This is a genomic window from Pseudomonas moorei (assembly GCF_042846945.1).
Classification (GTDB): Bacteria; Pseudomonadota; Gammaproteobacteria; order Pseudomonadales; family Pseudomonadaceae; genus Aquipseudomonas; species Aquipseudomonas moorei.
Genome location: NZ_AP035776.1, coordinates 616,372 through 672,261, shown reverse-complemented (window position 1 = coordinate 672,261; position 55,890 = coordinate 616,372). Strand labels below are relative to the sequence as shown.

Genomic DNA, 55,890 nt, shown 5'->3' with positions numbered 1-55,890 from the left:
CCCAGCTGCACCGTTCCCCGGGCGTGTTCTTCGACCACGACCGTGGCAAGACGCACAGCTCCGGTAAACTGCTGTACTCCGCGCGCATCATTCCTTACCGCGGTTCGTGGCTGGACTTCGAGTTCGACCCGAAAGACTGCGTATTCGTGCGTATCGACCGTCGTCGCAAGCTGCCTGCATCGGTGCTGCTGCGCGCGCTCGGCTATACCACCGAAGAAGTGCTGGACGCGTTCTACACCACCAACGTATTCCACGTGAAAGGCGAGAGCCTGAGCCTGGAGCTGGTGCCTCAGCGCCTGCGTGGTGAAATTGCGGTCCTGGATATCCAGGATGACAAAGGCAAGGTTATTGTCGAGCAAGGTCGTCGTATCACCGCTCGCCACATCAACCAGCTGGAAAAAGCAGGGATCAAAGAGCTGGAAGTGCCTCTGGACTACGTCCTGGGTCGCACCACCGCCAAGGTCATCGTGCATCCGGCAACCGGTGAAATCCTGGCAGAGTGCAACACCGAGCTGAACACCGAGATCCTGGCGAAAATCGCCAAGGCCGGCGTTGTTCGCATCGAAACTCTGTACACCAACGATATCGACTGCGGTCCGTTCGTCTCCGATACGCTGAAGATCGACTCCACCAGCAACCAACTCGAAGCGCTGGTCGAGATCTATCGCATGATGCGTCCTGGCGAGCCGCCAACCAAAGACGCTGCCGAAACCCTGTTCAACAACCTGTTCTTCAGCCCTGAGCGCTACGACCTGTCTGCGGTCGGCCGGATGAAGTTCAACCGTCGTATCGGTCGTACCGAAATCGAAGGTTCGGGCGTGTTGTGCAAGGAAGACATCGTCGCGGTACTGAAGACCCTGGTCGACATCCGTAACGGTAAAGGCATCGTCGATGACATCGACCACCTGGGTAACCGTCGTGTTCGCTGCGTAGGCGAAATGGCCGAGAACCAGTTCCGCGTTGGCCTGGTACGTGTTGAGCGTGCGGTCAAAGAGCGTCTGTCGATGGCTGAAAGCGAAGGCCTGATGCCGCAAGACCTGATCAACGCCAAGCCTGTCGCGGCGGCGGTGAAAGAGTTCTTCGGTTCCAGCCAGCTGTCCCAGTTCATGGACCAGAACAACCCGCTGTCCGAGATCACCCACAAGCGCCGTGTTTCTGCACTCGGCCCTGGCGGTCTGACTCGTGAGCGCGCGGGCTTCGAAGTTCGTGACGTACACCCGACGCACTACGGTCGTGTTTGCCCGATCGAAACGCCGGAAGGTCCGAACATCGGCCTGATCAACTCCCTGGCTGCTTATGCGCGCACCAACCAGTACGGCTTCCTCGAGAGCCCGTACCGCGTGGTGAAGGACGCATTGGTCACCGACGAGATCGTGTTCCTGTCCGCCATCGAAGAAGCTGATCACGTGATCGCTCAGGCCTCGGCCACGATGAACGACAAAAAAGTCCTGATCGACGAGCTGGTAGCTGTTCGTCACCTGAACGAGTTCACCGTCAAGGCGCCTGAAGACGTCACCTTGATGGACGTATCGCCGAAGCAGGTAGTTTCGGTTGCAGCGTCGCTGATCCCGTTCCTCGAGCACGACGACGCCAACCGCGCGTTGATGGGTTCGAACATGCAGCGTCAAGCCGTACCAACCCTGCGTGCTGACAAGCCGCTGGTCGGTACCGGTATGGAGCGTAACGTAGCCCGTGACTCCGGCGTTTGCGTCGTGGCTCGTCGTGGCGGCGTGATCGACTCCGTCGATGCCAGCCGTATCGTGGTTCGTGTTGCCGATGACGAAGTTGAAACCGGTGAAGCCGGTGTCGACATCTACAACCTGACCAAATACACCCGCTCCAACCAGAACACCTGCATCAACCAGCGTCCGCTGGTGCGTAAAGGTGATCGGGTTCAGCGTAGCGACATCATGGCCGATGGTCCGTCCACCGATATGGGTGAACTGGCACTGGGTCAGAACATGCGCATCGCGTTCATGGCATGGAACGGCTTCAACTTCGAAGACTCCATCTGCCTGTCCGAGCGTGTTGTTCAGGAAGACCGTTTCACCACGATCCACATCCAGGAACTGACCTGTGTGGCCCGTGATACCAAGCTTGGCCCAGAGGAAATCACTGCGGACATCCCGAACGTGGGTGAAGCTGCACTGAACAAGCTGGACGAAGCCGGTATCGTTTACGTAGGTGCTGAAGTAGGCGCTGGCGACATCCTGGTTGGTAAGGTCACTCCGAAAGGCGAGACCCAGCTGACTCCGGAAGAGAAGCTGCTGCGTGCGATCTTCGGTGAAAAAGCCAGCGACGTTAAAGACACCTCCCTGCGCGTACCTACCGGTACCAAGGGTACTGTCATCGACGTACAGGTCTTCACCCGCGACGGCGTTGAGCGTGATGCTCGTGCCCTGTCGATCGAGAAGTCCCAGCTGGACGAGATCCGCAAGGACCTCAACGAAGAGTTCCGTATCGTCGAAGGCGCTACTTTCGAACGTCTGCGCTCCGCTCTGGTCGGCCACAAAGCCGAAGGCGGCGCCGGTCTGAAGAAAGGCCAGGACATCACCGACGAAGTACTCGACGGTCTTGAGCACGGCCAGTGGTTCAAGCTGCGCATGGCTGAAGATGCTCTGAACGAGCAGCTCGAGAAGGCCCAGGCCTACATCGTTGATCGTCGTCGTCTGCTGGATGACAAGTTCGAAGACAAGAAGCGCAAACTGCAGCAAGGCGATGACCTGGCTCCGGGCGTGCTGAAAATCGTCAAGGTTTACCTGGCAATCCGTCGTCGCATCCAGCCGGGCGACAAGATGGCCGGTCGTCACGGTAACAAGGGTGTGGTCTCCGTGATCATGCCGGTTGAAGACATGCCGCACGATGCCAATGGCACCCCGGTCGACGTTGTCCTCAACCCGTTGGGCGTACCTTCGCGTATGAACGTTGGTCAGATCCTTGAAACCCACCTGGGTCTCGCGGCCAAAGGTCTGGGCGAGAAGATCAACCGCATGATTGAAGAGCAGCGTAAAGTTGCCGAGCTGCGTAAATTCCTGCACGAGATCTACAACGAGATCGGCGGTCGTCAGGAAAGCCTCGATGACTTCTCGGACCAGGAAATTCTGGATCTGGCTCAAAACCTGCGCGGCGGCGTACCGATGGCCACTCCGGTGTTCGACGGTGCCAAGGAAAGTGAAATCAAGGCCATGCTGAAACTGGCAGACCTGCCAGAAAGCGGCCAGATGCAGCTGACCGATGGCCGTACCGGCAACAAGTTCGAGCGCCCGGTTACCGTTGGCTACATGTACATGCTGAAGCTGAACCACTTGGTAGACGACAAGATGCACGCTCGTTCTACCGGTTCGTACAGCCTGGTTACCCAGCAACCGCTGGGTGGTAAGGCGCAGTTCGGTGGTCAGCGTTTCGGGGAGATGGAGGTCTGGGCACTGGAAGCATACGGTGCTGCATACACTCTGCAAGAAATGCTCACAGTGAAGTCGGACGATGTGAACGGCCGGACCAAGATGTACAAAAACATCGTGGACGGCGATCACCGTATGGAGCCGGGCATGCCCGAGTCCTTCAACGTGTTGATCAAGGAAATTCGTTCCCTCGGCATCGATATCGATCTGGAAACCGAATAACACGTGACGCGAATCGAGAGCGGGGCTGGATTGCCCGTTCTCTGCTCCGCCAGGAGGAAAGGCCTTGAAAGACCTACTGAATTTGCTGAAAAACCAGGGTCAAGTCGAAGAGTTCGACGCCATCCGTATCGGATTGGCATCGCCTGAGATGATCCGTTCGTGGTCGTTCGGTGAAGTTAAAAAGCCGGAAACCATCAACTACCGTACGTTCAAACCTGAGCGTGACGGTCTGTTCTGCGCCAAAATCTTTGGCCCGGTAAAGGATTACGAGTGCCTGTGCGGTAAGTACAAGCGCTTGAAGCACCGCGGTGTGATCTGCGAGAAGTGCGGCGTTGAAGTAGCGCTGGCAAAAGTTCGTCGTGAGCGCATGGCGCACATCGAACTGGCTTCGCCGGTTGCCCACATCTGGTTCCTGAAGTCGCTGCCGTCTCGTATCGGCTTGCTGATGGACATGACCCTGCGTGATATCGAGCGCGTTCTCTACTTCGAGAGCTATGTCGTTATCGATCCAGGCATGACTACCCTTGAAAAAGGTCAACTGCTCAACGACGAGCAGTATTTCGAAGCGCTGGAAGAGTTCGGCGACGATTTCGATGCCCGTATGGGTGCCGAAGCTGTCCGCGAACTGCTGCACGCTATCGACCTGGAGCACGAGATTGGTCGCCTGCGTGAAGAAATTCCGCAAACCAACTCCGAAACCAAGATCAAGAAGCTGTCCAAGCGTCTGAAGTTGATGGAAGCCTTCCAGGGTTCTGGCAACCTGCCAGAGTGGATGGTGCTGACCGTTCTGCCGGTTCTGCCGCCAGATCTGCGTCCACTGGTCCCGCTGGATGGCGGTCGTTTCGCGACTTCCGACCTCAACGATCTGTATCGTCGTGTGATCAACCGTAACAACCGTTTGAAGCGCCTGCTGGATCTGTCCGCTCCGGACATCATCGTGCGCAACGAAAAGCGTATGTTGCAGGAAGCCGTCGATGCATTGCTCGACAACGGTCGTCGTGGTCGCGCTATCACTGGTTCCAACAAACGTCCTCTGAAATCCCTGGCTGACATGATCAAGGGTAAGCAAGGTCGTTTCCGTCAGAACTTGCTCGGTAAGCGTGTTGACTACTCGGGTCGTTCGGTAATTACCGTAGGCCCGACCCTGCGTCTGCACCAGTGCGGTCTGCCGAAGAAAATGGCTCTCGAGCTGTTCAAGCCGTTCATTTTCGGCAAGCTGGAAATGCGTGGTCTCGCGACCACCATCAAAGCCGCCAAGAAGATGGTCGAGCGCGAGCTGCCAGAAGTTTGGGACGTTCTCGCTGAAGTGATTCGCGAACACCCAGTGCTTCTCAACCGTGCACCGACCCTTCACCGTCTGGGTATCCAGGCGTTTGAACCGGTACTGATCGAAGGTAAGGCTATCCAGCTGCACCCTCTGGTCTGCGCCGCGTACAACGCCGACTTCGACGGCGACCAAATGGCCGTGCACGTACCGCTGACACTGGAAGCCCAGTTGGAAGCGCGTGCGTTGATGATGTCGACCAACAACATTCTGTCGCCAGCCAACGGTGAGCCAATCATCGTTCCGTCGCAGGACGTTGTATTGGGTCTGTACTACATGACTCGTGAAGCGATCAACGCCAAGGGCGAAGGTCGTGTGTTCGCGGACCTGCAGGAAGTTGACCGTGTGTTCCGTGCCGGCGAAGCCGCTCTGCACGCCAAGGTCAAAGTGCGGATCAACGAAACCGTCAACGACCGTGATGGCGGCAGCGTGACCAACACCCGTATCGTCGACACCACTGTCGGCCGTGCGCTGTTGTTCCAGGTTGTGCCAAAAGGTCTGTCGTACGACGTCGTCAACCTGCCGATGAAGAAGAAGGCGATCTCCAAGCTGATCAACCAGTGCTACCGCGTGGTTGGTCTGAAAGAGACCGTGATTTTCGCTGACCAGTTGATGTACACCGGTTTCGCCTATTCGACCATTTCCGGCGTTTCCATCGGTGTTAACGACTTCGTTATCCCGGATGAAAAAGCCCGCATCATTGGTGCGGCCACCGACGAAGTTAAAGAGATCGAAAGTCAGTACGCCTCCGGCCTGGTAACCCAGGGCGAGAAGTACAACAAAGTGATCGACCTCTGGTCCAAGGCGAACGACGAAGTTTCCAAGGCGATGATGGCCAACCTCTCGAAAGAGAAGGTCATCGACCGTCATGGCGTCGAAGTCGACCAGGAATCCTTCAACTCGATGTACATGATGGCCGACTCGGGCGCACGGGGTTCTGCCGCGCAGATCCGTCAGCTCGCCGGTATGCGTGGCCTGATGGCCAAGCCGGACGGCTCCATCATCGAAACGCCGATTACTGCGAACTTCCGTGAAGGTTTGAGCGTACTCCAGTACTTCATCTCCACTCACGGTGCTCGTAAGGGTCTTGCGGATACCGCGTTGAAAACAGCTAACTCCGGTTACCTGACTCGTCGTCTGGTAGACGTAGCGCAAGATCTGGTTGTAACCGAGATCGATTGCGGCACCGAACACGGCCTGGTAATGACTCCGCACATTGAGGGCGGTGACGTTGTAGAGCCATTGGGTGAGCGCGTATTGGGTCGTGTTATCGCCCGTGACGTATTCAAGCCAGGTACCGAGGACGTCATCGTTCCTGCCGGCACCCTGGTAGACGAGAAGTGGGTCGAGTTCATCGAACTCAACAGCATCGACGAAGTGATCGTTCGCTCGCCGATTAGCTGTGAAACCCGCTATGGCATTTGCGCCAAGTGCTACGGCCGCGATCTGGCTCGTGGTCACCAGGTGAACATCGGTGAAGCAGTCGGCGTTATCGCTGCCCAGTCCATCGGTGAGCCGGGTACCCAGCTGACGATGCGTACGTTCCACATCGGTGGTGCGGCAAGCCGGACCTCCGCAGCCGACAGCGTTCAGGTGAAGAATGGCGGTACCGTCCGTCTGCACAACCTGAAACACGTTGAACGAGTGGATGGCCACCTGGTTGCCGTGTCCCGTTCTGGCGAACTGGCTATCGCTGATGACTTCGGTCGTGAGCGCGAGCGTTACAAGCTGCCGTACGGTGCCGTGATTTCGGTTAAAGAAGGTGACAAGGTCGACGCTGGCGCAATCGTGGCCAAGTGGGACCCGCACACTCACCCGATCGTTACCGAAATGAAAGGTACCGTGACCTACGTGGGCATGGAAGAAGGCATCACGATCAAGCGTCAGACTGACGAATTGACCGGTATGACCAACATTGAAGTGCTCGACGCCAAAGATCGTCCAGCTGCCGGTAAAGACATCCGTCCTGCCGTGAAGATGGTCGACGACAACGGCAAGGATCTGTTGCTGCCAGGCACTGACGTTATCGCTCAGTACTTCCTGCCAGCCAACGCCCTGGTCGGTGTAGCGGACGGTGCGAAGATTGCGATCGGTGATGTTATCGCCCGTATCCCGCAAGAAACTTCGAAGACCCGTGACATCACCGGTGGTCTGCCGCGTGTTGCCGACTTGTTCGAAGCTCGTCGTCCGAAAGAAGCGTCGATTCTGGCTGAAGTCAGCGGCACCATCGCGTTCGGTAAAGAGACCAAAGGCAAGCGCCGTCTGGTTATCACTCCGAACGACGGTAGCGATCCGTATGAAGAGCTGATTCCGAAGTGGCGTCACCTGAACGTGTTTGAAGGCGAACAGGTAAACCGCGGCGAAGTTATCTCCGACGGCCCAAGCGATCCACACGACATCCTGCGTCTGCTGGGTGTGAGTGCGCTGGCCAAGTACATCGTCAACGAGATCCAGGACGTTTACCGTCTGCAAGGCGTGAAAATCAACGACAAGCACATCGAGACCATCCTGCGTCAGATGCTGCGTAAAGTTGAGATCGCTGAATCCGGCGATTCCAGTTTCATCAAGGGCGACCAGATGGAACTGACTCACGTACTGGTAGAGAACGAGCGTCTGAGCGCGGAGGACAAGTTTGTCTCCAAGTTCACTCGCGTTCTGCTGGGTATCACCAAGGCGTCGTTGTCCACCGAATCGTTCATCTCGGCGGCTTCCTTCCAGGAAACCACTCGCGTACTGACCGAAGCGGCGGTAACCGGCAAGCGCGATTACCTGCGCGGCCTGAAAGAAAACGTGGTCGTGGGTCGTCTGATCCCGGCTGGTACCGGTCTGGCTTATCACAGCGAGCGTAAGCGTCGCCGTGATGCAGACAAGCCGTTGCGCGTAAGCGCCAGTGAAGTGGAAGCTGCACTGACCGAAGCGCTGAACTCGAGCGGTAACTGAGTTCTGCGGTAAATGAGCGTAAGGCCCTGGTCGCTCCGTTCATCGAATCGAGACAAATTGTCGAGGTTGGATGAGTGGGGAGGTCGGGGCCTTGCCTTGACTGGGGACAAGATCCTCTTTAGACTCTTGTACCCCTAAATTTGGCGGGAACTCGTTCCTGCCATTTTGCTTTTCTTGCAAGACAATAGCGTCGCAAGACAACAGTGGAGCTAGTAGATGGCAACTATCAACCAGCTGGTACGTCAGCCGCGTAAGCGTATCGTCGAGAAATCCGACGTGCCTGCGCTGCAGAACTGCCCGCAACGTCGTGGCGTGTGCACCCGTGTGTACACCACTACGCCGAAAAAACCTAACTCGGCACTGCGTAAAGTATGCCGTGTGCGTCTGACCAACGGTTTCGAGGTTTCCTCGTACATCGGCGGTGAAGGCCACAACCTGCAAGAGCACAGCGTGGTACTGATCCGCGGCGGTCGTGTAAAAGACTTGCCAGGTGTTCGTTACCACACCGTACGCGGTTCTTTGGATACTTCCGGCGTTAAAGGTCGTAACCAGGGTCGTTCGAAGTACGGTACCAAGCGTCCGAAGTAATAGTCGCTTGCTGCAAAAAACTGATTTCTATTTTTCTGAGTCGATAAGAGTAAGGTCGGAGGCGTCCCGTCAAGGGCACCGATTCCGAGCGAACCTGAAGACCGTTTGAGGGCTTATCCATGCCAAGAAGACGCGTAGCAGCCAAGCGCGAAGTGCTTGACGATCCAAAATACGGAAGCCAAATCCTGGCCAAGTTCATGAACCACGTGATGGAAAGCGGTAAGAAAGCCGTTGCCGAGCGTATCGTTTATGGCGCGCTGGAAAAGGTTAAAGAACGCAAGAACAGCGACCCCCTGGAAATCTTCGAGAAAGCTCTCGACGCCATCGCTCCGCTGGTCGAAGTAAAGTCGCGCCGTGTAGGCGGTGCTACTTACCAGGTTCCGGTTGAAGTTCGTCCGTCCCGTCGTAACGCTCTGGCAATGCGCTGGTTGGTAGACTTCGCCCGTAAGCGCGGCGAGAAGTCTATGGCTCTGCGTTTGGCTGGCGAACTGCTGGACGCTGCCGAAGGTAAAGGTGCTGCAGTTAAGAAGCGTGAAGACGTGCACCGTATGGCTGAAGCTAACAAAGCTTTCTCGCACTACCGCTTCTAATTTTAGCGTCACTAATTTTGCGAGGGCTTTATGGCTCGTACTACACCGATTAATCGCTACCGTAACATTGGTATCGTTGCTCACGTGGATGCTGGTAAAACCACCACCACCGAGCGCGTCCTTTTTTACACTGGCAAAAGTCACAAGATGGGCGAGGTGCATGACGGCGCCGCGACCACAGACTGGATGGTGCAGGAGCAGGAGCGTGGTATTACCATTACTTCTGCTGCTATTACCGCCTTCTGGCAGGGTTCTGCTAAGCAGCACAAAGACCAATACCGCTTCAACGTCATTGACACCCCGGGTCACGTAGACTTCACCATTGAAGTTGAACGTTCCCTGCGTGTACTCGACGGCGCGGTCGTTGTGTTCTGTGGTACTTCCGGCGTTGAGCCTCAGTCCGAAACCGTATGGCGTCAAGCCAACAAGTACGGTGTTCCACGTATTGTTTACGTGAACAAGATGGACCGTGCCGGTGCGAACTTCCTGCGCGTGATCGCTCAGATCAAGCAGCGTCTGGGTCACACTCCGGTGCCGATCCAGTTGGCTATCGGTTCCGAGGACAACTTCCAGGGTCAGATTGATCTGATGACCATGGAAGCGGTTTACTGGAACGATGCTGACAAGGGCATGACTCCACGTCGCGAGCCTATCCCTTCTGAGCTGCAGGAGCTGGCTGAAGAGTGGCGCAGCAACATGGTTGAGGCTGCGGCCGAAGCTAGCGAAGAGCTGATGAACAAGTACCTCGAAGGCGAAGAACTCTCCATCGAGGAAATCAAGGCCGCTCTGCGTCAGCGTACCATCGCTGGTGAGATCGTTCTGGCTGTTTGCGGTTCTTCCTTCAAGAACAAGGGTGTTCCCCTGGTTCTCGACGCCGTTATTGACTACCTGCCTGCTCCAACTGACATTCCTGCCATCAAGGGTACTGACCCGGATGACGAGGAAAAGCAGATGGAGCGTCACGCAGACGACAATGAGCCGTTCTCGGCTCTGGCGTTCAAGATCGCTACCGACCCATTCGTGGGTACCTTGACCTTTGTCCGTGTTTACTCGGGCGTGTTGGCCTCCGGCGACGGCGTGATCAACTCGGTTAAAGGCAAGAAAGAGCGTGTGGGTCGTATGGTGCAAATGCATGCAAACGCCCGCGAAGAAATCAAGGAAGTGCGCGCTGGTGACATCGCGGCCTTGATCGGCATGAAGGACGTCACCACTGGTGAAACTTTGTGCAACGCTGACAAGCCAATCATCCTGGTTCGTATGGACTTCCCGGAACCGGTTATTTCGGTAGCCGTTGAGCCCAAGACCAAGGATGACCAGGAAAAAATGGGTATCGCTCTGGGCAAGCTTGCTCAGGAAGACCCGTCTTTCCGCGTCAAAACTGATGAAGAGACTGGTCAAACGATCATCTCCGGCATGGGCGAGTTGCACCTGGACATCCTGGTTGACCGGATGCGCCGTGAGTTCAACGTCGAAGCCAACATCGGTAAGCCTCAGGTTTCCTATCGTGAGCGCATCACGAAGAGTTGCGAAATCGAAGGCAAGTTCGTTCGTCAGTCCGGCGGTCGTGGCCAGTTCGGTCATTGCTGGATCCGTTTTGCACCTGCTGACGAAGGTCAGGAAGGTCTGCAATTCCTGAACGAAGTAGTGGGTGGTGTGGTTCCTAAGGAATACATCCCGGCTATCCAGAAGGGTATCGAAGAGCAGATGAAGAACGGTGTTGTTGCCGGCTATCCGCTGATCGGCCTGAAGGCTACCGTGTTTGATGGTTCTTACCACGACGTCGACTCGAACGAGATGGCGTTTAAGGTGGCTGCTTCCATGGCGACCAAGCAACTGGCCCAAAAGGGCGGTGGTGAGTTGCTTGAGCCGATCATGGCGGTAGAGGTTGTTACGCCTGAAGACTATATGGGTGACGTGATGGGCGACCTTAACCGTCGTCGCGGCATGATTCTGGGTATGGAAGATACGGTTTCCGGTAAGGTTATCCGTGCTGAAGTTCCGTTGGGCGAGATGTTCGGTTATGCGACCGACGTTCGTTCGATGTCCCAGGGTCGCGCAAGCTACTCTATGGAATTCAAAAAATACAATACGGCTCCGTCGCACATCGTCGAAACCGTTACCAAAAAACAAGGCTGATTCAGTCCTTTAGGCAAGGAGTTAATTGTCGTGGCTAAAGAAAAATTTGATCGTTCCCTACCGCACGTCAACGTTGGCACTATCGGTCACGTTGACCACGGTAAAACCACTCTGACCGCTGCTCTGACTCGCGTCTGCTCCGAAGTTTTCGGTTCGGCTCGTGTTGACTTCGACAAGATCGACAGCGCACCAGAAGAGAAAGCTCGCGGTATCACCATCAACACCGCACACGTTGAGTACAACTCGAACATTCGTCACTACGCTCACGTTGACTGCCCAGGTCACGCTGACTACGTGAAGAACATGATCACTGGTGCTGCCCAGATGGACGGCGCGATCCTGGTTTGCTCGGCCGCTGATGGTCCGATGCCACAAACTCGTGAGCACATCCTGCTGTCCCGTCAGGTAGGCGTTCCGTACATCGTGGTTTTCCTGAACAAGGCTGACCTGGTAGACGACGCTGAGCTGCTGGAGCTGGTTGAGATGGAAGTGCGCGATCTGCTGAGCACTTACGACTTCCCAGGCGATGACACTCCAATCATCATCGGCTCTGCCCGTATGGCGTTGGAAGGTCTGGACGACAACGAAATGGGCACCACTGCCGTTCGTAAGCTGGTTGAGACTCTGGACAGCTACATCCCAGAGCCAGAGCGTGCTATCGACAAGCCATTCCTGATGCCAATCGAAGACGTATTCTCGATCTCCGGTCGTGGTACTGTTGTGACTGGTCGTATCGAGCGCGGTATCGTTCGCGTTCAAGATGCTCTGGAAATCGTTGGTCTGCGTGACACCACCACCACCACCTGCACCGGTGTTGAGATGTTCCGCAAGCTGCTCGACGAAGGTCGTGCTGGCGAGAACTGCGGCGTTCTGCTGCGTGGTACCAAGCGTGACGACGTTGAGCGTGGCCAGGTTCTGGTTAAGCCGGGTTCGGTTAAGCCGCACACCAAGTTCACTGCAGAAGTTTACGTTCTGAGCAAGGAAGAAGGCGGTCGTCACACTCCGTTCTTCAAAGGCTACCGTCCACAGTTCTACTTCCGTACTACTGACGTGACTGGTAACTGCGAGCTGCCAGAAGGCGTTGAAATGGTAATGCCAGGCGATAACATTCAAATGACTGTTACCCTGATCAAAACCATCGCAATGGAAGACGGTCTGCGCTTCGCTATCCGTGAAGGCGGCCGTACCGTTGGTGCTGGCGTTGTAGCTAAAATCATCGAGTAAGCTCTTTTCGAGTCAGCTTTGATGCTTTGAAAAAGCCCCCGCTCAGCGGGGGCTTTTTTATTGGGTTGACACCTATCGGGGGCGTCTATAGAATTGCGCCTCCTTTTAACGGGCGTATTGCGCCCGGTGGGAATAGCAGCCGGAGTCTGAAATCCAATGCAAAATCAGCAAATCCGTATCAGGTTGAAGGCTTTCGACCATCGCCTGATCGACCAATCCACCCAGGAAATCGTGGAAACCGCGAAACGTACTGGTGCTCAAGTGCGTGGTCCAATTCCACTGCCTACCCGTAAAGAGCGGTTCACCGTTCTGGTCTCCCCGCACGTCAACAAAGACGCGCGTGACCAGTACGAGATCCGTACTCATAAGCGCGTTCTGGACATCGTCCAGCCAACGGATAAAACCGTTGATGCACTTATGAAGCTTGATCTTGCGGCCGGTGTGGAAGTGCAGATCAGCCTCGGCTAAGACTCGGTCTTAGTCGTGTAACGCTCTGAAATGGGCGGCCATAGCGGGTGAAAGCCCCGTACACTCATGAGGTTTACAACATGACTATTGGTGTAGTCGGTCGTAAATGCGGTATGACCCGTATTTTCACCGAAGAAGGTGTCTCCATTCCGGTCACGGTCATTGAGATCGAGCCGAATCGCGTCACCCAGTTCAAAACTGAAGAGACCGATGGCTATCGTGCAGTGCAAGTCACTGTCGGCGAGCGTCGCGCTTCGCGTGTAACAGCAGCTCAGGCTGGCCACTTCGCTAAGGCGAACGTAGCCGCTGGTCGTACCGTAATGGAATTCCGCCTTGAAGAAGGCGAGTACCAGGCCGGCGATCTGATCAACGCTGAAATCTTTGCCGCTGGTCAACTGGTTGATGTAACCGGTCAGTCCAAGGGTAAGGGCTTTCAGGGTACGATCAAGCGTTGGAACTTCCGCGGGCAAGATAACACCCACGGTAACTCCGTATCCCACCGCGTTCCAGGCTCTATCGGCCAGTGCCAGACTCCTGGTCGTGTATTCAAGGGCAAAAAAATGTCCGGTCATATGGGCGCTGAGCGCGTGACCGTGCAGTCCCTCGAAGTAGTGCGCGTGGACGCTGAACGCAATCTGTTGTTGGTCAAGGGCGCTGTTCCTGGCGCTACTGGCGGCAACTTGGTTGTACGTCCAGCAGCCAAGGCTCGCGGTTAAGGGGAAGCTGACATGCAATTAAATGTAAATGACGCTCAAGCGATCGAAGTTTCCGAACTGACATTTGGCGGCGAATTCAACGAGACGCTGGTTCACCAAGCAGTCGTGGCCTACATGGCTGGCGGCCGTCAAGGTAGCAAGCAGCAAAAGACCCGTTCCGACGTTTCTGGTGGCGGTAAGCGCCCATGGCGTCAGAAAGGTACTGGCCGTGCTCGTGCCGGTACTATCCGTAGCCCAATCTGGCGTGGCGGCGGTACCACTTTCGCAGCTCGTCCTCAGGATCACTCCCAGAAGCTGAACAAGAAGATGTATCGCGCGGCAATGCGTTCCATTCTTGCTGAGCTGGTGCGTACTGATCGTCTGGTCGTGGTTCAGGATTTCGCTGTTGAAACGCCGAAAACCAAAGACCTGCTGGGCAAGCTGAACAACATGAGCCTGACCGATGTATTGATCGTGTCGGACGCTGTTGATCAGAACCTGTACCTGGCTGCTCGTAACCTGCCACACGTAGATGTACGTGATGTGCAAGGTTCCGATCCAGTTAGTCTGATCGCATACGACAAGGTGTTGATCACCGTGTCGGCCGTGAAGAAATTCGAGGAGCTGCTGGGATGAACCAGGAACGCGTATTTAAAGTTCTGCTTGGCCCGCACGTTTCCGAGAAGGCTACGGTTCTGGCAGACAAGAAAGGCCAGTTCGTTTTCAAGGTTGCTACTGATGCAACCAAGCTGGAAATCAAGAAGGCCGTCGAAAGCCTGTTCAGCGTGAAAGTAGAGCGCGTCACTACCCTGAACGTTCTGGGTAAGAGCAAGCGCACTGCTCGCGGTCTGGGCAAGCGTAATGACTGGAAGAAGGCAGTTATCTCCCTTCAGCCAGGCCAAGATCTCGATTTCAGCAGCAGTGCTGAGTAAGGAAGGGGTGCATCATGGCAATCGTTAAATGCAAACCGACTTCCCCTGGCCGCCGTTTTGTGGTCAAGGTGGTCAACCAGGAGCTGCATAAAGGCGCTCCTCACGCACCGCTGCTCGAGAAGAAGTCGAAGTCTGGTGGTCGTAACAACAATGGCCGTATTACCACTCGTCACATCGGTGGTGGTCATAAGCAGCATTATCGTCTGGTCGATTTCCGTCGCAACGACAAAGATGGCATCGCTGCCACTGTCGAGCGTATCGAATACGATCCAAACCGTACTGCTCACATCGCTCTGCTGCTGTACGCAGATGGCGAGCGTCGCTACATCATCGCCCCTAAAGGCGTGAGCGCTGGCGACCAGCTGATCGCAGGTGCTCTGGCACCGATCAAGCCGGGCAACGCTCTGCAACTGCGTAACATTCCAGTTGGTAGCACCGTACACGGCATCGAATTGAAGCCAGGTAAAGGCGCACAGATCGCTCGTTCCGCTGGTGCTTCGGCTCAGCTGATCGCTCGTGAAGGTGTCTACGTGACCCTGCGTCTGCGTTCTGGTGAGATGCGTAAAGTGCTGGCTGAATGCCGCGCGACCCTGGGCGAAGTCTCGAACTCCGAGCACAGCCTGCGTTCGTTGGGTAAAGCTGGTGCCAAACGCTGGCGTGGCGTTCGCCCAACCGTTCGTGGTGTTGCCATGAACCCGGTTGACCACCCACATGGTGGTGGTGAAGGTCGTACCTCTGGTGGTCGTCATCCGGTATCGCCATGGGGCTTCCCGACTAAGGGCGCGAAGACTCGTGGTAATAAGCGTACCGACAAAATGATCGTCCGTCGTCGCAAGTAAATAGAGGGATACGACAGTGCCACGTTCTCTGAAAAAAGGTCCTTTTATCGATCTTCACCTACTGAAGAAGATCGAAGTGGCGGCGGAAAAGAACGATCGCAAACCAGTTAAAACCTGGTCGCGTCGCTCGATGATCCTGCCACAAATGGTCGGTCTGACCATCGCAGTACACAACGGTCGTCAACACGTCCCAGTTCTCGTTAACGAAGACATGGTCGGCCACAAACTGGGCGAGTTCGCCGGTACCCGCACTTATCGCGGGCACGTGGCAGACAAGAAAGCCAAGCGTTAAGGGGTTAGGAAATGGAAGTAGCCGCTAAGTTGTCGGGCGCTCGAATCTCCGCCCAGAAAGCCCGCTTGGTCGCCGACCAGATCCGCGGGAAGAAGGTGGGCGAAGCGCTCAACCTGTTGGCTTTCAGCAGTAAGAAAGCCGCCGAGATCATGAAGAAAGTGCTGGAGTCGGCCGTAGCCAACGCCGAGCATAACGAAGGCGCAGACGTTGATGACCTGAAAGTCAGCACCGTTTTCGTTAACGAAGGGCGTTCGCTGAAGCGCATCATGCCGCGTGCCAAAGGCCGTGCTGATCGCATCGTCAAGCGGTCTTGCCATATCACTGTCAAGGTTGCTGACAAGTAACGGAGTCGAAGAGATGGGTCAGAAAGTACATCCCATTGGCATTCGCCTGGGAATCGTCAAGGAGCACACCTCCGTCTGGTACGCAGACGGTCGGACTTATGCGGACTACTTGTTCGCTGATCTGAAGGTGCGTGAGTATCTCCAAGACAAACTAAAAAGCGCGTCCGTAAGCCGTATCGATATCCATCGTCCGGCCCAAACTGCACGTATCACCATCCACACCGCTCGTCCAGGTATCGTTATCGGGAAGAAAGGTGAAGATGTTGAGAAACTGCGCCAGGACCTGACCAAGCAAATGGGTGTGCCTGTGCACATCAATATCGAAGAGATCCGCAAGCCGGAACTCGACGGTATGCTGGTTGCGCAGAGCGTAGCTCAGCAGCTGGAGCGTCGCGTTATGTTCCGTCGCGCCATGAAGCGCGCTGTACAGAACGCAATGCGCATTGGTGCCAAAGGCATCAAAATCCAAGTGAGCGGTCGTCTCGGCGGTGCTGAAATCGCACGTACTGAATGGTATCGCGAAGGTCGTGTGCCACTGCACACCCTGCGTGCCGACATCGACTATGCCAACTACGAAGCTCACACCACCTACGGTGTGATCGGTGTAAAGGTTTGGATCTTCAAAGGCGAAGTAATTGGTGGTCGCCAAGAAGAACTGAAACCACAAGCACCAGCGCCTCGTAAAAAAGCTGCTAAGTAAGGGGTACGCCAAATGTTGCAACCAAAGCGTACGAAGTTCCGCAAGCAAATGACTGGTCACAACCGTGGCCTGGCATTGCGCGGTAGCAAAGTCAGCTTCGGCGAGTTCGCGCTGAAGTCTGTTGCTCGTGGTCGTCTCACCGCTCGTCAGATCGAGTCAGCGCGTCGTGCTCTGACCCGTCACGTAAAACGTGGTGGCAAGATCTGGATCCGTGTATTCCCGGACAAGCCTATTTCCAAGAAGCCACTCGAAGTTCGGATGGGTAAAGGTAAGGGTAACGTCGAATACTGGGTTGCCCAGATTCAGCCAGGCAAAGTCCTGTATGAAATCGAGGGTGTTTCTGAAGAGCTGGCGCGTGAGGCTTTCGCCCTGGCTGCTGCAAAGCTGCCGCTCGCCACCTCCTTTGTTAAACGGACGGTGATGTGATGAAAGCGAATGAACTTCGTGAAAAATCCGCACAGCAGCTGAACGAGCAACTGCTCGGCTTGCTGCGCGACCAGTTCAATCTGCGTATGCAGAAAGCAACTGGCCAGTTGGGGCAGTCTCATCTGCTCTCGCAAGTTAAGCGTGACATCGCTCGCGTGAAGACTGTGCTCAACCAGCAGGCAGGTAAGTAATCATGGCTGAAGCCGAAAAAACTGTCCGTACGCTGACTGGCCGTGTTGTCAGCGACAAGATGGACAAAACCATCACCGTTCTGATTGAGCGTCGCGTTAAGCACCCGATCTACGGTAAATACGTTAAGCGTTCGACTAAGCTGCACGCGCACGACGAAACCAATCAGTGCCACATCGGCGACAAAGTCACTATTCGTGAAACTCGTCCTTTGGCCAAGACCAAGTCTTGGGCGCTGGTTGATGTTCTCGAACGCGCTGTGGAAGTCTAAGGACTAGGGGTCGGAGAAATTATATGATTCAGACTCAATCCATGCTCGATGTGGCCGATAACAGCGGCGCTCGCCGCGTTATGTGCATCAAGGTGCTGGGTGGCTCCCATCGTCGTTACGCTGGTATCGGTGACATCATCAAAGTAACCGTCAAGGAAGCAATTCCTCGCGGTAAAGTGAAAAAAGGCCAAGTGATGACTGCTGTTGTAGTCCGCACTCGTCACGGCGTACGTCGTGCTGATGGCTCCATTATCCGCTTTGATGGCAACGCTGCTGTTCTTCTGAACAACAAGCAAGAGCCAATCGGCACCCGTATCTTTGGGCCAGTGACCCGTGAACTTCGTACTGAGAAGTTCATGAAGATCGTCTCGCTCGCCCCAGAAGTGCTGTAAGGAGATCCGACATGCAAAAGATTCGTCGTGACGACGAGATCATCGTGATCGCCGGCAAAGACAAAGGTAAGCGCGGTAAGGTGCTGAAGGTTCTTGCTGACAACCGTCTGGTTGTTGGTGGTCTGAACCTGGTCAAGCGCCATACCAAGCCTAACCCGATGTCGGGCGTACAAGGCGGTATCGTCGAGAAAGAAGCGCCACTGCACGCTTCCAACGTCGCCATCTTCAACGGCGAAACCAACAAGGCTGACCGCGTTGGTTTCAAAGTAGAAGACGGTAAGAAAATTCGTGTCTTCAAGTCGACCCAAAAAGCGGTTGATGCTTGAACACTGCTAGGTAGAAGACCATGGCACGACTAAAAGAGATTTACCGGAAGGAAATCGCTCCGAAACTTAAGGAAGAACTTAAGCTTTCGAACGTGATGGAAGTTCCGCGCGTTACCAAAATCACCCTGAACATGGGTCTGGGCGAAGCGATCGGCGACAAAAAAGTCATCGAGCACGCTGTTGCTGACCTGGAAAAGATCACCGGCCAGAAAGTCGTTGTGACCTACGCTCGCAAATCCATCGCTGGCTTTAAAGTCCGTGAAGGTTGGCCGATCGGTGTCAAAGTGACCCTGCGCCGTGAGCGTATGTACGAGTTCCTGGATCGTCTGCTGTCGATCTCCCTGCCACGGGTTCGCGACTTCCGCGGCCTGAATGCCAAGTCCTTCGATGGTCGTGGTAACTACAGCATGGGCGTGAAAGAGCAGATCATCTTCCCGGAAATCGACTACGACAAGATCGATGCTCTCCGCGGTCTGGACATCACCCTGACCACCACTGCCAAGAACGATGATGAAGGCCGCGCTCTGCTGCGTGCGTTCAAATTCCCGTTCCGCAACTGATTGGAGTAGGACCATGGCCAAGATGAGCATGAAAAACCGCGAGCTGAAGCGTCAGCTTACGGTTGCCAAGTACGCCAAAAAGCGTGCAGCACTGAAAGCTATCATCGTTGATCTGAACGCAAGTCCAGAAGCGCGTTGGGAAGCTACAGTAGCCCTGCAGAAGCAGCCACGTGACGCAAGCGCTTCGCGCATGCGTAACCGCTGCCGCCTGACCGGTCGTCCACACGGCGTTTACCGCAAGTTCGGCCTCGGCCGTAACAAACTGCGTGAAGCGGCAATGCGTGGTGACGTACCTGGTCTGGTTAAAGCCAGCTGGTAAGTACTGTCAAAGTCTCGGTGTTCAGGATTGCAAGATCCTGACCACTGGTGGCCTTGAATCTGGATCAAGCCCCTTTTGGGGCTTGATTCATTTCTGGGGTGTGTCTAGAATACCCGGCTCGCCTGAGCCCGTGTTTTCTATGCTCGGAGATTCTCGGCGACACGTAGTAGCCGCAAGGCTAATTTTTCTGTATTAGGAGCGTCTAGCCCATGAGTATGCAGGACCCGTTAGCGGACATGCTAACTCGAATCCGTAATGCCCAGATGGCTGAAAAGTCCGTCGTAAGCATGCCATCTTCCACGTTGAAGGTAGCTGTTGCCAAAGTCCTGAAGGACGAAGGTTACATCGCGGGTTATCAGATCAGCAGCGAAACCAAGCCACTGCTGTCTATCGAGCTGAAATACTTCGAAGGCCGTCCGGTTATCGAAGAAGTGAAGCGCGTTAGCCGTCCAGGCCTGCGTCAGTACAAGTCCGTCGAAGATCTGCCGAAAGTTCGTGGCGGTCTCGGTGTGTCTATCGTCTCCACCAACAAAGGTGTGATGACTGATCGTGCTGCGCGCGCTGCCGGTGTCGGCGGCGAAGTTCTTTGCACTGTGTTCTAAGGGGGGATAAGCATGTCTCGCGTCGCTAAGAACCCCGTTAAGCTGCCAGCCGGTGTCGAAGTAAAATTCGCAGGCCAACAGCTTTCGGTGAAGGGTGCCAAGGGCACTCTCGAACTGAACATCCATTCGTCCGTTGAGATCGTTGAAGAAGCTGGTGAGCTGCGTTTTGCTGCTCGCAATGGCGATCAACAGACTCGCGCAATGGCTGGTACCACTCGTGCGTTGGTAAACAACATGGTCCAAGGCGTAAGCCAAGGCTTCGAGCGCAAGCTCCAGCTGGTCGGTGTTGGTTACAAAGCGCAAGCAAAAGGCACAGTGCTGAACCTGGCTCTTGGCTTCTCGCATCCAGTGGATTACGAACTGCCGGAAGGCATCACCGCTGAGACTCCTAGCCAGACCGATATCCTGATCAAGGGCATCGACAAGCAGCTGGTAGGTCAAGTGGCCGCCGAGATCCGCGACTTCCGTCCACCAGAGCCGTACAAAGGCAAAGGTGTGCGCTACGCGGACGAAGTCGTCCGTCGTAAAGAAGCCAAGAAGAAGTAGGGCATAGCAAATGACCGACAAAAAAGTTACTCGACTGCGTCGCGCTCGCAAAGCACGCCTGAAAATGCACGAACTCGAAGTCGTGCGTCTCTGCGTGTTCCGCTCTTCGCAGCACATCTACGCCCAGGTCATTTCGGCCGACGGCAACAAAGTCCTGGCAAGCGCCTCGACTTTGGATAAAGAACTGCGTGATGGCGCCACTGGCAACATCGACGCGGCCACTAAGGTTGGCCAGCTGGTCGCTACGCGTGCTAAGGCCGCTGGCGTCTCGCAGGTGGCTTTCGACCGCTCTGGCTTCAAGTACCACGGCCGCGTTAAAGCGCTGGCTGATGCTGCTCGTGAAGCTGGGCTGGAGTTCTAAGTTATGTCAAATAACGACCAAAAGCGCGACGAAGGCTACATCGAGAAGCTGGTTCAAGTTAACCGCGTAGCCAAAACCGTTAAAGGCGGCCGTATCTTCACTTTCACCGCGTTGACCGTGGTTGGTGATGGTAAAGGGCGTGTTGGCTTCGGCCGTGGCAAGTCGCGTGAAGTGCCTGCTGCGATCCAGAAGGCAATGGAAGCTGCTCGCCGCAACATGATCCAGGTTGATCTGAACGGCACCACTCTGCAGTACGCAATGAAGTCCGCTCACGGCGCTTCGAAGGTGTACATGCAGCCTGCTTCTGAAGGTACCGGTATCATCGCTGGCGGCGCTATGCGTGCCGTTCTCGAAGTTGCTGGCGTTCAGAACGTTCTGGCCAAGTGCTACGGCTCGACTAACCCGGTAAACGTGGTTCACGCCACTTTCAAAGGTTTGAAAGCTATGCAGTCTCCTGAATCCATTGCCGCCAAGCGTGGCAAAAGCGTCAAGGAGATCTTCTGATCATGGCTACCGTTAAAGTTACGCTGATCAAAAGCATGACCGGCCGCATCCCTAACCACAAACTGTGCGTTAAGGGTCTGGGTCTGCGTCGCATCGGTCACACTGTAGAAGTCCAGGATACTCCCGAGAATCGCGGGATGATCAACAAGGCTTACTACATGCTGCGTGTCGAGGGTTAATCGATGAAACTCAATGATCTGAGTCCAGCGCCGGGTTCCCGTCGCGAAAAGCATCGTCCGGGCCGTGGTATCGGTAGTGGTTTGGGTAAGACTGGTGGCCGTGGTCACAAAGGTCAGACTTCCCGCTCCGGTGGCACCATTGCTCCAGGCTTTGAAGGCGGTCAACAGCCGCTGCATCGTCGCCTGCCGAAGTTCGGTTTCGTTTCCCTGAAGGCCATGGATCGCGCAGAAGTGCGTCTGTCCGAGCTGGCTAAAGTGGAAGGCGACATCGTCACCGTGCAGTCCCTGAAAGATGCCAACGTGATCAACGTCAACGTTCAGCGTGTGAAAATCATGCTGTCCGGTGAAGTGACTCGCGCTGTTACTATCGGCAAGGGAATCGGCGCCACCAAAGGTGCGCGTGCGGCTATCGAAGCAGCTGGCGGCAAGTTCGAGGAATAAATGGCTAAGCAAGGTGCTCTCTCTGCGCTCGGCAAAGGCGGTATGTCTGAACTCTGGGCTCGTCTGCGTTTTCTGTTCCTGGCGATTATCGTCTACCGAATAGGCGCACACATCCCGGTTCCAGGTATCAACCCGGACCGTCTCGCGGACCTGTTTCGACAGAATGAGGGGACCATTCTTAGCTTGTTCAACATGTTTTCCGGCGGCGCGCTGGAACGGATGAGCATCTTTGCATTGGGGATCATGCCGTACATTTCGGCATCGATCATCATGCAGCTGATGACCGCCGTCAGCCCGCAGCTGGAGCAGTTGAAGAAGGAAGGTGAAGCTGGCCGTCGCAAGATCAGCCAGTACACCCGCTACGGCACTGTCGTCCTCGCTCTCGTTCAGGCCATTGGCATGTCCATTGGTCTGGCGGGGCAGGGCGTAGCGTTCACTGGTGACTTTGGCTTCCATTTCGTCGCGGTATCCACTTTTGTGGCTGGTGCGATGTTCATGATGTGGCTGGGTGAGCAGATTACTGAGCGTGGTGTTGGCAACGGTATCTCGATGTTGATTTTTTCGGGTATCGTCGCCGGTCTTCCGAGGGCGATCGGGCAGTCTTTCGAGTCTGCACGTCAGGGTGATATCAACATCTTCGCCCTGGTTGCCATCGGTTTGCTGGCAGTAGCGATTATCGGTTTCGTGGTGTTCATTGAGCGTGGTCAGCGTCGTATTGCTGTTCACTACGCCAAGCGTCAGCAGGGCCGGAAGGTCTTCGCTGCGCAGACCAGCCACTTGCCGCTGAAGGTGAACATGGCCGGTGTTATTCCGGCTATTTTCGCGAGCAGCATTTTGCTGTTCCCGGCTTCGTTGGGTGCCTGGTTCGGTCAGTCTGAAGGTATGGGCTGGTTGCAGGACATCTCGCAGTCGATCGCTCCTGGTCAGCCGTTGAATATTCTGCTGTTTAGTGCAGGGATTATTTTCTTCTGCTTCTTCTATACGGCGTTGATGTTCAATCCGAAAGACGTAGCGGAAAACCTGAAGAAGTCCGGTGCCTTTATTCCGGGCATCCGTCCAGGTGAGCAGTCTGCGCGCTACATTGATGGCGTTCTGACTCGCTTGACCATGTTCGGTGCTCTTTACATGACGGCCGTCTGCCTGTTGCCCCAGTTCCTGGTGGTTGCAGCCAACGTTCCGTTCTACCTTGGCGGGACCTCGTTGCTGATCGTGGTCGTGGTTGTGATGGACTTCATGTCCCAAGTACAATCGCACCTCGTTTCGCACCAGTACGAATCCCTGATGAAGAAAGCCAACCTGAAGGGTTACGGCAGCGGCATGTTGCGCTGAGTACCCATAAGGTTCGAGGAGTTGGTGATGAAAGTTCGTGCATCGGTGAAAAAGCTGTGCCGTAACTGCAAGATTATTCGCCGCGAAGGTGTTGTTCGAGTAATTTGCAGCGCGGAACCGCGTCACAAACAGCGCCAAGGCTGAGTGTGATTGTGCTTCAAGCCCGGCAGCTAGTGCGCTGCCGGGTTGATTATTTGTTATTACAGCGATATTATCTCGCGCCCTATTTCTTGGCTTCCGGGGCGTAGGTAGCTGTCAATTGGAGTCCCACTGAATGGCCCGTATTGCAGGCGTTAACATTCCAGATAACAAGCATACTGTTATCTCGCTGACCTACATCTATGGTGTTGGTCGCACTACTGCACAGAAAATTTGTGCAGATACTGGGGTAAACCCAGCAGCAAAGATCAAGGATCTGAGCGACGAGCAAATTGAACAGCTGCGTGGCGAAGTGGCGAAGTTCACCACTGAAGGTGACCTGCGTCGCGAAATCAACATGAAAATCAAGCGCTTGATGGACCTCGGTTGCTATCGCGGTCTGCGTCATCGTCGTGGTCTGCCAGTACGCGGTCAGCGTACCAAGACCAACGCGCGTACCCGTAAAGGTCCGCGTAAGCCGATCCGCAAGTAATCGCCCCAGCGAATCGACAGGAAATTAATCATGGCAAAACCTGCTGCTCGTCCTCGTAAAAAAGTTAAAAAGACAGTGGTTGATGGCATCGCCCACATCCATGCATCTTTTAACAACACCATCGTGACCATTACCGACCGTCAAGGTAACGCTCTTTCCTGGGCTACCTCCGGTGGTTCGGGTTTCCGCGGTTCCCGCAAGTCCACCCCGTTTGCTGCTCAAGTAGCTGCTGAACGTGCTGGTCAAGCTGCGCTGGAATACGGCCTGAAAAACCTCGACGTAAACGTCAAAGGTCCAGGTCCAGGTCGTGAATCCGCAGTCCGCGCTTTGAACGGCTGTGGCTACAAGATCGCCAGCATCACCGACGTGACGCCAATCCCGCACAACGGGTGCCGTCCGCCGAAGAAGCGCCGCGTGTAATCCAGGAGATTGTAAAGAATGGCTCGTTACATTGGTCCAAAATGCAAACTCGCTCGTCGCGAAGGCACCGATCTCTTCCTGAAGAGCGGCGTGCGCGCGATCGAATCGAAGTGCAACATTGAAGCAGCACCTGGTATCCACGGCCAACGCCGCGGTCGCCAGTCCGATTACGGCACCCAACTGCGTGAAAAGCAGAAGGTCCGTCGTATCTACGGCGTTCTCGAGCGTCAATTCAGCGGCTACTACAAAGAAGCTGCTGGCAAGAAAGGCGCAACTGGCGAAAACCTGTTGCAACTGCTCGAATGCCGTCTGGACAACGTTGTATACCGTATGGGCTTTGGTTCGACTCGTGCCGAATCCCGTCAGCTGGTATCGCACAAGTCGATCAGCGTAAACGGTCAAACCGTTAACGTTCCGTCCTACCAGGTTCGTGCTGGTGACGTGGTTGCTGTCCGCGAGAAAGCAAAAAACCAACTTCGCATTGTCCAAGCTCTCGATCTGTGTGCCCAACGTGGCCGCGTAGAATGGGTAGAAGTAGACACTGAGAAGAAGTCGGGCGTTTTCAAGAACGTTCCAGCTCGCAGTGATCTGTCCGCCGACATCAACGAAAGCCTGATTGTCGAGCTCTACTCCAAGTAAGGGCTAGAAAATAGGTGCATCCATGCAGATTTCGGTAAATGAGTTCCTGACACCCCGCCACATTGATGTGCAGGTTGTCAGTCCAACCCGCGCCAAGATCACTCTCGAGCCTCTCGAGCGTGGTTTTGGCCACACCCTGGGCAACGCGCTGCGCCGCATCCTGTTGTCCTCAATGCCCGGCTGTGCAGTAGTCGAGGCCGAGATTGACGGTGTGCTCCACGAGTACAGCGCCATCGAAGGTGTACAGGAAGACGTAATTGAAATCCTGTTGAACCTTAAAGGTCTGGCTATCAAGCTGCACGGCCGTGACGAAGTTACGCTGACCTTGTCGAAGAAGGGTTCGGGGGTGGTTACCGCTGCCGATATTCAGCTGGATCATGATGTCGAGATCGTTAACCCCGATCACGTAATCGCTAACCTGGCGTCTAACGGCGCCCTGAACATGAAGCTCGTTGTAGCTCGTGGTCGTGGTTATGAACCGGCAGACTCGCGTCAGAGCGATGAAGACGAAAGCCGCAGCATCGGTCGCTTGCAGCTTGACTCTTCGTTCAGCCCGGTTCGCCGTATCGCATACGTGGTGGAAAACGCCCGTGTCGAGCAGCGTACTAACCTGGACAAGCTGGTTATTGATCTGGAAACCAACGGTACTCTGGATCCTGAAGAGGCTATCCGCCGCGCCGCAACCATCCTGCAACAGCAGTTGGCTGCGTTTGTCGACCTCAAGGGTGACAGCGAACCAGTGGTAATCGAGCAAGAAGACGAGATCGATCCGATCCTGCTTCGCCCGGTTGACGATCTGGAACTGACTGTACGTTCGGCTAACTGCCTTAAGGCGGAAAACATTTACTACATCGGCGACCTGATTCAGCGTACCGAAGTAGAACTGTTGAAGACTCCGAACCTTGGCAAGAAATCCTTGACTGAAATCAAGGACGTTCTGGCCTCCCGCGGTCTGTCCCTCGGCATGCGCCTCGACAACTGGCCGCCTGCAAGTCTTAAGAAGGACGACAAGGCGACTGCCTGATCGTCGTAATCACCGAACGTAGTGTTTGGTAAGGAATGAACCATGCGTCATCGTAAAAGTGGTCGTCACCTCAGCCGCACCAGCTCGCACCGCAAGGCCATGTTCCAGAACATGGCGGTGTCGCTGTTCGAGCACGAGCTGATCAAAACTACTCTGCCAAAAGCCAAAGAACTGCGCCGCGTTGCTGAGCCGCTGATCACTCTGGCCAAGACAGACAGCCTGGCTAACCGCCGTCTGGCTTTCGACCGTACTCGTTCGAAAGCTATCGTTGGTAAGCTCTTCAACGACCTGGGCAAGCGTTACGCTACCCGTGAGGGTGGCTACCTGCGCATCCTCAAGTGCGGTTTCCGCGCTGGCGACAACGCGCCTATGGCGTACGTCGAGTTGGTTGATCGTGCTGTCGGCGGTGAAGCTGTATCCGCTGAGTAAGACGTCAGTCTGAAACAAGAAACCGGGCCTAGCGCCCGGTTTTTTGTGCCTGTTAGAAATGCGCTCTACGTACAAGCTTCAAACCTTCCCGGTCGGCACTATATCCGTGGGTTGATCATTAGTAATTATCTATCGATGTCAGCAAGTTAATGAATTTGTGGCTGTCATGATGATGATCAATACTCCCTCCAAGCCGATTCGCCGGCAGTTCAAGACTGACAAAGGAAGAGACGCATGAGCCAGAACAAAACACTTACAACCGCCAGTGGCGCTCCTGTCGCCGACAACCAGAATTCTCGCTCCGCCGGCCCTCGTGGTCCTCTGCTGCTCGACGATTTCCACCTGATCGAGAAGCTTGCACACTTCAACCGTGAAAACATTCCAGAGCGTCGTGTTCACGCCAAAGGCTCGGGTGCTTACGGCACATTTACTGTGACGCGTGACATCACTCGCTACACCAGCGCCAAGCTGTTCGAGGCAGTGGGCAAACAAACGCCAACATTTCTACGTTTTTCCACCGTAGGTGGTGAGCGAGGTTCCGCTGATACCGAGCGCGACCCTCGTGGCTTTGCGTTGAAGTTCTACACCGAGGAAGGTAACTGGGACATCGTTGGCAACAACACCCCAGTGTTTTTCATCCGCGATCCGCTGAAATTCCCGGACTTCATCCATACGCAAAAGCGTTTGCCGCAAAGCAACCTCAAAAGTGCGCAGGCGATGTGGGACTTCTGGTCGTATTCGCCCGAGGCACTGCATCAGATCACCATTCTGTTTTCGGACCGGGGCATTCCTGATGGCTATCGTCATATGCACGGCTTTGGCAGCCATACCTATAGCCTGATCAGCGCCACAGGCGAGCGTCATTGGGTGAAATGGCACTACAAGACTCTGCAGGGGATCAAGAACCTGGCACCGGCGGAAGCAGCGCGCCTTGCCGGTACTGACCCGGATTACGCCCAACGGGACCTGTTCAACGCTATCGAGCGTGGTGACTTTCCAAAATGGCGTGTGTGCATCCAGATCATGACTGAGGCTCAAGCCGCCGCGCATTATGAGAACCCATTCGACGTGACCAAAACCTGGTCGCAGAAAGAATTCCCGTTGATTGAAGTCGGTGAACTGGAGCTCAATCGCAATCCGCTCAATTACTTCGCGGAGGTCGAGCAAGCGGCCTTTGGTCCGAGCAACATGGTGCCAGGCGTCGGTCTGTCGCCAGACCGAATGCTGCAAGGCCGTGTTTTCGCTTACGCGGATGCTCACCGCTATCGCGTCGGCACCAACAATCAGCAGTTGCCGGTGAATGCACCACGCAGCCCGGTTAACAGCTATCAGCGCGATGGTTCGATGGCGTTGGGTTCCAATGGCGGTGCGGCTCCGAACTACGAACCGAACAGTTATGTCGATTCGCCGAAGCAGGCTTCTCGTTACGCTGAGCCCGCTTTAGCGTTGAACGGTTCGGCTGATCGCTACGATCATCGTGAAGATACCGATTACTACAGCCATGCCGGTGCGCTGTTTCGCTTGATGAGTGACGAGCAGCGTGCGTTATTGGTGAGCAACATCGCCGGCGCGATGGCAGGTGTATCAAGTGATGTAGTTGATCGCCAGTTGCAGCATTTCTTCAAGGCCGATCCGGCGTATGGAGAAGCAATCGCAAAGCAGCTCAACGTACAGCTTAACGTAGTCTAAATGAGAAGCAGAACCGCCCTTGATTGGGCGGTTTTTGCGTTAATTAAGCTACTTTTCTCAGAATATCTTCGCTTTTATTGCGTAATCGAGTGACCTGCCAAGCGGGTTGGTTCAAACTACAGACTTTCAAGCAGGGAGATGTAGGGCGATGCAAGGCCACCCAGACGTTATCGATTACCTCAACACGTTGCTGACCGGCGAACTGGCCGCGCGTGATCAATATTTCGTCCATTCGCGGATGTACGAGGACTGGGGATTCACCAAGCTCTACGAACGTATCAATCATGAAATGGAAGAAGAAGCCGGGCATGCCGATGCGCTGATGCGTCGGATCCTGATGCTGGAAGGCACGCCACGCATGCGTCCGGATGATCTTGATGTGGGCACCACAGTGCCTGAGATGCTTGAGGCTGATCTGCGTCTTGAGTACAAGGTCCGTGCAGCACTGTGCAAAGGCATCGAGCTGTGCGAGCAGCACAGGGACTACGTCAGTCGCGAGATCTTGCGTGTTCAGCTCAATGACACCGAAGAAGATCACACCTACTGGCTGGAAAAGCAGTTGGGTCTCATCAAGTTGATCGGTCTCGAGAACTACCTGCAATCGCACACCTGATGGCGGCGTATATAAAAAAGCCCCTGTCACTGATGAAGTGACAGGGGCTTTTTCTTGACCCGGACTCAGGCTCGATCGCGTTCCAGCAGCGGTTTCAGGTAGAAGCCGGTATGAGACTGTTTCATCTCTGCAACTTCCTCCGGTGTGCCGACGGCAATGATTTGGCCGCCCTTGGAGCCGCCTTCCGGCCCCAGGTCCACCAACCAGTCAGCGGTCTTGATCACATCCAGGTTGTGCTCGATCACCACAACCGTGTTGCCGTGGTCGCGCAGTCTGTGCAACACGTCGAGCAATTGCTGGATATCTGCAAAGTGCAGGCCCGTGGTCGGCTCGTCGAGGATGTACAGGGTCTTGCCTGTGTCGCGCTTGGATAGCTCGCGGGACAGTTTCACCCGTTGTGCTTCGCCACCGGACAGCGTGGTCGCTGATTGCCCCAGCTTGATGTACGACAGGCCCACATCCATCAGCGTCTGCAGCTTGCGCGCCAGTGCCGGTACCGCGTCGAAGAACTCCCGCGCTTCCTCGATGGTCATCTCGAGGGTTTCGTGGATGCTCTTGCCCTTGTACTTAATCTCCAGGGTTTCGCGGTTGTAGCGCTTGCTCTTGCACACATCACAAGGAACGTAGATGTCTGGCAGGAAGTGCATCTCTACCTTGATCAGGCCATCGCCCTGGCAGGCCTCGCAACGTCCCCCCTTCACGTTGAAGGAGAAGCGCCCCGGCCCGTAACCACGGGAGCGCGACTCCGGCACGCCGGCGAACAACTCGCGAATGGGCGTGAACAACCCGGTGTAGGTCGCCGGGTTGGAGCGCGGAGTACGACCAATCGGGCTCTGGTCGATATCGACGACTTTATCCAGATGCTCCAGACCCTTGATGCTGTCATGAGCGGCCGCTTCAAGTGTGGTTGCGCCGTTGAGTGCCGTGGCGCTCAGAGGAAACAGCGTGTTGTTGATCAGGGTCGATTTGCCTGAGCCGGATACACCGGTCACACAGGTCAGCAGGCCGATCGGAATCTCGAGGTCGACGTTGCGCAAGTTGTTGCCGCGAGCGCCCTTGAGCGATATCGACAGCTTCTTGTTGCGCGGCGTGCGTTTGGCCGGCACTTCGATCTTCACCCGACCCGACAGATACTTGCCCGTCAGCGAGTCTGGGTGAGCCATGACCTCGGCCGGCGTGCCTTCGGCGACGATATGTCCGCCATGAACCCCGGCGCCCGGGCCGATATCCACCACGTAGTCTGCCAGGCGAATCGCGTCTTCGTCGTGCTCGACCACAATCACCGTGTTGCCGATGTCCCGCAGATGCTTGAGCGTGCCGAGCAACCGGTCGTTGTCGCGCTGGTGCAAGCCAATCGACGGCTCGTCGAGGATGTAGAGAACGCCGACCAGGCCGGCGCCGATCTGACTGGCCAGGCGAATACGCTGGGCCTCACCACCGGACAAGGTGTCGGCGCTGCGATCCAGCGACAGGTAATCAAGACCGACGTTGACCAGGAACTGCAGGCGCTCGCGGATTTCCTTGAGGATCTTGTCAGCGATTTCCCCACGACGTCCGGTCAGCTTGAGCTCGCCGAAGTAGTCGCAAGCATCGCCGATGGGCAGGTTGGTCACCGCGGGCAGGGTTTTCTCGCCGACCCATACATGCCGCGCCTCACGCCGCAGACGGGTGCCGCGGCAATCCGGGCAGGCCTGGGTGCTGAGGAACTTGGCCAGCTCTTCGCGCACCGAAGCCGATTCGGTTTCGCGGTAGCGGCGTTCCAGGTTCGGCACGATGCCTTCGAACGGGTGCGAACGTTTGACGATGTCGCCACGGTCGTTCAGGTACTTGAAGTCGACGTTTTGCGAGCCACTGCCGTGCAGGATGAATTTCTGCTGATCGCCGGGCAGTTCGTTGAACGGCACCTCGAGGCTGAATTTGTAGTGCGAGGCCAGCGAGCCGAGCATCTGGAAGTAATAGACGTTGCGCCGGTCCCAGCCGCGAATCGCGCCTTCGGCCAGGGTCAGCTCGCCATTGACCAGTCGCTTGATGTCGAAAAACTGCTTCACACCCAGGCCATCACACGTCGGGCAGGCGCCGGCCGGGTTGTTAAAAGAGAACAGCTTGGGTTCGAGTTCGCTGATGGCGTGGCCGCAAATCGGGCAGGCGAAGCGCGCGGAGAAGATCATCTCTTCACCCGGCTCGTCGTCCATCGGTGCCACCAGGGCGATGCCGTCCGCCAGCTTTAGCGCCGTCTCGAAGGATTCGGCCAGACGTTGCTGCAGGTCAGCGCGGACCTTGAAGCGGTCGACCACCACATCGATGGAATGCTTCTTTTGTTTGTCGAGCTTGGGCGCTTCATCCAGCTCATACAACTTACCGTTGATCCGGGCGCGCACGAAGCCCTGGGCACGCAGCTCTTCGAACACCGACAGGTGCTCGCCTTTACGCTCGCGAATGACCGGGGCCAACAGCATGAGCTTGCTGCCCTCCGGTTGCGCCAGAACCAGGTCGACCATCTGGCTGACGGTCTGAGCCTCCAGCGGAATATCGTGATCGGGGCAGCGAGGAATGCCTACCCGCGCATAAAGCAGACGCAAGTAGTCGTAGATTTCGGTGATGGTGCCGACCGTCGAGCGCGGGTTGTGCGAGGTCGACTTCTGTTCGATGGAAATGGCCGGCGACAGGCCTTCGATGGTGTCGACATCGGGCTTTTCCATCATCGACAGGAACTGGCGGGCATAGGCCGACAATGATTCGACGTAGCGGCGCTGGCCTTCGGCGTACAGGGTGTCGAAAGCCAGGGACGACTTGCCGGAGCCGGACAGGCCGGTGATGACGATCAGCTTGTCCCTTGGCAGGGTCAGGTCGATATTCTTCAGGTTGTGGGTTCGAGCCCCACGAATCAGGATCTTGTCCAAAGTGGCCTCGCTTGGCGGGCGTCGAAAACGTAGGAGTATACGGCCAAATACTGGATGGATGCACACTATCAAATGACGGGAGGATTGGCTTACATGAAGAGTCTGTCAGATGAGCGCGTCAAAGCGTCGCGATATACCCCGCCAATCGATGGGACTGGTAGAATCGCCGCCGGTTCACATGAGGTTTTTCCATGCACGATCCCCACAGCGAACGCATGAGTGGCAGCGAGACCCGCGCGGCGAGTGGTCTGGCCCTGGTGTTTGCCTTCCGTATGCTTGGCATGTTCATGGTGTTGCCGGTATTGGCGACCTATGGGATGGACCTGGCGGGAGCGACCCCGGCCCTTATCGGGCTGGCGATTGGCGCTTACGGCCTGACCCAGGCGATTTTCCAGATTCCTTTCGGTTTCATTTCAGACCGCATCGGCCGCCGCCCGGTGATTTACCTCGGTTTGATTATCTTTGCCCTCGGCAGCGTCCTGGCGGCCAGCGCCGATTCCATCTGGGGCGTGATTGCCGGACGTATCCTGCAAGGTGCCGGGGCGATTTCCGCTGCGGTCATGGCGTTGTTGTCAGACCTGACCCGGGAACAGCATCGGACCAAGGCCATGGCCATGATCGGCATGACGATTGGCCTGTCGTTTGCCGTCGCCATGGTGGTCGGGCCTTTGCTGACGCGTGCTTTCGGCCTGAGCGGATTGTTCCTCGCCACAGGTGGCATGGCGCTGTTCGGCATTGTGATCGTGATGTTCATGGTGCCGCGTTCCACCGGGCCGTTGCAGCACCGTGAGTCCGGCGTCGCGCGTCAGGCACTGATTCCGACGCTCAAGCACCCGGACCTGCTGCGCCTGGACCTGGGCATCTTTGTGTTGCACGCGATGTTGATGTCGAGTTTCGTTGCATTGCCCCTGGCCCTGGTCGAAAAAGCCGGGCTGCCTAAAGAGCAGCACTGGTGGGTGTACCTGACCGCGCTGCTGATTTCCTTCTTCGCCATGATCCCGTTCATTATCTACGGCGAGAAGAAACGCAAAATGAAACGAGTTTTGCTCGGCGCCGTCGTGACGCTGATGTTCACTGAGCTATTCTTCTGGCAGTTCGGCGACAGCTTGCGGGCTCTGGTGATCGGGACGGTGGTGTTCTTCACTGCGTTCAATCTGCTGGAAGCTTCCTTGCCATCGCTGATCAGCAAGGTTTCACCGGCCGGCGGCAAGGGCACGGCCATGGGGGTGTATTCCACCAGCCAGTTCCTGGGTTCCGCACTGGGCGGCATCCTCGGTGGCTGGTTGTTCCAGCATGGCGGTTTGTCGGTTGTGTTCCTTGGATGCGCGGGTCTGGCTGCCCTCTGGCTGGCCTTTGCTGTTACCATGCGCGAACCTCCCTACGTCACGAGCCTGCGCTTGCCGTTGTCGCCCGAGGCGATCCGCGAAGCGGGTTTGGTTGAGCGCCTGAAGGCGGTCGTAGGGGTAACAGATGCAGTGATCGTCGCTGATGAAGCGGCCATTTACATCAAATTGGACACCGAACTATTGGATCGCACCACCCTTGAGCGCCTGGTGAACAACCCGGCCGAGGCAGCGTGCGTAGCCTAGGAGAACGTAATGGCCCGTGGGGTTAACAAAGTCATATTGGTCGGCACTTGCGGCCAGGATCCTGAAGTTCGCTACCTGCCTAACGGTAACGCCGTGACCAACCTGAGTCTGGCGACCAGCGAGCAGTGGACTGACAAGCAAACCGGTCAGAAAGTCGAAAAGACCGAATGGCACCGTGTGTCGATGTTCGGCAAAGTTGCAGAGATCGCTGGCGAGTACCTGCGTAAAGGTTCGCAGGTGTACATCGAAGGCAAGCTGCAGACCCGCGAGTGGGAAAAAGACGGCATCAAGCGTTACACCACCGAAATCGTCGTCGACATGCAAGGCACCATGCAGCTGTTGGGTGGCCGTCCACAGGGCGACCAGCAAGGCCAGGGCGGCGGTAACAACTACCAGCAATCCGCTCCGCGCCAGCAGGCTCCACGTCCTGCACCGCAACAGCAGCCACAGCGTCCGGCACCGCAACAAGCCGCGCCGCAACCGGCTCCGGATTTCGACAGCTTTGATGACGATATTCCATTCTGATAACCCGCTTCACCCGTTCTAAACACAAAGGCCCGGCGCTAAAAGCGTCGGGCCTTTTTTGTGGGCGCTGGATTGATCAATCCGGTACCGGGTACGGCAAGCTCAGGCACTAACCCTGGCTGGCAGACAGAAACTCGTCGCTGGAGATCACCTTCGCATACGCAAAACCCAAGGCCGACATGAAGGCCGCGTGCACCTGGGCCGCCGGAACGGTCAGGCCGTTGAACTCCAGGTCACGGGAGGCACAGGCGTCGTGGATCACCGTGACGCTATAGCCGAGGTCGTTGGCGGCACGGGTGATGCCGTCGATGCACATGTGGCTCATGCTGCCGACGACCACCAGTTCCTTGATGCCTTGTTCGTCGAGGATCGACTGCAGTTCGGTTTCGCGGAATGAGTTGACGAAGTGCTTGAGCACCACTGGTTCCTCAGCACGGTTGAGGACCTTGGGGTGCAGCTTCGCGCCTTCGGAGCCCGGGGTGAAAAAGGGTGCGGCGTCGGAGGTGAACTCGTGGCGAATGTGCACCACCGAATCGCCAGCATCACGGAAGGCTTTGAGCAGGCGTACAGCGTTGTCCGCCGCGGCATCGGCGCCGACCAGTGGCCACTTGCCTTGGGGGAAGTAGTCGTTTTGGATATCGACTAGGATGAGGGCTTGCTTGGCCATGACTGTTTCCTTGAAGTACGGGTTGGATGTGGAATCAAGTATTGGCCCACGCACGCCCTCCAGGGATTGGCCGCACCGACAATAGAAGGGGGAAAACTGACAATGGATGCACAAAGGGCGATCGCCGAACTGGGCGTGTTGATCTATCCCGGCGCGCAAATGGCGGCGGTGCATGGGTTGACGGACCTGTTCGGGGTGGCCAACCGGATCGCCGCCGAACATCAGGCGGCGCAGTTGCCTCTGCTGCGGGTCAGTCATTGGCAAGTGGACGGCGAGCAGGCGCCAGCGCGGGTGTACGACAGCCATCCAGGGGTGGACGGCGCCTTGGTGGCGGTCTTGATTCCGCCGTCGATTGCCGGGTTCCGCGAAGGCCAGGCATCGCAGGCGTTGATTCGCTGGATGCGCCAGCAACATGCCAATGGCGCGACCCTCGGTGGTGTCTGCGTGGGCTCGATTCTGCTGGCCGAAAGCGGACTGCTCGACGGCCGTAGCGCCACCACTCATTGGACCTCGGCCAAGGCGTTCGCCGAACGTTACCCGGCAATCAAGCTCAAGGCCGATACCCCCATCGTCGATGACGGCGACCTGATCACGACCGCCGGGCTGATGGCCTGGTCGGAGCTGGGGCTGCGCCTGGTGAATCGCTTGTTGGGGCCGAGTATCGCCACTGGCACCGCCCGTTTTCTGGTGGTGGAGCACAGTGACAGCGCCAGCGAGTGCGGCAGCAACTTCGCGCCGATTCTCAACCATGGCGATGCGTCGATCCTCAAGGTTCAACACTGGCTGCAAAGCACCGGTGCCACCGATGTGTCGCTGACGTCCATGGCCGAGCGGGCAGGGTTGGAGGAACGCACGTTCCTGCGTCGGTTCCGTGCCGCCACCGGGCTCAAGCCCACCGAGTACTGCCAGCACCTGCGGGTTGGCAAAGCGCGTGAAATGCTCGAATTCACTAATGGCACCATCGATCACATAGCCTGGACCGTGGGGTATCAGGACCCGGGCGCCTTTCGCTCGACGTTCAAGAAAATCACCGGGCTGGCGCCGAGTGATTACCGGACGCGATTTGGCGTGACGCCGAATACAGCCAATCGTGGCCAATCCTTGTAGTGCGCTCCCAAAGGTGTCACGCATCGATCATGCAAAATGCCAGAACAAGACATGCAGTCGTGCAGAATAAAACAGGCCCGATGCCACCACCTTTCGCGTAACCGGCTGATTTGAATTGCGTTTCTTTTCAGCCGCGATTGGCCTGATCTCTGCACCCCCAAAGCTACATTCATCTGGCGCCGATTGAAGGGGGACGCATGACCCCAACAAGCCGCAAAAAGCTGGTAGTCGCCCACTCGGTGCGTTCCGACGCGCCGTTGCACGAAGTCGAAACCAATCGCTCGCTGGCCCGCTGGCTGGCGCACATTCTCGGGCTCAAGTACGGCGGCAGTTACGACCCGACGCAGCATCTCGGTCGTGAACTTTACCTGCTGCCGACGCAAACCCTGGTCGGTGCTGCCGCCGCCCGGCAACTGGGCGTCAAGGGGCCTGAAGATTTGTGGGGCGGTTACGTCGAGCATGACTTCATCTGCACCAAAGCCATCAGTCACGGTTTGCGTAACCATCTGGCCCATGCTCCCCATGGCTGGTCGCCGTTGTTTTCCCAACGGGTGCGCCATGTGGTGCTTGATGGTCTCAGCGTGTTTTCCTTCGACGATGCGCGGCCGGCGGCGGAGCACCTGCTTTACACCGGCCCGATCCGCCTCAAGCCGATTCACGCGTGCGCCGGGCGGGGTCAGGAAGTCATCAGGAGCCTCGACCAGTTCGATGAAATCCTTGCCCGACCCGAGGCCAAAACCCTGTTCACCGAAGGCGTGGTGCTGGAGCAGGACCTGGACCAGGTCACTACCCACAGCGTTGGTCAGAGTTTCATCGGCGACAAAGTGCTGAGTTATTGCGGTGATCAATATTTGACCAAGGACGCCCACGGCGAAGAGGTCTATGGTGGTTCCAACCTGTTGGTGGTGCAGGGTGGATACGACGATTTACTGAAGCTGGACCTGCCCGATGACGTGCGGCTGGCAATCCAGCAGGCACAAGTGTTCGACAGCGCCGCGGATGAAGCCTACCCCGGTTTCTATGCGTCGCGGCGCAATTACGACATTGCCCAGGGCATGGCCAGCGACGGCAAGCCACGCAGCGGCGTGCTCGAACAATCCTGGCGCATGGGCGGTGCCAGCAGTGCCGAGGTGGCGGCCTTGCAGAGCTTCGTCAACGATCCGGATATGCGCGCGATTCGTGTGTCTTCGGTGGAAACCTACATCGAACAGCCTTTGCCGGCGCACGCCATCGAGGTGTATCGCGGACCGGCGCAAGACAGTGATTTTCTCCTCAAGTACGTAACGGTCAAAACCTATGACGGCTAGAAGCGAAAGCATTCAAATCGACATCGATGACGAACAGATGAGCGGGACTTTTCTCAGCCCCAAATCAAAGGTCCCCGGCGTGTTGTTCGTGCACGGCTGGGGCGGCAGTCAGGAGCGCGACCTGGAACGGGCCAAAGGCATCGCCGGCCTGGGTTGTGTGTGCCTGACCTTCGACCTGCGCGGGCATACCGGCGGCACCGGTATTCCGTTGTCCCGGGTGACCCGTGAAGACAACTTGCGCGACCTGCTGGCGGCCTACGATCGCTTGCTCGCTCACCCGGCGCTGGATACCTCGGCGATTGCCGTGGTCGGCACCAGCTATGGTGGTTACCTGGCCGCGATCCTGACTTCGTTGCGCCCCGTACGTTGGCTGGCGCTGCGGGTGCCGGCGTTGTACCGCGACGAACAGTGGCACACACCCAAGCGCGATCTGGACAAGCTCGATCTGCGCGATTACCGCAGCACCCTGGTGCGCGCCGATGGCAACCGGGCGCTGCATGCCTGTTCGCAATTTACCGGGGATGTGCTGCTGGTGCAGTCCGAGACCGATGACTACGTGCCCCACGCAACCATCATGAGTTATCGCGCGGCCTGTCAGCAAACCCACTCGTTGACGCACTGCATCATCGACGGTGCCGACCATGCCCTGAGTGATCCCGTTTCACAGCAGGCCTATACCTCGATCCTCGTGGACTGGATCACGGAAATGGTGGTGGGTGAGCGGCTGAGCATCATTCAGTCCCGGTGATATTGGGTTCCTCTAAGAACGCCATCGCGTCCTTTCAGACAGCAGCAGTCACTGGGGCTTTTTCGAGATCCGCAACGCCTTGGCCTTGGCCTCCACCACCAGATACATCACCAGAGTGATCAACAACGGCAGCAGAAAGTAGATCGCCCGATAAGCCAGTAGCCCCGCCACCAAGCTGCCCCGCGACACCTCATGTTGCAGCAGCGCCACGAACACTGCCTCCAGCACACCGAGCCCGGCCGGGATGTGGGTGATCACCCCGGCGATGGCGCTGATCAGCAGCACGCCAAGCACCAGCGGGTAATCCAGTTTGCTCGGCAGCAGGGTGAAAATCACCGCCGCCATCAACGACCAATTCAAGGCCCCGAGGGCCAGTTGCACGATGGCCATGCGCAGCGACGGCAGGTTGATTTCCACGCCGCGAATGGCCCATTCCCGGCGGGTTGAGTACCGGCACGCGGCCAGATAGCCCGCACTCACCAGCAGCAGTAACACGCCCACCCCTTGCAGCGCGCCGCTGCTGAGTGTCCAGCCGGGCGGCATGCGCACCAGACCGCTGCTGAACACTGCGCCGGCAATCACCATGTAGCCAAACCAATTGGTGGCCAGGCTCAGACCGAGGATTTTCGCGATGTTGGCTTTGCTCACACCGAGTCGTGAGTACAGCCGATAACGCATGGCGATACCGCCGACCCAGGCGCTCAGGTTGAGGTTGAAGGCGTAACTGATGATCCCGACGGGCAGGATCTGTTTCCACGTGAGGTCCTGGCGGATGTAGGTGCGACCGACCAGGTCGAAGCAGGCGTACACCACAAAACTCGTGAGGGTCAGCCCGGACGCGATGATCAGCGTGCGCACCTTGAAGTCGGCCAGGGTATCGAACACCTCGTTCCATTCGATGCGCTGGGCGAACATCGTCAACAGCACGATCAGCGCCAGAAAAAACAGCAGCGTCAATGGTCGCTTCCAGCGGCTCCAGCGCGACTTGACCCGCTGTTCGGCGTTGCGCATCGCACGGGCTTCAGTGCGGCTCATGATGGCTCACTCCGGGTCGACGCGGTGAAGGCCTTGAGGCGGGGTTTATGTGCCGGCAACCAACCGGCCCAGGCCGGGAAGTGCCGCAGGAAGTGGAAGACCAGAAAACCCACGGTCATGTGCCAGACGCGGCCGCGCGGTGCGTTGTCGACCGACATGACCTTGCAATGGTTGTCACTGAGATCTTCAAGGCGTTCGAACAGATGCCGGTTGAACCCTCGGTCGCGGATCAACACATTGGCCTCCAGGTTCATCGACAGGCTCAGGGGGTCGAGGTTGCTGGAACCGACCGTGCTCCAGTCCTCATCCACCAGCGCGACCTTGCCGTGCAGCGGGCGGTCGCAATATTCGTAGATCGCCACACCGGACTTGAGCAGGTAGTCGTAGGTCATGCGCGCCGCGAGCTTGGCCACCAGCATGTCCGGCTGACCTTGCAGAATCAGCCGCACCTCGACACCACGACGGGCTGCGTTACGAATTTCGCGCAGCAGTCGATAGCCGGGAAAGAAGTAAGCATTGGCAATCACCACGCGCCGTTGCGCTGTACGCAGTACCTGTCGGTAAACCTCTTCGATGTCGGTCCGATGCTCGCCGTTGTCGCGATACACCAGGCGCACCTGTCCATCGTGATCGCTGAACGCCAACTCCGAGCGGCGTTGTCGACGCCGTTGCCACCAGTACCTGGCGTGCACCGGGCGACCGCATTGCAGCAGGGCAAAGTGATGGATGTCGGCCACCGCCGGGCCTTGTACTTCAACCGAGTAATCCTGCTTGGCCTCCGGGCCGAAGTCGGCCAGATGGTCGGCGGAAAAGTTGATCCCGCCGAGAAACGCGAAGGTTCCGTCGACGACCACGATCTTGCGGTGCAGGCGCCGAAACCAGTTGGTGCGGATGCCCAGGTGTTTGGGCGCCGGGTCGAACATTTGCAAATGCACACCGGCGTCACTGAGGGCGGCGAGGTAACCGCTGCTCAGTTCTCCGCAACCAAACCCGTCGAAGCTGGCGGTGACACGCACGCCGCGCCGGGCCGCATCGATGAGTACGGCCTGCAGTTCTGCGCCGACCTTGTCCTCGAAGACGATGAAGGTTTCCAGGAGAATTTCGCTTTTGGCCTGACGCATGGCCTCGAACACTCGGGGGAAATAGGCTTCGCCGTTTTCCAGCAACTCGACTCGATTGTTGCCGTGCCAACGGTATTCGACATCGACGGCTGCCGGCTCGCTGACCGGGGGCGCGGGAACCGGGGCGACGGTGGTTTTATCCATCGGCGAAGCACTCATAGCTCGATCTCCACCGAAAGCGGTGCGTGGTCGGAAAGGTGTGACCAAGGGCGGTTTGTCAGTACCTGCGGGCCACTGGCCTTCAGGTTGCGTACGTAGATGCGGTCCAGGCGTAGAGCCGGCCATCGCGCGGGAAAACTGCGCGCCGGTTTGCCCTGGTGTTCGGCGAAGACTTCGCGCAAGCCGCAAGGCTTGAGCAAGGCATCGGCGCGCTGGCGCCAGTCGTTGAAATCACCGGCGATGATTACTGGTGCGTCACCGGGCAGTTGTTCCAGGCGACGGGCCAACAGCTTGAGCTGTTCAGTGCGGTGGCTTTCACGCAGGCCCAGGTGCACGCAAATGGCATGCACCTCCGGGCCTTCGCCGGGCAAGCGCAATACACAATGCAGGAGGCCGCGATTCTCGTGGCCGCTGATCGACACGTCGAGGTTGTCATGGCGCACGATCTGGAATTTCGACAGCAGCGCATTACCGTGATCGCCCGCCGGGTAGACCGCGTTGCGCCCATAGGCGAACTGCGGCCAGAGGCTGTCGGCGAGGAATTCGTATTGCGGCATCGCCGGCCAATTGTCATAGCGCTTGGGGTGGTGTTCGTGGGTGCCATGGACTTCCTGCAAAAACACCACATCAGCAGACACACTGCGCACCGCTTCGCGCAATTCCGGCAGGATGAAACGCCGGTTCAACGCGGTGAAGCCTTTGTGGGTATTGACCGTCAGGACAGTGAAACGGTGCACCAGGGGCTCGATGAGCGCTTGCTCGTCGGTGACGCCAACCGGGTCGGGAATGCTCATGCCAGCACTCCTTCGGCAGCCGGCTCGCCGGGGGCGGTGGCCAGGTTCTTGTCGAGGTCGAAGCGTTCGAGCAAGCGCCGCGCATCGAAGGGCGCACGGACTTTGATGTCATTGTCGAAATAGCAGAACACCTCGCGGGACTTGCACGCCTTGGGTTTGAGCCTCGGCGCGATCAGATGCGGGTCATCCGGTTGCCGACCATGCTGCCAGGCCTCGATCCGGTCACCCCAGCGTTTCAGCGCCTGCGGGGTGTAGCCGCTGGCGTAGAGCTCTTCGTCACCGTGCAGGCGCAGGTAGACGAAGTCGCTGGTGATGTCTTCACGGTACGGCCATTTGCCGGCGGTGTCGGCGATGACCAACGCGGTGTTGTAGCGCTTGAGCAAACGCACAAACGCCGGGTCGATGAAGCTGTCATGGCGGATTTCCACGGCGTGGCGAACCGGCTTTTTCTTGTGGGCCTTCAGGCTGGCGTGGCCATTGATGTGCGCGTCGTGCTGGCGGGCGAGGGCGGCGGCTTGTTCGGTGTCGTGGGGTAATTGTTCGAGGAAGGTTTCGAACAGATCGGCATCGAATTTGAAGTTGGGCGGGAATTGCCAGAGGATCGGGCCGAGCTTTTCTTTCAGCTCCAGAACCCCCGAGGCGAAAAAATTCGCCAGGGGTTTATGAATGTCGCGCAGGCGCTTGATGTGAGTGATGAAACGTGGGGCCTTGACGCTAAAAACGAACTGCGCCGGTGTGTCGTTGTACCACTCGGCATAGCGCTCTGGCCGTTGCAGGGCGTAAAACGATCCATTGATTTCGATGCTGTTGACCGCCCGCGAAGCGAATTGCAATTCGCGCTTCCGGGCCAGGCCCTTCGGGTAGAAATCCCCCCGCCAAGGCGTGTAGCGCCAACCTGAAATCCCGATATGAATCGCCGCCATGTCGCCTCCGGTCCGAGTGCCCCTGTCTTTTGATGACTGCGGGGCAAGGGCGAAAGTTTCGACGGGACTACAGGTGGCAGGTATTTCACTGATCACCGCAAAACCTGTAGGAACCGGCTTGTCGGCGATGGGCGTCAACGATAACGCGTGTGATCTGGATAAACGCGGTGCACTGGAGTCCATCGCCAGCAGGCTGGCTCCTACGGGGGATCAGTGACCGACGACGATACGGGTCGAGGATTCGGCATACACCGGACCCAAGCGGTCAAGGCGACCGCTCCAGGCCGTCAGCGCCAGTGCCACCAGCACCACCAGGCCACCAATCCACGCCGTATGAATCAAACCCATCTGCGCGACGATCAAGCCACCTCCCCAGGCACCGCCAGCGATGCCGAGGTTGAACGCGGCGATGTTCAGGCCGGAAGCCACGTCGACCGCGTTTGGCGTGTGATGTTCGGCCTGGTGCACTACGTACACCTGCAACCCCGGCACATTGCCGAAGGCCACGGCACCCCAGACCAGCACGGTGGCCAGCGCCAGCCATGGGTTGCTGGCCGTGAAAGTCAGTACGAACAGCACGGCGGCGAGCAGGCTGAAGATGATTTTCAAGGCGCTGATCGGACCGCGTTTGTCCGCCAGTTTGCCGCCCCAGATGTTGCCCACGGCCACCGAGACACCGTAGACCAGCAGCACCAGGCTGACGGTGCTGGCGCTGAAGCCGGAAATGTCCTGGAGGATCGGTGCCAGGAAGGTGAACGCAATGAACGAACCGCCGTAACCAACCGCCGTCATGGCGTACACCAGCAGTAACCGTGGCTGCTTGAGCACCTGCAATTGCTGCAACAACGACGCGGGTTTGCTGTGGGCGATGTTTTTCGGCACGTACAGCAGGCTGCCGATGAACGCGATGACACCCAGTGCGGACACGGCGAGAAAGGTTTCACGCCAGCCGAAATGCTGGCCGATGAAGGTGCCCAACGGCACGCCAGTCACCAGCGCCACGGTCAGTCCGGTGAACATGATGGCAATCGCGCTGGCGGCTTTATCCTTGGGCACTAGACTGGTGGCGATGGTCGAGCCGATGGAGAAAAACACCCCGTGGGCCAGGCCGGTGACGATCCGCGCAATGATCAGCGATTCATAGCTCGGCGCTTTCCAGGCCAGCAGGTTACCCAGGGTGAACAGCACCATCAGCGACAACAGCAACATTTTGCGCGGTACTTTGCCGGTGAGGGCGGTCAGCACGGGGGCGCCGACCGCGACGCCCAGCGCATACAGGCTGACCAAAAGGCCGGCGGACGGCAGGCTGACACCCAGGTCGGCGCCAATGGTGGGTAACAGGCCAACGATGACGAATTCGGTCGTCCCGATGGCAAAAGCGCTGAGGGTCAGCGCGAGCAAGGCAATGGGCATGGCTGCAACTCCGGTGGGTTGATTCGATGGAGCGCAGTGTCGGGTTTTGAGGCAGGCGGAAAAATACAGGGATGAGCATTTGATATTTGCGCAGCGGTCAAATATGCCCAAGTCCCTCACCACGGAAGGGTAAACAACCCTTCCTCCGTGAACCATCACCGAACTTAACCGGCATTTCCCGATCAGTCCCTTACAGTCTTATCCAAAGGAGCCGAAGCGTTGATCAAGCTCAAGACAGCGATATTACTGGGGGCGTTGTTGCTACTCGGCAGCGAGGAGCTGGAAGCCGCAGCGGCGATACCGGGCCTGCCGGCGGCCGCCACCGCCGCGACATCAGCGGCCCAACCTGAACCTCTGGTGCAAGGCGGGCTGTTGGGCGCCATCAGTTCCAGCATCGATGAAGTCCAGAGCAAGCTCGATCTCAACGAAGACCTGCTGAACGCGTGGCGCCTGCGCGCTGACCGTGCGGCCAATGAGGTGGATCAACTGGTCAATCGCCCATCGGCCCGTTCGGGCTGGGCCGTGTCGGGGGATTTCCTGCTGCTGACGGCGGTGTGGGCCGGGGTTTTCGGTCTGTTCTGGATACTCGGCAGGTGGTTGACCGAACGTCTGTGCCAGCATCGTGTGTTGCTCAGTCGAGAACGTGGTCAGGCGTTACTGGGCTACGTTTTGCCCTACAGCGTCCCCGCAGTGATCAGTTTGCCGCTGACGATTTATGCCAGTCAGGTGTTGCCCGTGTCGGCCGGTCGGGCGCTGGCCTTGTGCTTTGCCTACGCCACCAGTGCCGGTGTCTTCGCCGCCTCCCTGGTGATGTCCCTGGCGGTGCTGTTCAATACCGGTCACAAGCGCCGTGCGGTACACATCATTCGCCAGGAAAGCCCACGGCCGCTGTTCGCGATCGGTTTTCTCGTGGCGCTGAGCGATGCCCTGACCAGTCCGCAGATCGCCCATCAATTGGGTAGCAACCTCACCAGCAGCATCGCCGTCTTTACCGGGCTGGCGGCCTCGATCGCCTTCGGCCTGTTGGTATTGCGCATGCGTCGCCCGGTCGCCCATGTGATCCGGATCCTGCCGCTGGCCCAGCGTCGGGCGCAGCCGGCCTTGCGTGAAACACTGCGGATATTTTCCGGTATCTGGTACTGGCCGATTCTGTTGATGGTACTGGTCTCGATCATCAACCTGATCGGCATTGGTGATGACAATCAGAAAGTGCTGCGCAGCGCGCTGCTCACCACCGTGTTGCTGATCGCCACGGTGTTTCTGAGCACCACACTGCATCATCTGTTCAAGTCCCACAGCGAATCCGAGGTGCGCCACATCGGGGCGTACAAAGAGCGGTTTCTGAGCTTGTCCCACGCGTTGTTGCGCATTGCCATGGCCATCGTGTTCATCGATGTTCTCGGACGCATCTGGGGCGTGTCGCTGTTCGATTTTGCCGTGAGCAACTCTTTCGGCCGTGCCATCAGCGACTCACTGAGCCACATCGGCCTGATTTTCCTGGTGACCTGGATGGTCTGGGTCGTACTGGACACGGCGATTCAGGAAGCCCTCAAACCACCGACCAACAAACGCTCGGCGCGTCAGCCGAGTACGCGGGTCAAAACCATCCTGCCGCTGCTGCGCAACGCGATCAAAATCATCCTGGTGGTGATCTGCGCCATCACCACCATGGCGAACCTGGGCATTAACGTCGCGCCGTTCCTGGCGGGCGCCGGGGTCATCGGTCTGGCGATCGGCTTTGGTTCCCAGCAACTGGTGCAAGATGTGATTACCGGTTTGTTCATCATCATCGAAGACACCCTGTCCATCGGCGACTGGGTGGTGCTCGATTCCGGGCATGCCGGCACGGTCGAAGGCCTGACCATTCGCACCTTGCGCCTGCGCGACGGCAAGGGCTTCGTGCACTCGGTGCCGTTCGGTCAGATCAAGGCCGTGACCAACCAATCGCGGCAGTTTGCCTATGCGTTCTTTTCGGTGCAGTTCACCTATGACACCGATGTCGACCAGGCCATCGGCCTGATTCGCGAGGCCGGGTATTCCATCAGTGACGACCCGTTCCTCAAGTACAACCTGCAAGGGCCGCTGGATGTTTTCGGCGTCGACAAGATGGACCTCAACGGCGTGGTGCTGACGGCGCAGTTTCGCACCGTGTCGGGTGGGCAGTACGCAGTGAGCCGGGCGTTCAACCAGCGCTTGAAAAAGCTTGTGGATAACAGCCCGTGGGTGCATTTCGCGCAGACTTATCCACAGCAGGTTTTGATGCCAAGGCAGCGCGGGGTCGAGCCGCTGCAGGATGGGGCGGCTGAACCAGAGCATTCGGCGGTGTTAATGCCCGATTCGCCGCGTCCTCAATAACACCTCAATCTGGAGCTGGCTCGCCAGCGATTGCGGTATGCCAGTCGAATCAATGTTGGATTTGCCGGCGCCATCGCTGGCAAGCCCGCTACAGGTGATTGTGCTGGATCAGCCGATTGCGCACTTCAGTCATGGCCCGTTGATCCAGCTCCAGCCAGAAATACGGTTTGCCAGCAATCTCGGCCGCGGCCGGCAAACCGTCGCGGTACACCAGTCGATTGCTCGCCAGTGCCGGTACTTTGGGGCCGGGCAGCAGGGTGCCGGCGAGGTTCAAGGGGTCGACGCCGCACACCGCGATCAAGCTGCCGTCATGGGGCCGGCGCCGGACTTCGCGCAACAGCGCAATCGCCTCGGGCAGGGCGAATTGCTCGCCCGCCAGGCCACTGACAAAGCGTCCACCGCGAATCTCTCCCCGCGCTTCCAGTCGATGGAAGGTGCGCAGCAATTCGCGCCAGCTCGGTAACCAATCGGCCTCGCGCTCCAGCAAGCGCCAGAACACGACGCCATAACGACGCAGCAGGGTCATGGCGATGTGTTCCAGGGTCTCGGCAGGCGTGACTGGCGGCCGCTTGTTATCCACAACTGGCGCGACAGCCCGGCGCCGTAACAGTGCCCAACGTCCGGCATCGTCCATACCACCGACAAACGCGCCGCGCCCGCGACGGCTGCTGCGGTTCTGGCGTTTGCTGGCCGGCGTGATCAGTGCCCGCAGGCCAGCGAAGCTGTCGGCGTTCACCAGGCCGGCGCCCACCAGCTCTTGCAAGGCGATTTCCAGCTCCGAGCGCAGCAGGTGGGCCTCGTGAGTCAACTCGTCGAAAAACAGTGCGCCGTGCTGACTGAGTGCGGCATGGACCTTTTGCGTTTTTGGCGACAGCTCGCTGATGGGCGTTTGCTCGGTCAAGTCGCTCCAGAGACCGACCCGATTGCGCGGCAACAACAGAATCGGCGTGCTGCGCAGAGCGGTGCCGGCGCTTTTGTGGCGCGCGGTGAGGCGGGTCCAGACCAGTTTGCCGCTGCGGCACAGGTCATCCAGCCAGCTCGGTGAATAGTCCTTGAGGCGTGCTGGCAGCAGGTCGCTGTCCCAGGCCGATGCGGCGCCAGGGTAGCCCTCAAGCTGCGCGATGATCGTCGGCAACACCGCACTGCCCTGGCCCTGAGTGGCGATGGACAAGTGCTGCCAGTCGAACAGAAACCGCATGAAATCCTGCAACGCCACCGGCTCGATTTCCCGACGCAGGCGCTTGACCGTGTAGCGATGAATCCTCGCCAGCAAATGACGCTCGCACCATTGTTCCTCGGTCGCGCCCGGCGTGAAGCGGCCGCGCAGCACATAACCTTCGCGTTCCAGCTGCGCCAGTGCCTGGGTGACCTGTGTTGCGGGCAAGCCAAGCGGATCGGCAATTGCCTTCAACGGCAACGGGCCAAAAGCACTGAGTCGGGCGCGGATGACTTCGAGCACCGCATCGTCCGCGTCCCAGTCTTCATCGAACCCCGGCAGCGCCTCCAGTGCCGGCAGCCAATCAGCCTGTGGATAAATCGCCCGCAGGCAGGTCAACCGTTCCCGTGCCAGCCACAGCGACGAGTCGAGGCGGCAGGCGCGGCCGCTGTCGGCCAGGGTGTTGAGCCAGTCGAGCCAGTTCGGGGTGGCTTTGGCTTCAGCCTCGGTGATGCACGCCTGGCTCATCAACGCCTCATGCATCTCATCGATACCATTAGGGGCCGGCCAGGCTTCTTCGCGCACGGCGGCGATCGCTTCGGCGTCCAGCGCGCCGAGGTCGTCGGTCGATTCCGGATCGCTCCAGCGGCGGTTGAGCACCGCTTGCGTGCGGCGTTCTTCCAGCGGCGCATCGTCGAGAAAGGTGTAGGGGCGGGCGCTGAGAATCTCCGCCGCCAATGGTGAGGGCGCCGGCAGATCGCGACTGATCAGCCGGATCTCGCCGCGCTCCATGTGTCGCAACAGTGCGAGCCAGCCTTCGCTGTCCATGGCTTCGTGCAGGCAATCGTCGAGGGTTTGTTCCACCAGCGGGTGGTCGGGAATGTCCCGCTCGCCGACGAGGTTCTCCACGCAGGCGATCTGATCGGGAAACACGCTGGCGATCAGGTCTTCGCTCTTCATCCGCTGGATCTGCGGCGGGACTTTTCGCCCGCCGGTATAGCGTGGCAACGCCAGCGCCACCCCGGCATTCCAGCGCCAGCGCACGCCGAACAGCGGCGCATCGAGGACGGCTTGAATCAGCGTGTGCTCGGCGCTGTTGCTGTGCAGGTAACGCCACACGTCATCCAGCTCAAAACTGTGGCTGGTGGACAGTGACAGCACGATGGCGTCTTCACTGGCGGCGGCCTGCAATTCGAAGTTGAAGGTGCGGCAGAAACGCTTGCGCAGGGCCAGGCCCCAGGCGCGGTTGATGCGGCTGCCGAATGGCGTGTGGATGATCAGTTGCGTGCCGCCGGACTCGTCGAAAAACCGTTCCATCAGCAGCGTGTCTTGCGAGGGCAGGGCGCCGAAGGCTTGGCGCGCGCGGGCCAGGTATTCCACCAGTTGTTCGGCGCTGGCCAGGTTCAGGCCGAGCGTCTGCGTCAGCCAGTCGAGACTCGGCTGCAAGTTGCCCGGCGTGGCACCGAGCAGTTCGTCGAGTTGAGCTTGCAGGCGCGCGACGGCAAACGACAGTTCCGCGCTGCGCCCCGGCGCTTCGCCAAGCCAGAACGGTATGGTCGGCGGCTGCCCCTGGGCATCCTCGACCCGGACCTTGCCGGTCTCGACCCGCAGGATCCGGTACGACGTATTGCCCAGCTGAAAGACGTCGCCAGCGATGCTTTCCACCGCGAAGTCTTCGTTGACGCTGCCGATGTTCAACCCTTGCGGCTCCAGCAGCACGCTGTAGTCGGCGTTGTCCGGAATGGTCCCGCCGCTGGTCACGGCCGTCAGCTTGGCGCCCCGGCGACCGCGCAGGCTGCGGGTCACTGCATCGCGGTGCAGGTAAGCGCTGCGGATGCCCTGGCGACCGTTGTAGCCCTCGGCGAGCATCCGCAGCAGCGCCTGATAATGTTTGTCGTCGAGCGCGGCGTAGGGCGAGGCTTGGCGGAACTGCGCCAGCAACGCGTCCTCCGGCCATTCCTGGCAACTGACTTCGGCGATGATCTGCTGGGCCAGCACGTCCAGCGGAGCCTCGGGGATTTGCAGGGTATCGAGTTCGCCCCGGCGTACGCAGTCGAGCAGGGCGGCGCATTCGATCAGGTCGTCGCGGGTGGTGGCGAACAAACGGCCCTTGGGGGTGCCGCCGACCTGGTGCCCGGAGCGACCGACCCGTTGCAGAAAAGCCGAAATCGAGCGCGGCGAGGCGATCTGGCAGACCAGGTCGACGTCGCCAATGTCGATCCCCAATTCCAGCGACGCCGTGGCGATCAGCACTTGCAGTTCGCCGCGCTTGAGCCGTTGCTCGGCATCCAGGCGAAACTCCTTGGCCAGGCTGCCGTGGTGGGCGGCCACGGCGTCCTTGCCCAGGCGTTCGCTCAAGTGGCGGCTCAGGCGTTCGGCCAGGCGCCGGGTGTTGACGAAAATCAGCGTGGTCCGGTGTTCGCGGGCGAGGGCGGCGAGGCGGTCGTACACCAGTTCCCAGACATCGTTGGCCATCACTGCTGACAACGGCACCGGCGGTACTTCGATATCCAGGTCCCGTGGGCGGGCGTGGCCGATGTCGATGATCTCGCACGGTCGGTCACGGCCCACCAGGAAGCGCGACACCGCTTCGATGGGTTTCTGCGTGGCGGACAGGCCGATGCGCACCAGTGGCTCGGCGCAGAGCGCTTGCAGGCGTTCCAGGCTCAGGGCCAGGTGGCTGCCGCGTTTACTGGCGGCGATGGCGTGGATCTCATCGACGATCACCGTGCGTGTGGTGCCGAGCATTTGCCGGCCCGAATCGGAACCGAGCAGCACGTAGAGCGATTCCGGGGTGGTGACCAGAATGTGCGGTGCCGTCTTGCGCATCGCCGAGCGCTCTTTTTGCGGCGTGTCGCCGGTGCGCACGGCCGTCGTGATCCGCAGTTCGGGCAAGCCCAGCACGCGCAACTGTTCGGTGATCCCGGCCAGCGGGTCTTGCAGGTTGATGCGTATGTCGTTGGACAGCGCCTTGAGCGGCGAGACGTAGACCACCAGGGTTTCGTCCGGCAGGCCTTCGGGCTGGGCCAGGCCACGGTGCACCAGGTCGTCGATCACGGCGAGGAACGCGGTGAGGGTCTTGCCGGAACCGGTGGGCGCGGCGATCAGGGTCGAGCGACGCTGGCGGATCAACGGCCACGCCCGGGCCTGGGCGGCGGTCACCGTCGCGAAGGTCTTGCTGAACCAGGCGCTGACGGCGGGGTGGAAGCCGTTCAGGGCACTGTCTGCGGGGATGGGCAGGTTCATGCAACAATTTATGCGGGTGGGGGGCGTAAGATGCAAGTACCGCTCAAGACCTTCGTTGAGTCTTAGGGCCCTATCGCGAGCAGGTTCGCTCCCACAATGGATTGGAGTACACCGCAAATCCCATGTGGGAGCGAACCTGCTCGCGATGGGGCCGGCGAAGGCACCACAATTCCCGCACATCTACACTTTACGGATGACGGTTGCGCACTAAACCCGCAAAATGCAACGATTCTGGCTACTTTCAACGACACCGCTCGCGAGCGCTGTCGACAAACCCTCGTTCCAATCAGACTGGGCCTGCTGACTCTATGCGAATGCGCCTTATGTTACTGGGCGGCGGAAATGCCCTTGGGCAGGCGCTGATTCGCCTCGGTGCGGAAGAAGACATCGGTTTCCTCGCCCCCCGCCCTCCGCAAGACGGCTGGGATGCCGCGAGCCTGACGCAACTGCTCGACGACACCCGACCGGACGCGTTGATCAACCTCGCCTACTACTTCGACTGGTTTCAGGCGGAGACGGTCAGCGAGCAGCGTCTGGCCGCGCAGGAGCGGGCGATCGAGCGCCTGGCCGAACTGTGCCAACACCACAACATCGTCCTGCTGCAACCTTCGAGCTATCGCGTGTTCGATGGCTCCCGGGCAACCGCCTATAGCGAAAAAGATGAACCGGTGCCGCTGGGCTTGCGTGGTCAGGCGTTGTGGCGCATCGAGCAAAGTGTGCGCGCCACGTGCCCGCAGCACGTGTTGCTGCGTTTCGGCTGGCTGCTCGATGACAGCCCCGAGGGCACGCTGGGGCGTTTTCTCGAACGGGCCGAACGTCCCGAAGAGCTGTTGATGGCCGACGATCGCCGGGGCAATCCGACCCCGGTGGATGACGCCGCCCGGGTGATCATTTCCGTACTCAAACAGCTCGACTGCGCGGCGCCATTGTGGGGCACCTACCACTACGCCGGGCATGAAGCGACCACGCCGCTGGCCCTGGGCCAGGCAATTCTCACCGAAGCACGCGCCCTGCATCCGCTGGCCATCGAAGCACCGACCGCCCAGGCTCACGCCGCGCGACCGGACGCCGCCGAAGAGCCGCAACACGCGGTGCTGGCCTGCAAGAAAATTCTGCACACGTTCGGGATCAAGCCACGCGCCTGGCGTGCGGCCCTTCCGGGCCTACTCGACAGGTTCTATCGCCATGGCTGAAGGCCCCGTTTTAATCACCGGCGGTGCCGGTTTCATTGGTTCGCACCTGGCCGATGCCTTGCTCGCCACCGGGCATAAGGTGCGGGTGCTCGATGACCTGTCGACCGGCAAGCGCAGCAACCTGCCACTGGATAATCCCGATATCGAGTTGATCGTCGGTGATGTCGCCGATGCCGCGCTGGTGGCCCGGGCTATGGTCGGTTGTAGCGCCGTGGCGCACCTGGCGGCAGTGGCGTCGGTGCAGGCCTCGGTGGACGACCCGGTGAAAACGCACCAGAGCAATTTCATCGGTTCGCTGAATGTCTGCGAAGCCATGCGTCAGGCGGGTGTCAAGCGAGTGCTGTTCGCCTCCAGCGCGGCGGTGTACGGCAACAATGGCGAAGGTGAGTCAATCGATGAAGACACGCCCAAGGCGCCATTGACCCCTTACGCCGCGGACAAACTGGCCAGCGAACATTACTTCGATTTCTATCGACGCCAGCACGGACTGGAGCCGGTGATTTTCCGCTTCTTCAACATCTTCGGCCCGCGTCAGGATCCGTCCTCGCCGTATTCCGGGGTCATCAGCATTTTCAGCGAGCGCGCGCAGAACGGCCTGCCGATCACGGTGTTTGGCGACGGTGAGCAGACACGTGATTTTGTCTACGTCGAGGATCTGGTCGGCCTGCTGGTGCAAAGTATCGAGAAGCCTCAGGTGGAAGTCGGGGCGGTCAATGTCGGCTGGAACGAGGCGACCAGTCTCAAGCAGATGCTGACGGCGCTCGAGACGGTGGTCGGCAAGCTGCCGCCGGTGAGCTATGGCCCGGCGCGTTCCGGTGACATCCGCCATTCACGGGCCAATAACCAGCGTCTGCTGGAGCGCTATACCCGTCCGCAACAGACACCGTTGAGTGTCGGGCTGGCGCGGTTGTTGGGGCGCTGAGATTCTTGAGAGCACAAAAGAGGCGCCTTGAAAGGCGCCTTTTTTGTGGCCCGGATATCGCTTCTGGGGCGATGTATTTCCTGTGGCGAGGAGCATGCCCCTTCACCACACAAGCCAGGTTCACCACCACGTGAACATCCTTTAGAACTTGTAACCCAGGCCCACCATGTAGATGAACGGGTCCACATCCACATTGACGCGGGCGCGGGTGCCCGGTGCCACGGCGTCGTTTTCCACGGTCGCGCGGGTGTCGATGTCGATGTAGCGCATCTGGGCGTTGAGCATGATGTTGTCGGTAAGCATGTAATCCGCACCGACCTGGAACGCCATGCCCCAGGAGTTATCCGCCTTGAAGTTGCTGAAGCCGTTGGCCTGGGCCTCGCTGCTGAGGTGCTCGTCGTAGATCCAGGTGTAGTTGATACCGGCGCCGACGTAAGGCTGGAAGGCGGACTTCGCGTCCAGCGGGTAGTACACGACGCTGAGGGTCGGTGGCAGGTGTTTCAGCGAGCCGAGTTTGCCATTCGCCGCACCCAGGGCTGTGCCCTTGAGTGTGACGTCATGCTCGAACGGCGTCGCCGCGAGCAACTCGATCCCCCAGTTACTGGTGAACATGTAGGCGAAGTTCAAGCCCAGTTGCGTGTCGCTGTTCATGGTCGCCTTGCCACCCAGGTTGGTACCCGCCAATGGGCCTTGATCGACCTTTACGCTGGAGCTGTCGTCTTTCGGGTTAACGGTGATTGCACCGGCGCGAAGGATGATGTCACCGGCTTCGTGGGCGTGGGCGAGCGGGGCGGCGAGCGCTAGGGAACACAGCGCGACGCTGAGCAAGGACTTGTTCATGGGGGCTCCAGAGGACGTTAAAAATGTTTGATGTCCAATGGTAAACAGCCGTTTGATTTCGTCTTTTGACTCAGCTCAATGAAAGTGGGGTGTGCGCAATTTTGTGGCCGATTTTGCGGGCCTCTTCGCGAGCAGGCTCTCTCCCACAGGGTTACGCGATTCCCTGTGGGAGCGGGCTTGCCCGCGATGGCGGATGATCTGACAACGCAAAAAACAGCGGGCTCACTCCGGCAATTCATACACGTAAATCTTTTCCGCCTCCATCTGATACCCGGCATCCGCCAATTCGCTGGTGGACGGTTTGACCTGCATCGCTCCTTCGATCCAGTACGGTTGGTACAACTCGTCCAGCTTTACCCCGACTTCACTTTTGACGTGCACGATCTGGTTCGATGGCGGTGGCGGCACGTGGATGCAGGCGCCGAAATACGGCACCAGCAGAAACTCCGTGGTGCGTCCTTCCTCGCTCACTTCCAGCGGCACGATGTAACCCGGCAAACGAATGTGCTGCCCATCGAGGGCTTTCACTACCGGCGCGTTGGGCATTTCCTGCTTGGCTGCGGGCGCTGATTCGGCGGACAGTGTGCTGCTCATCTGCGACAGGTCGTGCAGTGGCTTCATGTTTGGCACTTGCGCCGGGGCGTCCGGCGGGATCATGTCCGGCCAGGTCAGCTCTTTCGGCTCGGCCGCCCATAGGGGCAGGGCGACCAGCATCAACAGCGCAAGCAGGGCGCGGGGCATTTTCAACGTCCTCATAAACGGATCGACAGGCCATCGGCCAAGGATTGGCGATAAGCGCGCCAGGCCGGCACGCTGCCCATCAGCAGCGCAGCGAGCAGAATGCCACCGAGCAGCGTCCATTCATATTCGCTCGGCCAGGACAGCGGCAGAAACAGGCCGTAATTGGCTTGCACATACCCCTGGGCGGCGGCGATGCACAGGTACAGCAGCGCCACGCCGGCGACCACGCCGGACAACGCCAGGGCAAACGCCTCCAGCACCAGCAGCGTTGCAATGTGCCACGGCCGCGCGCCCACCGAACGCAGGATCGCCATCTCGCGACGACGCTCGTTGAGGCTGGTGAGAATGGCCGTGAGCATGCCGATCAAGCCGGTCAGCACGACGAACAGCGACACCACGAACAAGGCTTTTTCCGCCGTGCCCATCAAGCTCCACAACTCTTGCAACGCCACGCCCGGCAGGATCGCCAGCATCGGTTCGCCGCGGAATTCGTTGATTTCACGCTGCAAGGCGAAGGTCGAAATCTTGTTGTTGAGGCCCAGCATGAACGCGGTGATCGCTTGCGGCGTCAGGTCCATGTTGCGCGCCTGATCGGCGCTGACCCGACCTTCACCCCTGGCCGGTACGCCGTTGTGCCAATCGATGTGAATGGCTTCCATACCACCAAGACTGATGTGCAGCGTGCGGTCCACCGGGGTGCCGGTGCGCTTGAGAATACCGACCACGGTGAAGGGCTTGTCGTCGTGTTTGACCAGGCTGATCGCCGCGACGCCATGGGCCAGGACCAGTTTGTCGCCGAGTTTGTAGTGCAGTGCTTCGGCCACTTCGGCCCCCAGCACCACTTCGAACGGGTCGGTGGCGAAGGCACGACCGTCGGCCAGTTCCAAGTGTTGCTGGCGGCCGTACTGGTAATGCTCGAAGTACGCCTCGGTGGTGCCCATCACCCGATAACCGCGGTGCGAGTCGCCCAGGGATATCGGGATGGCCCACTTCACTTTCGGGTTGCTGGCGAAGTGTTCGAAGCTGTCCCAACGAATGTTGTTGGTGGCGTTGCCGATGCGGAACACCGAATACAGCAACAGGTTGACCGAGCCGGAGCGCGCGCCGACGATCAGGTCGGTGCCGCTGATGGTACTGGCGAAACTGGCCTTGGCTTCGGTGCGCACCCGCTCTACCGCCAACAACAGGCAGACCGACAGGGCGATGGCGAACGCAGTGAGGATCGCGGTGAAGCGGCGGTTAGCCAGGCTGGCCATGGCAAGACGAAACAAATACATCTCAGACCTCGGACGGGGTGGCGGCGCGATTGAGATCGGCCAGCGACAGGTGGCGATCGAACAGCGGCGCGAGGCTTTGATCATGGCTGACGAACAGCAGGCTCGAGCCGGCTTCGCGGCATTCGGCGAACAGCAGGCGAATGAAGTTTTCGCGGGCGTCGTAATCCAGGGCCGAGGTCGGTTCGTCGGCGATCACCAGTTCCGGCTGGCCGATCAATGCCCGTGCGGCAGCGACCCTTTGCTGTTGGCCGATGGACAGCGAATCGGCGCGGCGACTGAGGATGCTTTCGTCTTTCAAGCCCAAATGCGCAAGCAACGTGGCAGCCGCCTGATCGATGCTGCCATGGCGCTGGATTGCCCGTTGCGCGCGCAACTTGGAGAAGCGGCAAGGCAGCTCGACGTTTTCGCGCACCGAGAGAAATGGCAGCAGGTTGAACTGCTGGAAGATGTAGCCGGTGTGATCGACGCGAAAGTGATCGCGGGCACCGGCCGAGAGTTCGGTCAGTTCCTGGCCGAGCAGGCGGATACTGCCGCGATTCGGTTTCTGCACACCGCCGAGCAGGCCGAGCAGGGTAGTCTTGCCACTTCCGCTCGGGCCTTTGAGGAACAGGGTTTCCCCCGGCTCCAGGCGAAACGCCGGGATGTCCAGCAACGGTGGGTGACCGGGCCAACTGAAGCCCAGGTCGGACAGTTCGATGAGTGCTTGGGTCATGGCGCCGATTTCAGTGGTGTTCATTAACCTGTGGGAGCGAGCCTGCTCGCGATGGCGGTGTAACAGTCAACAAAGATGTTGAATGTTACGGCCTCATCGCGAGCAGGCTCGCTCCCACGTTTGATTTGCGGTGGATCAGAATTTCAGGGCCGCCGCCTTCGCCGTCACCTCAACCCCTTGCTGTCCGCTCGGGCCGATCAGTTGTACCTGAATTTTCTGGGTGGCCGGGAACGTATTGAAGATAGTCGCCAGATCCAGAGTCTTCAGCGCAGCGGGAGTGGCGCAAGTGAAGCTGTAATGGGCGTGGATTTCGCTGTGGTCGTGGTGATGTTCGTCTTTGGCGTCTTCGTCGTGATCGTCGTCAGCCTTCGGTTTGTCGCCGAACAGCGGGCTTTCCAGTTCCGTGCCAGCGACCTCGCAACCGGCGGCTTTCGGCAGGGCGAACAGCGCCAAGGGTTTTTCCAACCGGGCACGGAAAGCAGCAACCTTGGCCTTGTCGGCATCGGTGGTGGCGGCATGTTCGAAGCCCACCAGATTCATCGCCGGGCTTTCCAGCTCCAGCTCCAGGGTCTGAC

At 58.5% G+C, this 55,890-nt stretch carries 57 protein-coding genes (2 of these 57 cut by a window edge); 44 read left to right on the top strand and 13 right to left on the bottom strand.

Annotation, left to right across the window (positions count from 1 at the left end):
* From rpoB to bfr, 36 genes are all read left to right on the top strand, one after another.
* Window positions 1–3,623, top strand: partial view of a DNA-directed RNA polymerase subunit beta gene (rpoB, locus tag ACGJAX_RS03255; RefSeq protein ID WP_130211429.1) — the 3' portion only. 451 nt of this gene lie to the left of the window's left edge; only the last 3,623 of its 4,074 coding nucleotides appear in the window; its start codon lies off the left edge, out of view; the stop codon is at window positions 3,621–3,623.
* Between the two features lie 64 nt (window positions 3,624–3,687).
* On the top strand, window positions 3,688–7,887 hold the full coding sequence (gene rpoC, locus ACGJAX_RS03250) for a DNA-directed RNA polymerase subunit beta' (RefSeq protein WP_047534044.1): 4,200 nt from the start codon (window positions 3,688–3,690) through the stop codon (window positions 7,885–7,887).
* Between the two features lie 216 nt (window positions 7,888–8,103).
* Entirely contained in the window at window positions 8,104–8,475 is a 372-nt protein-coding gene (gene rpsL / locus ACGJAX_RS03245) for a 30S ribosomal protein S12 (protein ID WP_003186084.1), read from the top strand.
* Window positions 8,476–8,594: 119 nt separating this feature from the next.
* Window positions 8,595–9,065, top strand: a complete 471-nt coding sequence (gene rpsG / locus ACGJAX_RS03240; protein WP_002555493.1) for a 30S ribosomal protein S7 — start codon at window positions 8,595–8,597, stop codon at window positions 9,063–9,065.
* A gap of 30 nt (window positions 9,066–9,095) precedes the next feature.
* On the top strand, window positions 9,096–11,201 hold the full coding sequence (gene fusA / locus ACGJAX_RS03235; protein ID WP_247254547.1) for an elongation factor G: 2,106 nt from the start codon (window positions 9,096–9,098) through the stop codon (window positions 11,199–11,201).
* Window positions 11,202–11,231: 30 nt separating this feature from the next.
* Window positions 11,232–12,425 carry an elongation factor Tu gene (gene tuf / locus ACGJAX_RS03230; protein ID WP_090325641.1) on the top strand — a complete coding sequence of 398 codons (1,194 nt, stop codon included), beginning with the start codon at window positions 11,232–11,234 and terminating at the stop codon, window positions 12,423–12,425.
* Between the two features lie 156 nt (window positions 12,426–12,581).
* Window positions 12,582–12,893, top strand: a complete 312-nt coding sequence (gene rpsJ, locus ACGJAX_RS03225) for a 30S ribosomal protein S10 (protein WP_003186070.1) — start codon at window positions 12,582–12,584, stop codon at window positions 12,891–12,893.
* Between the two features lie 80 nt (window positions 12,894–12,973).
* Complete coding sequence (rplC, locus tag ACGJAX_RS03220) at window positions 12,974–13,609, top strand: 50S ribosomal protein L3 (RefSeq protein WP_003186059.1); 636 nt, start codon at window positions 12,974–12,976, stop codon at window positions 13,607–13,609.
* A gap of 12 nt (window positions 13,610–13,621) precedes the next feature.
* Window positions 13,622–14,224 (top strand): 50S ribosomal protein L4, encoded by a 603-nt coding sequence (gene rplD, locus ACGJAX_RS03215; protein WP_007924200.1) that lies wholly within the window; start codon window positions 13,622–13,624, stop codon window positions 14,222–14,224.
* Window positions 14,221–14,520 carry a 50S ribosomal protein L23 gene (gene rplW, locus ACGJAX_RS03210; protein ID WP_002555488.1) on the top strand — a complete coding sequence of 100 codons (300 nt, stop codon included), beginning with the start codon at window positions 14,221–14,223 and terminating at the stop codon, window positions 14,518–14,520. Before rplD ends, rplW begins: the two co-directional genes overlap by 4 nt.
* 14 nt (window positions 14,521–14,534) lie before the next feature.
* On the top strand, window positions 14,535–15,359 hold the full coding sequence (rplB, locus tag ACGJAX_RS03205) for a 50S ribosomal protein L2 (RefSeq protein ID WP_003186055.1): 825 nt from the start codon (window positions 14,535–14,537) through the stop codon (window positions 15,357–15,359).
* A gap of 16 nt (window positions 15,360–15,375) precedes the next feature.
* Window positions 15,376–15,651, top strand: coding sequence for a 30S ribosomal protein S19 (rpsS, locus tag ACGJAX_RS03200; RefSeq protein WP_002555486.1), 276 nt, complete (start codon window positions 15,376–15,378; stop codon window positions 15,649–15,651).
* Between the two features lie 11 nt (window positions 15,652–15,662).
* Window positions 15,663–15,995, top strand: a complete 333-nt coding sequence (gene rplV, locus ACGJAX_RS03195) for a 50S ribosomal protein L22 (protein WP_003103908.1) — start codon at window positions 15,663–15,665, stop codon at window positions 15,993–15,995.
* A gap of 13 nt (window positions 15,996–16,008) precedes the next feature.
* Window positions 16,009–16,695 (top strand): 30S ribosomal protein S3, encoded by a 687-nt coding sequence (rpsC, locus tag ACGJAX_RS03190; protein ID WP_003176422.1) that lies wholly within the window; start codon window positions 16,009–16,011, stop codon window positions 16,693–16,695.
* Window positions 16,696–16,707: 12 nt separating this feature from the next.
* Window positions 16,708–17,121, top strand: a complete 414-nt coding sequence (rplP, locus tag ACGJAX_RS03185; RefSeq protein WP_003228729.1) for a 50S ribosomal protein L16 — start codon at window positions 16,708–16,710, stop codon at window positions 17,119–17,121.
* The gene (gene rpmC / locus ACGJAX_RS03180) at window positions 17,121–17,312 is read left to right on the top strand and encodes a 50S ribosomal protein L29 (protein WP_002555481.1); all 192 of its coding nucleotides are present in this window, start codon (window positions 17,121–17,123) and stop codon (window positions 17,310–17,312) included. The genes rplP and rpmC overlap by 1 nt, the downstream gene beginning before the upstream one ends.
* Before the next feature lie 2 nt (window positions 17,313–17,314).
* Entirely contained in the window at window positions 17,315–17,581 is a 267-nt protein-coding gene (gene rpsQ, locus ACGJAX_RS03175; RefSeq protein ID WP_003176419.1) for a 30S ribosomal protein S17, read from the top strand.
* A gap of 23 nt (window positions 17,582–17,604) precedes the next feature.
* Window positions 17,605–17,973, top strand: a complete 369-nt coding sequence (gene rplN, locus ACGJAX_RS03170; RefSeq protein WP_002555479.1) for a 50S ribosomal protein L14 — start codon at window positions 17,605–17,607, stop codon at window positions 17,971–17,973.
* Between the two features lie 11 nt (window positions 17,974–17,984).
* Window positions 17,985–18,299, top strand: coding sequence for a 50S ribosomal protein L24 (gene rplX, locus ACGJAX_RS03165; protein ID WP_003186046.1), 315 nt, complete (start codon window positions 17,985–17,987; stop codon window positions 18,297–18,299).
* Window positions 18,300–18,319: 20 nt separating this feature from the next.
* The gene (gene rplE / locus ACGJAX_RS03160; protein ID WP_003210069.1) at window positions 18,320–18,859 is read left to right on the top strand and encodes a 50S ribosomal protein L5; all 540 of its coding nucleotides are present in this window, start codon (window positions 18,320–18,322) and stop codon (window positions 18,857–18,859) included.
* Window positions 18,860–18,872: 13 nt separating this feature from the next.
* Entirely contained in the window at window positions 18,873–19,178 is a 306-nt protein-coding gene (gene rpsN, locus ACGJAX_RS03155) for a 30S ribosomal protein S14 (RefSeq protein ID WP_003176414.1), read from the top strand.
* Between the two features lie 209 nt (window positions 19,179–19,387).
* The gene (rpsH, locus tag ACGJAX_RS03150) at window positions 19,388–19,780 is read left to right on the top strand and encodes a 30S ribosomal protein S8 (RefSeq protein WP_003228724.1); all 393 of its coding nucleotides are present in this window, start codon (window positions 19,388–19,390) and stop codon (window positions 19,778–19,780) included.
* Window positions 19,781–19,792: 12 nt separating this feature from the next.
* A complete protein-coding gene (gene rplF, locus ACGJAX_RS03145) occupies window positions 19,793–20,326 on the top strand; it encodes a 50S ribosomal protein L6 (RefSeq protein WP_003176412.1) in 534 nt (177 codons plus the stop codon).
* A gap of 10 nt (window positions 20,327–20,336) precedes the next feature.
* Window positions 20,337–20,687, top strand: coding sequence for a 50S ribosomal protein L18 (rplR, locus tag ACGJAX_RS03140; RefSeq protein WP_003186037.1), 351 nt, complete (start codon window positions 20,337–20,339; stop codon window positions 20,685–20,687).
* A 3-nt stretch (window positions 20,688–20,690) separates the two neighbouring features.
* Window positions 20,691–21,191 carry a 30S ribosomal protein S5 gene (gene rpsE / locus ACGJAX_RS03135; RefSeq protein ID WP_003186035.1) on the top strand — a complete coding sequence of 167 codons (501 nt, stop codon included), beginning with the start codon at window positions 20,691–20,693 and terminating at the stop codon, window positions 21,189–21,191.
* Window positions 21,192–21,193: 2 nt separating this feature from the next.
* Window positions 21,194–21,370 (top strand): 50S ribosomal protein L30, encoded by a 177-nt coding sequence (rpmD, locus tag ACGJAX_RS03130; protein WP_003176408.1) that lies wholly within the window; start codon window positions 21,194–21,196, stop codon window positions 21,368–21,370.
* Window positions 21,371–21,373: 3 nt separating this feature from the next.
* Window positions 21,374–21,811, top strand: coding sequence for a 50S ribosomal protein L15 (rplO, locus tag ACGJAX_RS03125; RefSeq protein ID WP_003228720.1), 438 nt, complete (start codon window positions 21,374–21,376; stop codon window positions 21,809–21,811).
* Entirely contained in the window at window positions 21,812–23,140 is a 1,329-nt protein-coding gene (gene secY / locus ACGJAX_RS03120; protein WP_003228718.1) for a preprotein translocase subunit SecY, read from the top strand. It abuts the gene before it with no gap.
* 27 nt (window positions 23,141–23,167) lie between these two features.
* On the top strand, window positions 23,168–23,284 hold the full coding sequence (rpmJ, locus tag ACGJAX_RS03115) for a 50S ribosomal protein L36 (protein ID WP_002555468.1): 117 nt from the start codon (window positions 23,168–23,170) through the stop codon (window positions 23,282–23,284).
* Between the two features lie 130 nt (window positions 23,285–23,414).
* Window positions 23,415–23,771 (top strand): 30S ribosomal protein S13, encoded by a 357-nt coding sequence (gene rpsM / locus ACGJAX_RS03110; protein WP_008374135.1) that lies wholly within the window; start codon window positions 23,415–23,417, stop codon window positions 23,769–23,771.
* 30 nt (window positions 23,772–23,801) lie between these two features.
* The gene (rpsK, locus tag ACGJAX_RS03105; protein ID WP_002555466.1) at window positions 23,802–24,191 is read left to right on the top strand and encodes a 30S ribosomal protein S11; all 390 of its coding nucleotides are present in this window, start codon (window positions 23,802–23,804) and stop codon (window positions 24,189–24,191) included.
* An 18-nt stretch (window positions 24,192–24,209) separates the two neighbouring features.
* On the top strand, window positions 24,210–24,830 hold the full coding sequence (gene rpsD / locus ACGJAX_RS03100; RefSeq protein ID WP_003176404.1) for a 30S ribosomal protein S4: 621 nt from the start codon (window positions 24,210–24,212) through the stop codon (window positions 24,828–24,830).
* Between the two features lie 22 nt (window positions 24,831–24,852).
* Window positions 24,853–25,854, top strand: a complete 1,002-nt coding sequence (locus ACGJAX_RS03095; protein WP_007924176.1) for a DNA-directed RNA polymerase subunit alpha — start codon at window positions 24,853–24,855, stop codon at window positions 25,852–25,854.
* 42 nt (window positions 25,855–25,896) lie between these two features.
* Complete coding sequence (gene rplQ / locus ACGJAX_RS03090) at window positions 25,897–26,283, top strand: 50S ribosomal protein L17 (RefSeq protein WP_007924175.1); 387 nt, start codon at window positions 25,897–25,899, stop codon at window positions 26,281–26,283.
* A gap of 234 nt (window positions 26,284–26,517) precedes the next feature.
* Complete coding sequence (locus ACGJAX_RS03085; protein WP_390957395.1) at window positions 26,518–27,972, top strand: catalase; 1,455 nt, start codon at window positions 26,518–26,520, stop codon at window positions 27,970–27,972.
* 148 nt (window positions 27,973–28,120) lie between these two features.
* The gene (bfr, locus tag ACGJAX_RS03080) at window positions 28,121–28,585 is read left to right on the top strand and encodes a bacterioferritin (RefSeq protein WP_247254549.1); all 465 of its coding nucleotides are present in this window, start codon (window positions 28,121–28,123) and stop codon (window positions 28,583–28,585) included.
* Between the two features lie 65 nt (window positions 28,586–28,650).
* On the opposite strand, the gene uvrA is transcribed toward bfr, so the two are convergent.
* Window positions 28,651–31,485: an excinuclease ABC subunit UvrA gene (gene uvrA, locus ACGJAX_RS03075; protein WP_248915659.1), complete on the bottom strand. Its 2,835-nt coding sequence runs from the start codon at window positions 31,483–31,485 to the stop codon at window positions 28,651–28,653.
* Between the two features lie 191 nt (window positions 31,486–31,676).
* Between uvrA and ACGJAX_RS03070 the strand changes: the two genes are divergently transcribed.
* The gene (locus ACGJAX_RS03070) at window positions 31,677–33,074 is read left to right on the top strand and encodes an MFS transporter (protein ID WP_248915658.1); all 1,398 of its coding nucleotides are present in this window, start codon (window positions 31,677–31,679) and stop codon (window positions 33,072–33,074) included.
* Between the two features lie 9 nt (window positions 33,075–33,083).
* A complete protein-coding gene (locus ACGJAX_RS03065) occupies window positions 33,084–33,599 on the top strand; it encodes a single-stranded DNA-binding protein (RefSeq protein WP_007970128.1) in 516 nt (171 codons plus the stop codon).
* Window positions 33,600–33,708: 109 nt separating this feature from the next.
* Here the strand turns inward: ACGJAX_RS03065 and ACGJAX_RS03060 are convergent, their stop codons facing one another.
* Window positions 33,709–34,266: a cysteine hydrolase family protein gene (locus ACGJAX_RS03060; protein WP_390957394.1), complete on the bottom strand. Its 558-nt coding sequence runs from the start codon at window positions 34,264–34,266 to the stop codon at window positions 33,709–33,711.
* 102 nt (window positions 34,267–34,368) lie between these two features.
* Here ACGJAX_RS03060 and ACGJAX_RS03055 point away from each other — a divergent pair, with 102 nt between their 5' ends.
* From ACGJAX_RS03055 to ACGJAX_RS03045, 3 genes are all read left to right on the top strand, one after another.
* Complete coding sequence (locus ACGJAX_RS03055; protein WP_090325598.1) at window positions 34,369–35,373, top strand: GlxA family transcriptional regulator; 1,005 nt, start codon at window positions 34,369–34,371, stop codon at window positions 35,371–35,373.
* 197 nt (window positions 35,374–35,570) lie between these two features.
* The gene (locus ACGJAX_RS03050; RefSeq protein WP_390957393.1) at window positions 35,571–36,680 is read left to right on the top strand and encodes a DUF3182 family protein; all 1,110 of its coding nucleotides are present in this window, start codon (window positions 35,571–35,573) and stop codon (window positions 36,678–36,680) included.
* Window positions 36,670–37,428 (top strand): alpha/beta fold hydrolase, encoded by a 759-nt coding sequence (locus ACGJAX_RS03045; RefSeq protein WP_390957392.1) that lies wholly within the window; start codon window positions 36,670–36,672, stop codon window positions 37,426–37,428. Before ACGJAX_RS03050 ends, ACGJAX_RS03045 begins: the two co-directional genes overlap by 11 nt.
* A 48-nt stretch (window positions 37,429–37,476) precedes the next feature.
* Here ACGJAX_RS03045 and ACGJAX_RS03040 read toward each other — a convergent pair whose 3' ends face one another.
* The 5 genes from ACGJAX_RS03040 to ACGJAX_RS03020 form a co-directional block, all read right to left on the bottom strand.
* Window positions 37,477–38,463: a lysylphosphatidylglycerol synthase domain-containing protein gene (locus ACGJAX_RS03040; RefSeq protein ID WP_390957391.1), complete on the bottom strand. Its 987-nt coding sequence runs from the start codon at window positions 38,461–38,463 to the stop codon at window positions 37,477–37,479.
* Window positions 38,460–39,743, bottom strand: a complete 1,284-nt coding sequence (gene clsB / locus ACGJAX_RS03035; RefSeq protein WP_090325590.1) for a cardiolipin synthase ClsB — start codon at window positions 39,741–39,743, stop codon at window positions 38,460–38,462. The genes ACGJAX_RS03040 and clsB overlap by 4 nt, the downstream gene beginning before the upstream one ends.
* Complete coding sequence (locus tag ACGJAX_RS03030) at window positions 39,740–40,537, bottom strand: endonuclease/exonuclease/phosphatase family protein (protein WP_390957390.1); 798 nt, start codon at window positions 40,535–40,537, stop codon at window positions 39,740–39,742. The genes clsB and ACGJAX_RS03030 overlap by 4 nt, the downstream gene beginning before the upstream one ends.
* Window positions 40,534–41,460 (bottom strand): DUF72 domain-containing protein, encoded by a 927-nt coding sequence (locus ACGJAX_RS03025; RefSeq protein WP_390957389.1) that lies wholly within the window; start codon window positions 41,458–41,460, stop codon window positions 40,534–40,536. The genes ACGJAX_RS03030 and ACGJAX_RS03025 overlap by 4 nt, the downstream gene beginning before the upstream one ends.
* A 210-nt stretch (window positions 41,461–41,670) precedes the next feature.
* Complete coding sequence (locus ACGJAX_RS03020; RefSeq protein WP_390957388.1) at window positions 41,671–42,873, bottom strand: MFS transporter; 1,203 nt, start codon at window positions 42,871–42,873, stop codon at window positions 41,671–41,673.
* A gap of 219 nt (window positions 42,874–43,092) precedes the next feature.
* On the opposite strand from ACGJAX_RS03020, the gene ACGJAX_RS03015 reads away from it, so the two are divergent.
* Complete coding sequence (locus ACGJAX_RS03015) at window positions 43,093–45,228, top strand: mechanosensitive ion channel family protein (RefSeq protein WP_090325580.1); 2,136 nt, start codon at window positions 43,093–43,095, stop codon at window positions 45,226–45,228.
* A gap of 88 nt (window positions 45,229–45,316) precedes the next feature.
* Here ACGJAX_RS03015 and ACGJAX_RS03010 read toward each other — a convergent pair whose 3' ends face one another.
* Window positions 45,317–49,630 carry a DEAD/DEAH box helicase gene (locus ACGJAX_RS03010; protein ID WP_390957387.1) on the bottom strand — a complete coding sequence of 1,438 codons (4,314 nt, stop codon included), beginning with the start codon at window positions 49,628–49,630 and terminating at the stop codon, window positions 45,317–45,319.
* Between the two features lie 308 nt (window positions 49,631–49,938).
* On the opposite strand from ACGJAX_RS03010, the gene ACGJAX_RS03005 reads away from it, so the two are divergent.
* On the top strand, window positions 49,939–50,823 hold the full coding sequence (locus ACGJAX_RS03005) for a sugar nucleotide-binding protein (RefSeq protein WP_090325577.1): 885 nt from the start codon (window positions 49,939–49,941) through the stop codon (window positions 50,821–50,823).
* Window positions 50,816–51,745, top strand: a complete 930-nt coding sequence (locus ACGJAX_RS03000; protein WP_390957386.1) for an NAD-dependent epimerase/dehydratase family protein — start codon at window positions 50,816–50,818, stop codon at window positions 51,743–51,745. Before ACGJAX_RS03005 ends, ACGJAX_RS03000 begins: the two co-directional genes overlap by 8 nt.
* Window positions 51,746–51,886: 141 nt before the next feature.
* Here the strand turns inward: ACGJAX_RS03000 and ACGJAX_RS02995 are convergent, their stop codons facing one another.
* The 5 genes from ACGJAX_RS02995 to ACGJAX_RS02975 all read right to left on the bottom strand — a co-directional run.
* Window positions 51,887–52,585, bottom strand: a complete 699-nt coding sequence (locus ACGJAX_RS02995) for an OmpW family outer membrane protein (RefSeq protein WP_390957385.1) — start codon at window positions 52,583–52,585, stop codon at window positions 51,887–51,889.
* A 222-nt stretch (window positions 52,586–52,807) separates the two neighbouring features.
* Entirely contained in the window at window positions 52,808–53,341 is a 534-nt protein-coding gene (locus ACGJAX_RS02990; protein WP_390957384.1) for a DUF3299 domain-containing protein, read from the bottom strand.
* Window positions 53,338–54,603, bottom strand: a complete 1,266-nt coding sequence (locus ACGJAX_RS02985) for an FtsX-like permease family protein (protein WP_390957383.1) — start codon at window positions 54,601–54,603, stop codon at window positions 53,338–53,340. The genes ACGJAX_RS02990 and ACGJAX_RS02985 overlap by 4 nt, the downstream gene beginning before the upstream one ends.
* 1 nt (window position 54,604) lies before the next feature.
* Complete coding sequence (locus tag ACGJAX_RS02980) at window positions 54,605–55,315, bottom strand: ABC transporter ATP-binding protein (protein ID WP_090325568.1); 711 nt, start codon at window positions 55,313–55,315, stop codon at window positions 54,605–54,607.
* A 135-nt stretch (window positions 55,316–55,450) separates the two neighbouring features.
* Window positions 55,451–55,890: the 3' portion of a DUF2796 domain-containing protein gene (locus tag ACGJAX_RS02975; protein WP_390957382.1), read on the bottom strand. The gene runs 145 nt beyond the window's last position; the window shows 440 of its 585 coding nt (coding positions 146–585); its start codon lies off the right edge, out of view; its stop codon occupies window positions 55,451–55,453.

Excerpts from the sequence above, each read along its gene's own strand:
- rpsL (WP_003186084.1), top strand. The coding sequence starts at position 8,104 with ATGGCAACTATCAACCAGCTGGTACGTCAGCCGCGTAAGCGTATCGTC.
- rpsG (WP_002555493.1), top strand. The coding sequence starts at position 8,595 with ATGCCAAGAAGACGCGTAGCAGCCAAGCGCGAAGTGCTTGACGATCCA.
- fusA (WP_247254547.1), top strand. The coding sequence starts at position 9,096 with ATGGCTCGTACTACACCGATTAATCGCTACCGTAACATTGGTATCGTT.
- rpsJ (WP_003186070.1), top strand. The coding sequence starts at position 12,582 with ATGCAAAATCAGCAAATCCGTATCAGGTTGAAGGCTTTCGACCATCGC.
- rplC (WP_003186059.1), top strand. The coding sequence starts at position 12,974 with ATGACTATTGGTGTAGTCGGTCGTAAATGCGGTATGACCCGTATTTTC.
- rplD (WP_007924200.1), top strand. The coding sequence starts at position 13,622 with ATGCAATTAAATGTAAATGACGCTCAAGCGATCGAAGTTTCCGAACTG.
- rplW (WP_002555488.1), top strand. The coding sequence starts at position 14,221 with ATGAACCAGGAACGCGTATTTAAAGTTCTGCTTGGCCCGCACGTTTCC.
- rplB (WP_003186055.1), top strand. The coding sequence starts at position 14,535 with ATGGCAATCGTTAAATGCAAACCGACTTCCCCTGGCCGCCGTTTTGTG.
- rplV (WP_003103908.1), top strand. The coding sequence starts at position 15,663 with ATGGAAGTAGCCGCTAAGTTGTCGGGCGCTCGAATCTCCGCCCAGAAA.
- rpsC (WP_003176422.1), top strand. The coding sequence starts at position 16,009 with ATGGGTCAGAAAGTACATCCCATTGGCATTCGCCTGGGAATCGTCAAG.
- rplP (WP_003228729.1), top strand. The coding sequence starts at position 16,708 with ATGTTGCAACCAAAGCGTACGAAGTTCCGCAAGCAAATGACTGGTCAC.
- rpmC (WP_002555481.1), top strand. The coding sequence starts at position 17,121 with ATGAAAGCGAATGAACTTCGTGAAAAATCCGCACAGCAGCTGAACGAG.
- rpsQ (WP_003176419.1), top strand. The coding sequence starts at position 17,315 with ATGGCTGAAGCCGAAAAAACTGTCCGTACGCTGACTGGCCGTGTTGTC.
- rplN (WP_002555479.1), top strand. The coding sequence starts at position 17,605 with ATGATTCAGACTCAATCCATGCTCGATGTGGCCGATAACAGCGGCGCT.
- rplX (WP_003186046.1), top strand. The coding sequence starts at position 17,985 with ATGCAAAAGATTCGTCGTGACGACGAGATCATCGTGATCGCCGGCAAA.
- rplE (WP_003210069.1), top strand. The coding sequence starts at position 18,320 with ATGGCACGACTAAAAGAGATTTACCGGAAGGAAATCGCTCCGAAACTT.
- rpsN (WP_003176414.1), top strand. The coding sequence starts at position 18,873 with ATGGCCAAGATGAGCATGAAAAACCGCGAGCTGAAGCGTCAGCTTACG.
- rpsH (WP_003228724.1), top strand. The coding sequence starts at position 19,388 with ATGAGTATGCAGGACCCGTTAGCGGACATGCTAACTCGAATCCGTAAT.
- rplF (WP_003176412.1), top strand. The coding sequence starts at position 19,793 with ATGTCTCGCGTCGCTAAGAACCCCGTTAAGCTGCCAGCCGGTGTCGAA.
- rplR (WP_003186037.1), top strand. The coding sequence starts at position 20,337 with ATGACCGACAAAAAAGTTACTCGACTGCGTCGCGCTCGCAAAGCACGC.
- rpsE (WP_003186035.1), top strand. The coding sequence starts at position 20,691 with ATGTCAAATAACGACCAAAAGCGCGACGAAGGCTACATCGAGAAGCTG.
- rpmD (WP_003176408.1), top strand. The coding sequence starts at position 21,194 with ATGGCTACCGTTAAAGTTACGCTGATCAAAAGCATGACCGGCCGCATC.
- rplO (WP_003228720.1), top strand. The coding sequence starts at position 21,374 with ATGAAACTCAATGATCTGAGTCCAGCGCCGGGTTCCCGTCGCGAAAAG.
- secY (WP_003228718.1), top strand. The coding sequence starts at position 21,812 with ATGGCTAAGCAAGGTGCTCTCTCTGCGCTCGGCAAAGGCGGTATGTCT.
- rpmJ (WP_002555468.1), top strand. The coding sequence starts at position 23,168 with ATGAAAGTTCGTGCATCGGTGAAAAAGCTGTGCCGTAACTGCAAGATT.
- rpsM (WP_008374135.1), top strand. The coding sequence starts at position 23,415 with ATGGCCCGTATTGCAGGCGTTAACATTCCAGATAACAAGCATACTGTT.
- rpsK (WP_002555466.1), top strand. The coding sequence starts at position 23,802 with ATGGCAAAACCTGCTGCTCGTCCTCGTAAAAAAGTTAAAAAGACAGTG.
- rpsD (WP_003176404.1), top strand. The coding sequence starts at position 24,210 with ATGGCTCGTTACATTGGTCCAAAATGCAAACTCGCTCGTCGCGAAGGC.
- ACGJAX_RS03095 (WP_007924176.1), top strand. The coding sequence starts at position 24,853 with ATGCAGATTTCGGTAAATGAGTTCCTGACACCCCGCCACATTGATGTG.
- rplQ (WP_007924175.1), top strand. The coding sequence starts at position 25,897 with ATGCGTCATCGTAAAAGTGGTCGTCACCTCAGCCGCACCAGCTCGCAC.
- ACGJAX_RS03085 (WP_390957395.1), top strand. The coding sequence starts at position 26,518 with ATGAGCCAGAACAAAACACTTACAACCGCCAGTGGCGCTCCTGTCGCC.
- bfr (WP_247254549.1), top strand. The coding sequence starts at position 28,121 with ATGCAAGGCCACCCAGACGTTATCGATTACCTCAACACGTTGCTGACC.
- ACGJAX_RS03070 (WP_248915658.1), top strand. The coding sequence starts at position 31,677 with ATGCACGATCCCCACAGCGAACGCATGAGTGGCAGCGAGACCCGCGCG.
- ACGJAX_RS03065 (WP_007970128.1), top strand. The coding sequence starts at position 33,084 with ATGGCCCGTGGGGTTAACAAAGTCATATTGGTCGGCACTTGCGGCCAG.
- ACGJAX_RS03060 (WP_390957394.1), bottom strand. The coding sequence starts at position 34,266 with ATGGCCAAGCAAGCCCTCATCCTAGTCGATATCCAAAACGACTACTTC.
- ACGJAX_RS03055 (WP_090325598.1), top strand. The coding sequence starts at position 34,369 with ATGGATGCACAAAGGGCGATCGCCGAACTGGGCGTGTTGATCTATCCC.
- ACGJAX_RS03050 (WP_390957393.1), top strand. The coding sequence starts at position 35,571 with ATGACCCCAACAAGCCGCAAAAAGCTGGTAGTCGCCCACTCGGTGCGT.
- ACGJAX_RS03045 (WP_390957392.1), top strand. The coding sequence starts at position 36,670 with ATGACGGCTAGAAGCGAAAGCATTCAAATCGACATCGATGACGAACAG.
- ACGJAX_RS03040 (WP_390957391.1), bottom strand. The coding sequence starts at position 38,463 with ATGAGCCGCACTGAAGCCCGTGCGATGCGCAACGCCGAACAGCGGGTC.
- clsB (WP_090325590.1), bottom strand. The coding sequence starts at position 39,743 with ATGAGTGCTTCGCCGATGGATAAAACCACCGTCGCCCCGGTTCCCGCG.
- ACGJAX_RS03030 (WP_390957390.1), bottom strand. The coding sequence starts at position 40,537 with ATGAGCATTCCCGACCCGGTTGGCGTCACCGACGAGCAAGCGCTCATC.
- ACGJAX_RS03025 (WP_390957389.1), bottom strand. The coding sequence starts at position 41,460 with ATGGCGGCGATTCATATCGGGATTTCAGGTTGGCGCTACACGCCTTGG.
- ACGJAX_RS03020 (WP_390957388.1), bottom strand. The coding sequence starts at position 42,873 with ATGCCCATTGCCTTGCTCGCGCTGACCCTCAGCGCTTTTGCCATCGGG.
- ACGJAX_RS03010 (WP_390957387.1), bottom strand. The coding sequence starts at position 49,630 with ATGAACCTGCCCATCCCCGCAGACAGTGCCCTGAACGGCTTCCACCCC.
- ACGJAX_RS03005 (WP_090325577.1), top strand. The coding sequence starts at position 49,939 with ATGCGAATGCGCCTTATGTTACTGGGCGGCGGAAATGCCCTTGGGCAG.
- ACGJAX_RS03000 (WP_390957386.1), top strand. The coding sequence starts at position 50,816 with ATGGCTGAAGGCCCCGTTTTAATCACCGGCGGTGCCGGTTTCATTGGT.
- ACGJAX_RS02995 (WP_390957385.1), bottom strand. The coding sequence starts at position 52,585 with ATGAACAAGTCCTTGCTCAGCGTCGCGCTGTGTTCCCTAGCGCTCGCC.
- ACGJAX_RS02990 (WP_390957384.1), bottom strand. The coding sequence starts at position 53,341 with ATGAGGACGTTGAAAATGCCCCGCGCCCTGCTTGCGCTGTTGATGCTG.
- ACGJAX_RS02985 (WP_390957383.1), bottom strand. The coding sequence starts at position 54,603 with ATGTATTTGTTTCGTCTTGCCATGGCCAGCCTGGCTAACCGCCGCTTC.
- ACGJAX_RS02980 (WP_090325568.1), bottom strand. The coding sequence starts at position 55,315 with ATGACCCAAGCACTCATCGAACTGTCCGACCTGGGCTTCAGTTGGCCC.